The 57,671-nt window shown below is 49.5% G+C and carries 60 protein-coding genes and 3 pseudogenes (1 of these 63 running past the window's edge); 53 read left to right on the forward strand and 10 right to left on the reverse strand.

The features are described 5' to 3' along the window. The 7 genes from WMO24_RS12940 to mobQ (WMO24_RS12970) all read left to right on the forward strand — a co-directional run. The coding region (locus WMO24_RS12940; RefSeq protein WP_349216839.1) for a DUF4368 domain-containing protein at window positions 1–429 on the forward strand (429 nt) is incomplete at its 5' end. 79 nt (window positions 430–508) lie between these two features. Continuing rightward, window positions 509–700 (forward strand): transposon-encoded TnpW family protein, encoded by a 192-nt coding sequence (locus tag WMO24_RS12945; protein WP_006060444.1) that lies wholly within the window; start codon window positions 509–511, stop codon window positions 698–700. Window positions 701–833: 133 nt separating this feature from the next. After that, window positions 834–1,148 carry a hypothetical protein gene (locus WMO24_RS12950; protein ID WP_055185911.1) on the forward strand — a complete coding sequence of 105 codons (315 nt, stop codon included), beginning with the start codon at window positions 834–836 and terminating at the stop codon, window positions 1,146–1,148. Between the two features lie 84 nt (window positions 1,149–1,232). Further along, window positions 1,233–1,793: an RNA polymerase sigma factor gene (locus tag WMO24_RS12955; protein WP_349216840.1), complete on the forward strand. Its 561-nt coding sequence runs from the start codon at window positions 1,233–1,235 to the stop codon at window positions 1,791–1,793. Next, window positions 1,790–2,506 (forward strand): hypothetical protein, encoded by a 717-nt coding sequence (locus WMO24_RS12960; protein WP_055185912.1) that lies wholly within the window; start codon window positions 1,790–1,792, stop codon window positions 2,504–2,506. Before WMO24_RS12955 ends, WMO24_RS12960 begins: the two co-directional genes overlap by 4 nt. Window positions 2,507–2,595: 89 nt before the next feature. Further along, complete coding sequence (locus tag WMO24_RS12965; RefSeq protein ID WP_349216841.1) at window positions 2,596–2,889, forward strand: DUF3847 domain-containing protein; 294 nt, start codon at window positions 2,596–2,598, stop codon at window positions 2,887–2,889. Window positions 2,890–3,122: 233 nt separating this feature from the next. Further along, complete coding sequence (mobQ, locus tag WMO24_RS12970) at window positions 3,123–4,634, forward strand: MobQ family relaxase (RefSeq protein ID WP_349216873.1); 1,512 nt, start codon at window positions 3,123–3,125, stop codon at window positions 4,632–4,634. Between the two features lie 77 nt (window positions 4,635–4,711). Here the strand turns inward: mobQ (WMO24_RS12970) and WMO24_RS12975 are convergent, their stop codons facing one another. Further along, the gene (locus tag WMO24_RS12975) at window positions 4,712–5,131 is read right to left on the reverse strand and encodes a nuclear transport factor 2 family protein (protein WP_055059684.1); all 420 of its coding nucleotides are present in this window, start codon (window positions 5,129–5,131) and stop codon (window positions 4,712–4,714) included. Between the two features lie 89 nt (window positions 5,132–5,220). Between WMO24_RS12975 and WMO24_RS12980 the strand changes: the two genes are divergently transcribed. The 5 genes and pseudogenes from WMO24_RS12980 (at window position 5,221) to WMO24_RS13000 (ending at window position 10,537) form a co-directional block, all read left to right on the forward strand. Further along, the gene (locus WMO24_RS12980) at window positions 5,221–7,116 is read left to right on the forward strand and encodes an AAA family ATPase (protein WP_349216842.1); all 1,896 of its coding nucleotides are present in this window, start codon (window positions 5,221–5,223) and stop codon (window positions 7,114–7,116) included. Window positions 7,117–7,201: 85 nt separating this feature from the next. Then, window positions 7,202–7,870: pseudogene (locus WMO24_RS12985) on the forward strand (type IV secretory system conjugative DNA transfer family protein); the annotation flags it as partial. Between the two features lie 90 nt (window positions 7,871–7,960). Beyond that, entirely contained in the window at window positions 7,961–9,841 is a 1,881-nt protein-coding gene (locus WMO24_RS12990; RefSeq protein WP_349216843.1) for a DUF4368 domain-containing protein, read from the forward strand. Window positions 9,842–9,867: 26 nt separating this feature from the next. Further along, a complete protein-coding gene (locus tag WMO24_RS12995; RefSeq protein WP_317422793.1) occupies window positions 9,868–10,221 on the forward strand; it encodes a TnpV protein in 354 nt (117 codons plus the stop codon). Between the two features lie 16 nt (window positions 10,222–10,237). Beyond that, a complete protein-coding gene (locus tag WMO24_RS13000; protein ID WP_317422794.1) occupies window positions 10,238–10,537 on the forward strand; it encodes a hypothetical protein in 300 nt (99 codons plus the stop codon). Between the two features lie 27 nt (window positions 10,538–10,564). Here the strand turns inward: WMO24_RS13000 and WMO24_RS13005 are convergent, their stop codons facing one another. Beyond that, entirely contained in the window at window positions 10,565–10,933 is a 369-nt protein-coding gene (locus tag WMO24_RS13005) for a helix-turn-helix transcriptional regulator (RefSeq protein ID WP_055214719.1), read from the reverse strand. A 144-nt stretch (window positions 10,934–11,077) separates the two neighbouring features. Here WMO24_RS13005 and WMO24_RS13010 point away from each other — a divergent pair, with 144 nt between their 5' ends. The 11 genes from WMO24_RS13010 (at window position 11,078) to mobQ (WMO24_RS13060) (ending at window position 20,915) form a co-directional block, all read left to right on the forward strand. Further along, a complete protein-coding gene (locus tag WMO24_RS13010; protein WP_055303499.1) occupies window positions 11,078–11,281 on the forward strand; it encodes a helix-turn-helix domain-containing protein in 204 nt (67 codons plus the stop codon). After that, on the forward strand, window positions 11,259–11,930 hold the full coding sequence (locus tag WMO24_RS13015; RefSeq protein WP_349150051.1) for a response regulator transcription factor: 672 nt from the start codon (window positions 11,259–11,261) through the stop codon (window positions 11,928–11,930). The genes WMO24_RS13010 and WMO24_RS13015 overlap by 23 nt, the downstream gene beginning before the upstream one ends. Window position 11,931: 1 nt before the next feature. Continuing rightward, on the forward strand, window positions 11,932–12,939 hold the full coding sequence (locus WMO24_RS13020) for a sensor histidine kinase (protein WP_070101742.1): 1,008 nt from the start codon (window positions 11,932–11,934) through the stop codon (window positions 12,937–12,939). 116 nt (window positions 12,940–13,055) lie between these two features. After that, a complete protein-coding gene (locus WMO24_RS13025; protein WP_055214727.1) occupies window positions 13,056–13,736 on the forward strand; it encodes an ABC transporter ATP-binding protein in 681 nt (226 codons plus the stop codon). Beyond that, window positions 13,736–16,252: an ABC transporter permease gene (locus WMO24_RS13030; protein ID WP_349150052.1), complete on the forward strand. Its 2,517-nt coding sequence runs from the start codon at window positions 13,736–13,738 to the stop codon at window positions 16,250–16,252. The genes WMO24_RS13025 and WMO24_RS13030 overlap by 1 nt, the downstream gene beginning before the upstream one ends. A 54-nt stretch (window positions 16,253–16,306) precedes the next feature. Further along, complete coding sequence (locus tag WMO24_RS13035) at window positions 16,307–16,681, forward strand: hypothetical protein (protein ID WP_055303505.1); 375 nt, start codon at window positions 16,307–16,309, stop codon at window positions 16,679–16,681. Window positions 16,682–17,522: 841 nt separating this feature from the next. Then, window positions 17,523–17,936, forward strand: a complete 414-nt coding sequence (locus WMO24_RS13040) for an RNA polymerase sigma factor (protein ID WP_349150053.1) — start codon at window positions 17,523–17,525, stop codon at window positions 17,934–17,936. Between the two features lie 103 nt (window positions 17,937–18,039). Continuing rightward, window positions 18,040–18,492 (forward strand): RNA polymerase subunit sigma-24, encoded by a 453-nt coding sequence (locus WMO24_RS13045; protein ID WP_118014041.1) that lies wholly within the window; start codon window positions 18,040–18,042, stop codon window positions 18,490–18,492. Window positions 18,493–18,502: 10 nt separating this feature from the next. Beyond that, entirely contained in the window at window positions 18,503–18,964 is a 462-nt protein-coding gene (locus tag WMO24_RS13050) for an RNA polymerase sigma factor (RefSeq protein WP_118014042.1), read from the forward strand. Between the two features lie 28 nt (window positions 18,965–18,992). Then, window positions 18,993–19,283, forward strand: a complete 291-nt coding sequence (locus tag WMO24_RS13055; protein WP_118014045.1) for a DUF3847 domain-containing protein — start codon at window positions 18,993–18,995, stop codon at window positions 19,281–19,283. 186 nt (window positions 19,284–19,469) lie between these two features. Further along, window positions 19,470–20,915, forward strand: coding sequence for a MobQ family relaxase (gene mobQ / locus WMO24_RS13060; RefSeq protein WP_349150054.1), 1,446 nt, complete (start codon window positions 19,470–19,472; stop codon window positions 20,913–20,915). A 107-nt stretch (window positions 20,916–21,022) separates the two neighbouring features. On the opposite strand, the gene WMO24_RS13065 is transcribed toward mobQ (WMO24_RS13060), so the two are convergent. Both WMO24_RS13065 and WMO24_RS13070 read right to left on the reverse strand, forming a co-directional pair. Continuing rightward, entirely contained in the window at window positions 21,023–21,313 is a 291-nt protein-coding gene (locus tag WMO24_RS13065; RefSeq protein ID WP_002596328.1) for a type II toxin-antitoxin system YafQ family toxin, read from the reverse strand. Next, window positions 21,310–21,588, reverse strand: coding sequence for a type II toxin-antitoxin system RelB/DinJ family antitoxin (locus WMO24_RS13070; RefSeq protein WP_005924829.1), 279 nt, complete (start codon window positions 21,586–21,588; stop codon window positions 21,310–21,312). Before WMO24_RS13070 ends, WMO24_RS13065 begins: the two co-directional genes overlap by 4 nt. Before the next feature lie 126 nt (window positions 21,589–21,714). Here WMO24_RS13070 and WMO24_RS13075 point away from each other — a divergent pair, with 126 nt between their 5' ends. From WMO24_RS13075 to WMO24_RS13210, 28 genes and pseudogenes are all read left to right on the forward strand, one after another. Then, window positions 21,715–22,113 (forward strand): cysteine-rich VLP domain-containing protein, encoded by a 399-nt coding sequence (locus WMO24_RS13075; RefSeq protein ID WP_035304094.1) that lies wholly within the window; start codon window positions 21,715–21,717, stop codon window positions 22,111–22,113. A gap of 113 nt (window positions 22,114–22,226) precedes the next feature. Beyond that, the gene (locus WMO24_RS13080; protein WP_349150055.1) at window positions 22,227–22,961 is read left to right on the forward strand and encodes a phage replisome organizer N-terminal domain-containing protein; all 735 of its coding nucleotides are present in this window, start codon (window positions 22,227–22,229) and stop codon (window positions 22,959–22,961) included. Further along, a complete protein-coding gene (locus WMO24_RS13085; protein ID WP_009589134.1) occupies window positions 22,958–23,821 on the forward strand; it encodes an ATP-binding protein in 864 nt (287 codons plus the stop codon). Before WMO24_RS13080 ends, WMO24_RS13085 begins: the two co-directional genes overlap by 4 nt. Window positions 23,822–23,885: 64 nt before the next feature. Continuing rightward, window positions 23,886–24,059: a transposon-encoded TnpW family protein gene (locus WMO24_RS13090; protein ID WP_005924807.1), complete on the forward strand. Its 174-nt coding sequence runs from the start codon at window positions 23,886–23,888 to the stop codon at window positions 24,057–24,059. A 77-nt stretch (window positions 24,060–24,136) separates the two neighbouring features. Further along, window positions 24,137–24,502 carry a hypothetical protein gene (locus tag WMO24_RS13095; protein ID WP_009589131.1) on the forward strand — a complete coding sequence of 122 codons (366 nt, stop codon included), beginning with the start codon at window positions 24,137–24,139 and terminating at the stop codon, window positions 24,500–24,502. A gap of 85 nt (window positions 24,503–24,587) precedes the next feature. Beyond that, window positions 24,588–25,415, forward strand: a pseudogene (locus WMO24_RS13100) (VirD4-like conjugal transfer protein, CD1115 family); the annotation flags it as partial. A gap of 134 nt (window positions 25,416–25,549) precedes the next feature. Beyond that, window positions 25,550–25,765, forward strand: a complete 216-nt coding sequence (locus tag WMO24_RS13105; protein WP_005934794.1) for a Maff2 family mobile element protein — start codon at window positions 25,550–25,552, stop codon at window positions 25,763–25,765. A gap of 39 nt (window positions 25,766–25,804) precedes the next feature. Then, entirely contained in the window at window positions 25,805–26,674 is an 870-nt protein-coding gene (locus tag WMO24_RS13110) for a VirB6/TrbL-like conjugal transfer protein, CD1112 family (RefSeq protein WP_005934793.1), read from the forward strand. Then, window positions 26,664–27,257 carry an MT-A70 family methyltransferase gene (locus WMO24_RS13115; RefSeq protein ID WP_081365654.1) on the forward strand — a complete coding sequence of 198 codons (594 nt, stop codon included), beginning with the start codon at window positions 26,664–26,666 and terminating at the stop codon, window positions 27,255–27,257. Before WMO24_RS13110 ends, WMO24_RS13115 begins: the two co-directional genes overlap by 11 nt. Next, on the forward strand, window positions 27,245–27,733 hold the full coding sequence (locus WMO24_RS13120) for an XF1762 family protein (protein WP_349216845.1): 489 nt from the start codon (window positions 27,245–27,247) through the stop codon (window positions 27,731–27,733). Before WMO24_RS13115 ends, WMO24_RS13120 begins: the two co-directional genes overlap by 13 nt. Next, the gene (locus tag WMO24_RS13125) at window positions 27,702–28,082 is read left to right on the forward strand and encodes a PrgI family protein (protein WP_148336318.1); all 381 of its coding nucleotides are present in this window, start codon (window positions 27,702–27,704) and stop codon (window positions 28,080–28,082) included. Before WMO24_RS13120 ends, WMO24_RS13125 begins: the two co-directional genes overlap by 32 nt. A gap of 1 nt (window position 28,083) precedes the next feature. After that, window positions 28,084–29,049: pseudogene (locus WMO24_RS13130) on the forward strand (VirB4-like conjugal transfer ATPase, CD1110 family); the annotation flags it as partial. A 741-nt stretch (window positions 29,050–29,790) separates the two neighbouring features. Beyond that, the gene (ltrA, locus tag WMO24_RS13135) at window positions 29,791–31,764 is read left to right on the forward strand and encodes a group II intron reverse transcriptase/maturase (RefSeq protein WP_155205146.1); all 1,974 of its coding nucleotides are present in this window, start codon (window positions 29,791–29,793) and stop codon (window positions 31,762–31,764) included. A gap of 57 nt (window positions 31,765–31,821) precedes the next feature. Next, on the forward strand, window positions 31,822–33,288 hold the full coding sequence (locus tag WMO24_RS13140) for a VirB4-like conjugal transfer ATPase, CD1110 family (RefSeq protein ID WP_494338180.1): 1,467 nt from the start codon (window positions 31,822–31,824) through the stop codon (window positions 33,286–33,288). A 14-nt stretch (window positions 33,289–33,302) separates the two neighbouring features. After that, window positions 33,303–33,896 (forward strand): nitrogen fixation protein, encoded by a 594-nt coding sequence (locus WMO24_RS13145; protein WP_349216846.1) that lies wholly within the window; start codon window positions 33,303–33,305, stop codon window positions 33,894–33,896. 41 nt (window positions 33,897–33,937) lie between these two features. Then, window positions 33,938–34,924 carry a DNA-methyltransferase gene (locus tag WMO24_RS13150; RefSeq protein WP_349216874.1) on the forward strand — a complete coding sequence of 329 codons (987 nt, stop codon included), beginning with the start codon at window positions 33,938–33,940 and terminating at the stop codon, window positions 34,922–34,924. Continuing rightward, on the forward strand, window positions 34,924–37,128 hold the full coding sequence (locus WMO24_RS13155; protein ID WP_349216847.1) for a C40 family peptidase: 2,205 nt from the start codon (window positions 34,924–34,926) through the stop codon (window positions 37,126–37,128). The genes WMO24_RS13150 and WMO24_RS13155 overlap by 1 nt, the downstream gene beginning before the upstream one ends. Before the next feature lie 16 nt (window positions 37,129–37,144). Continuing rightward, complete coding sequence (locus WMO24_RS13160; protein ID WP_006573549.1) at window positions 37,145–37,381, forward strand: DUF4315 family protein; 237 nt, start codon at window positions 37,145–37,147, stop codon at window positions 37,379–37,381. Next, the gene (locus WMO24_RS13165) at window positions 37,374–38,153 is read left to right on the forward strand and encodes a DUF4366 domain-containing protein (protein WP_349216848.1); all 780 of its coding nucleotides are present in this window, start codon (window positions 37,374–37,376) and stop codon (window positions 38,151–38,153) included. Before WMO24_RS13160 ends, WMO24_RS13165 begins: the two co-directional genes overlap by 8 nt. Beyond that, entirely contained in the window at window positions 38,150–40,219 is a 2,070-nt protein-coding gene (locus WMO24_RS13170; RefSeq protein WP_349216849.1) for a DNA topoisomerase 3, read from the forward strand. The genes WMO24_RS13165 and WMO24_RS13170 overlap by 4 nt, the downstream gene beginning before the upstream one ends. Then, window positions 40,216–40,989, forward strand: a complete 774-nt coding sequence (locus tag WMO24_RS13175; RefSeq protein ID WP_349216850.1) for a phosphoadenosine phosphosulfate reductase — start codon at window positions 40,216–40,218, stop codon at window positions 40,987–40,989. Before WMO24_RS13170 ends, WMO24_RS13175 begins: the two co-directional genes overlap by 4 nt. Before the next feature lies 1 nt (window position 40,990). Continuing rightward, window positions 40,991–42,880 (forward strand): DUF3849 domain-containing protein, encoded by a 1,890-nt coding sequence (locus WMO24_RS13180; protein ID WP_349216851.1) that lies wholly within the window; start codon window positions 40,991–40,993, stop codon window positions 42,878–42,880. A 12-nt stretch (window positions 42,881–42,892) separates the two neighbouring features. Continuing rightward, window positions 42,893–44,086: a MutS N-terminal domain-containing protein gene (locus WMO24_RS13185; protein ID WP_349216852.1), complete on the forward strand. Its 1,194-nt coding sequence runs from the start codon at window positions 42,893–42,895 to the stop codon at window positions 44,084–44,086. Between the two features lies 1 nt (window position 44,087). Continuing rightward, a complete protein-coding gene (locus WMO24_RS13190; RefSeq protein ID WP_349216853.1) occupies window positions 44,088–44,303 on the forward strand; it encodes a transposon-transfer assisting family protein in 216 nt (71 codons plus the stop codon). A gap of 13 nt (window positions 44,304–44,316) precedes the next feature. Further along, entirely contained in the window at window positions 44,317–46,089 is a 1,773-nt protein-coding gene (locus WMO24_RS13195; RefSeq protein WP_349216854.1) for an antirestriction protein ArdA, read from the forward strand. Then, entirely contained in the window at window positions 46,086–46,307 is a 222-nt protein-coding gene (locus WMO24_RS13200) for a hypothetical protein (protein WP_349216855.1), read from the forward strand. The genes WMO24_RS13195 and WMO24_RS13200 overlap by 4 nt, the downstream gene beginning before the upstream one ends. A 275-nt stretch (window positions 46,308–46,582) precedes the next feature. Further along, window positions 46,583–46,918, forward strand: coding sequence for a helix-turn-helix domain-containing protein (locus WMO24_RS13205; RefSeq protein ID WP_349216856.1), 336 nt, complete (start codon window positions 46,583–46,585; stop codon window positions 46,916–46,918). 141 nt (window positions 46,919–47,059) lie between these two features. Beyond that, complete coding sequence (locus WMO24_RS13210; RefSeq protein ID WP_349216857.1) at window positions 47,060–47,575, forward strand: SLOG family protein; 516 nt, start codon at window positions 47,060–47,062, stop codon at window positions 47,573–47,575. Window positions 47,576–47,848: 273 nt separating this feature from the next. On the opposite strand, the gene WMO24_RS13215 is transcribed toward WMO24_RS13210, so the two are convergent. Next, a complete protein-coding gene (locus WMO24_RS13215; protein ID WP_156069324.1) occupies window positions 47,849–48,796 on the reverse strand; it encodes a site-specific integrase in 948 nt (315 codons plus the stop codon). A 128-nt stretch (window positions 48,797–48,924) separates the two neighbouring features. Here WMO24_RS13215 and WMO24_RS13220 point away from each other — a divergent pair, with 128 nt between their 5' ends. Then, the gene (locus WMO24_RS13220) at window positions 48,925–50,076 is read left to right on the forward strand and encodes a restriction endonuclease subunit S (RefSeq protein WP_349216858.1); all 1,152 of its coding nucleotides are present in this window, start codon (window positions 48,925–48,927) and stop codon (window positions 50,074–50,076) included. Here the strand turns inward: WMO24_RS13220 and WMO24_RS13225 are convergent. Beyond that, window positions 50,069–50,650: a restriction endonuclease subunit S gene (locus WMO24_RS13225; RefSeq protein WP_349216859.1), complete on the reverse strand. Its 582-nt coding sequence runs from the start codon at window positions 50,648–50,650 to the stop codon at window positions 50,069–50,071. The two genes, WMO24_RS13220 and WMO24_RS13225, sit on opposite strands and share 8 nt — an antisense overlap. Window positions 50,651–50,892: 242 nt before the next feature. Between WMO24_RS13225 and WMO24_RS13230 the strand changes: the two genes are divergently transcribed. Further along, window positions 50,893–51,975 carry a restriction endonuclease subunit S gene (locus WMO24_RS13230; RefSeq protein WP_349216860.1) on the forward strand — a complete coding sequence of 361 codons (1,083 nt, stop codon included), beginning with the start codon at window positions 50,893–50,895 and terminating at the stop codon, window positions 51,973–51,975. On the opposite strand, the gene WMO24_RS13235 is transcribed toward WMO24_RS13230, so the two are convergent. From WMO24_RS13235 to WMO24_RS13250, 4 genes are all read right to left on the reverse strand, one after another. Next, window positions 51,968–53,152: a restriction endonuclease subunit S gene (locus tag WMO24_RS13235; protein WP_349216861.1), complete on the reverse strand. Its 1,185-nt coding sequence runs from the start codon at window positions 53,150–53,152 to the stop codon at window positions 51,968–51,970. The two genes, WMO24_RS13230 and WMO24_RS13235, sit on opposite strands and share 8 nt — an antisense overlap. 2 nt (window positions 53,153–53,154) lie before the next feature. Continuing rightward, window positions 53,155–54,723: a type I restriction-modification system subunit M gene (locus tag WMO24_RS13240; RefSeq protein ID WP_349216862.1), complete on the reverse strand. Its 1,569-nt coding sequence runs from the start codon at window positions 54,721–54,723 to the stop codon at window positions 53,155–53,157. A gap of 12 nt (window positions 54,724–54,735) precedes the next feature. Then, on the reverse strand, window positions 54,736–57,501 hold the full coding sequence (locus tag WMO24_RS13245; RefSeq protein WP_156069330.1) for a type I restriction endonuclease subunit R: 2,766 nt from the start codon (window positions 57,499–57,501) through the stop codon (window positions 54,736–54,738). Between the two features lie 90 nt (window positions 57,502–57,591). Continuing rightward, window positions 57,592–57,671: the 3' portion of an NYN domain-containing protein gene (locus WMO24_RS13250; protein WP_243135897.1), read on the reverse strand. 1,336 nt of this gene lie beyond the right edge of the window; 80 of the gene's 1,416 nt are visible here — the last part of the coding sequence; its start codon lies off the right edge, out of view — the gene reads right to left on this strand; it ends in the stop codon at window positions 57,592–57,594.

A 57,671-nucleotide genomic window follows, 5' to 3' on the forward strand; every position in this document is an offset into this window, starting at 1 on the left:
CAGCTATCCGCTTATGAGAACGCGGGAGGACGGGCGCAGAAGTTTTTGAAGCTGACGGAACGCCATGCCGCCTTTACCGACCTGACCCCCGCCATTCTCAACGAGTTTATCAGCCGGATTGAAGTGCATGAGCGCGACCAGAAAAGGGCGAGATACGCAATCCAGCACATCAGCATATATTTCAATTATATTGGCAAGTTTGAGAACGAAGTGACACAGCTTGCAGAGCCGACCGAGCAGGGAATCCGGCAAATGCGGGAGGAAATCGAAGAAGCCAAAAAGGAAAAGAGCCGCGCCTACCACCGGCAGTATTCAAGGGAGTACCGGGCGCGAAACCTTGAAAGGCAGCGGGAGTATGACCGCATGAAAGCGCGGGAATACCGGGCAAGGAGAAAGGCGCAGGCAGCCGCCGCACAGCCCACACAGTAAAACAGAATAACCGTCAACCAAGAGGGATTTTCCGAACTACGGGAAATCCCTCTTTTGCGCCCAAAGAAAGGAGCCGCCTATGGCAGAACAGACCCCCGACAGTATCATCACGACCCAGAGGAACGGGCAGACCATTGTTGCGGAGTTATTTTTCAATCACAGCAGCACAGAAACATTCCGCGACAAGCTGCTCAAACTGGTGCTTGCCGACAGCTCGCGTTTATCCGCGTCTGACGGTCAAGAGCCGGAAAAAACAGAAATCTTGCGATAACAGCCGCCCCGACGAACCATTCCCTGTCCGGGCGGTTTCTATTTGAAAATCCTCATTTTCCCCAAGTCAAGAGCCGGGAAAAACACCCGAAAAATGCCCCTATTGCGTAACAGGGGCGCAGAAAGGAGAGTTTATGAGAACAGGGCTTACGAAGCAGGAAAAGACCACCGATATTTGGTTTGACGAGAAAGACCCCCTTATCCATATCCGCACCCACAACACCGACTTAAAGAAGCGGCTTGCCGCCTACGCCGGACAGCACCCCGACCAGTGCCGCCAGACCGACGCAGACCCCGAAACGGGCTGCATGGAGTTTGATATTGCAAAGGGGCGTTTCTCTTTCCGTCTGACCGCCCCATACAGCGAAGAACGGAGGAACGCCGCCAGCAAAGCGGCAAAGAAACATTCCGGCAACTTGACACACCCTATTCAAAAAGATGTGCTATAATTTTTTTGAAAAAGTTTCGGATTAGATGTAGTATTTGCCGCTGAAACCGTAGTACATAGGTGAAGCCCGAAAGGAGGCGGTGAGATGATAGACGACGAAAAAATCATAGAAATGTTTTTTGGACGTTCAGAACAAGGCATACGAGAGCTGGATATAAAATACGGAAAGGTCTGCCACAATCTTTCCTACCATATCGTAGGCAGCAGACAAGACGCGGAGGAATGTGTAAACGACGCTTATTTAGGCGCATGGAACGCCATTCCCCCGGCACGACCTAACCCGCTGCTATCTTATCTTGTTAAAATCGTTCGGAACATTTCACTCAAAATCTATTGGAGAAGGGAAGCAGCCAAACGGAGCAGCCATTACACGATTGCTTTGGAAGAAATTGAAGCCTGTATAGCAGCCCCGAATACAGTAGAAGCAGAAATCGAAGCCAAAGAGTTAGCCCGTATCATTGAAGCATTTTTAGACACGCTGACTACCGAAAACCGCGTTATTTTCATGCGCCGCTATTGGTTTTCCGACAGCTATAAGGACATAGCCGAGTTTATGGGGCTTTCAGAAAAAAACATTTCTGTCCGGCTGACCCGTATCCGCGAGAAGATGAAGCAATATTTGATTGAAAGAGAGGTATTCGTATGAACGCAAAGAAGTTTTCCGACGCTATGAGCGAGCTTGACACAAAATATGTCGATGAAGCCCTTAACTACAAAAAGAAAGCAAAGAAACCCGGTTGGGTTAAGTGGGGAGCTATGGCGGCTTGCTTTGCAGTAATTGCTGTTTTAGGCGTAGGCGTATTTCAAAATGGATTGTTCGGGAACAAAACTGACATTGCCACTTTGGACAACGGAAATGAAATCATCTTTGTAAAATCGGAAACTGCTGGCTCAAGCATTGACATTGACGGGACTATAACAACAAGGCAACTTACGGAAACGGAAGCTGCATCTCTTTTTCCAAACTTGACCGTTACAGCTCATGCAGTTTTTCGTGTTGATGATACTGTTTCCGACAGCAACAAAGAATTGATTGGTTTTGAGGGAAAAATCGAAAATGCCAAAGTGGTAATATCTACAACGGATATAGCACTACTTGATACGAAGATTGTAGGAAGTGAAGAAAGTAGCGAAGTAAATGGCACAAGCGTGACGGCAGGATATTTTGTAACAGACCGGAACAGCGTGGGAGAACAGAATGTAATTTACTATGCGACCTTTAAGTTGGGAGATAGCACCGTATATGTTGAAAATGCGGGTGCAAAAACTGAAAGCGAAAGTGTGAAAAACGATTTGGCTACCATTATCCAAGAGCTGATAAATAATGGTGCGCTTGACCTAAGTTCTTTCAACGGATAACCCCATGAAAATTTAATACTACCATCAGGACAGCCGAGCAAATCGACTGTCCTTTTTCTATGTCTACGGACAGAAAGGAGCGACCACCCATGATGAAACCGAGAGAGAAAACCCGCGAGGAATTGCAAGCCGAGATTGAGGACGGAAAGAAGAAAATCCAGCAGTTTGAGAACCGGGAAAAAATGTTGCGTCAGAAGCTATCCAAAGAGGAACGCAGAACGCGCAGCCACCGCCTTATTGTCCGGGGCGCGGTCTTTGAAAGCGTTGTGCCGGAAGCAAAGAACATGACCGACGAGGAAGCCACAGCACTTCTCCGGCTTGCCTTGACGAGTGAACCAGCGCGGGAATATCTGAAAAAACGAGCCGAGGGAGCGACAAGCTGAAAATCCCTTAGGAACTAAGGGCGCACTTATACACCCTTACGGGCGTGTGCGCTCTGCCGAGGGCTTGTCTCCGCACAGGGAGATTTCCCCGCGCTCCGATATGGCGGCTTTGCCGCAACAAGGGGCTGCACCCCTTGCGCCGCTTTGCGGCTATCCCTGCACACCCACAAAAACAGTACACCCGCCGTTGGCGTCTGTACCATTTTTGCGGGTTTTATTATCCTATCCGGGAGGTGATACCCATAGCCATTTACCATTGGAACATCGGCATTGTGAGCCGAGGAAAAGGCAAATCAGCCGTTGCCGCAGCCGCCTACCGAAGCGGCGAAAAGCTGACAAACGAATGGGACGGAATGACCCATGACTACACCCGCAAAGGCGGCGTTGTCCATACAGAGATCATGCTGCCGCCCCACGCGCCACCCTCATTCTCTGACCGTTCAACCTTGTGGAACAGCGTGGAGCTTTACGAGAAAGCCGGGAACGCCCAGCTTGCGCGTGAGATTGACGCAGCGCTCCCCATAGAATTATCCAGAGAGGAACAGATCCGGCTTGTCCGGGAATACTGTTCCTCTCAATTTGTTTCCAGAGGAATGTGCGTTGATTATGCCATTCACGACACCGACAAAGGCAATCCCCATTGTCATATCATGCTGACCATGCGACCACTTGACGAGCGCGGCGCATGGGCGGCGAAGTCCAAAAAGGAATATGACCTTGACGAAAATGGCGAGCGTATCCGCTTGCCAAGTGGCAGATACAAAACCCACAAGGTTGACCTTACAGGCTGGAACGACAAGGACAACACCCTCTTGTGGCGCAAGGCATGGGCTGACTTTACCAACGACTTTTTGGAGAGGAACGGAAGCCCGGAGCGTATTGACCACCGCAGCAACGCCGAGCGCGGCATTGACGAGATACCCACCGTCCACATGGGCGTGGCGGCTTGCCAGATGGAGAAGAAAGGTATCGCCACCGAGAAAGGCGCACTGAACCGCAGTATTCAAAAGACAAACCGCCTTATCCGGGAAATCCGGGCGCAGGTTAGCAAGCTCAAAGAATGGATTGCCGACCTGTTCAAAGTGTGGGAAACCGCCCCGAAGCAGCCGCCGCAATCTCCCAACCTTGCAAATCTGTTGATGAAGTATTTGAGCGTTCAGAGAGAAAAGAGCCGGAAGTATTCGCAGCGTTGGCAACAACAGCACACAGCCGATGAACTGAAAACCATAGCGGCAGCGGTCAACTATCTCTCCGAGCATGGCATCTCTAATCTTGACGAGCTGGACGCTTCCCTTTCCTCTGTCAGTGATGAAGCCTTTTCTATCCGGGAGGGAATGAAAGCCGCCGAGCAGCGCATGAAAGAGCTGCAAAAGCTGATAGAGAACGGAGAGAATTATTTGCAGTACAAGCCCATTCATGCCGAACTGAAAAAGCTGAAAAACGGCTGGACGAACAAACGGGATAAGTATGAGGAAGCCCACCGCGCCGAGCTGACCTTATGGAACGCAGCAAGCCGCTATCTCCATGCAAATCTGACAGATACAAAGACGCTGCCTATCTCCAAATGGAAACAGGAATACGCCGACCTCAAAGGGCAGAGAGATACCGACTACACCAAACTGAAAGCTGCCCGCGCCGAAGTTGCCGAGCTTCAAAAAATCCGCAAATGCGTGGATATTGCACTCCGCGCCGACCAGCCGGAACAGACACAGAACCGCGCCAAGCGGCATGAACAGGAGCGATAAAGGAAAGGACGGGCAAGCGGTTTTGCCTGTCCGTCCTAAATGTTTTCCGATAAAATGGACGCTATTGATTCCTAATATTAAAACCAACTTGCTCTTTCGTCCCTAAATTCGGGCAGGTCACTATGCTCATAAGGATTATAATTATTCAAATTGCAGCCAAACTCTTTCAATGATTTTATTTTATTATCCTTTGTCCATTCAACCAGGGAAATTCCATCAAATTCCTCTATGCTCCCATTGTTCATTTCATTTTTGAAATACCACTCCACAATCGTCTGATTTCCTTTGTGGAAAAATTGTTTGATTTCCCAAGCAACGACTTTGCCACGAGTATTCCATTCCTGAAACCAGTGTTTTACGATTTGACGGTTATTATATTTTGGACCCCAACTTTCAGTATAAATTACATCTTCTGCAAAAATATTATCAATACCTAAATCCTGTTTTGTAAGCCACATTTCAAACCATAAGTGAATATTTTTTTCTCTTTCATTCACAATCCAGCACCTCACTAACTTCCGATTTTTCGGTTTCATTCTACATCAAAACTATGAACAATTCAACCACAGAAAGAGAGGTATCAGCCATGTATTACACCCAAGAACAGATAGACCACGCCAACCAAGCCGACCTTGTTTCTTTCCTGCAATCACAGGGCGAGCAGCTTACCCGCGCCGGGAACGAGTACCGCTGGAAACGGCACGACAGCTTGACTGTCCGGGGAAACAAATGGTACAGGCACAGCCAGAGCAAGGGCGGCGGCCCCGTTGACTTCCTCATGGAGTTTTTCGGAAAGAGCTTTACCGAAGCCGTTGAACTTCTCACAGGAGAGAAAGGCGCAGCCCCACCGCCGGACAGCCCCGCGCCCCTCTCCGACTTCCGATTGCCGCCCCGCAGCCCCACCGCCGAACAAGTGAAAAGGTATCTTACCGAAGCCCGCCGCATTGATGAAGATGTGACGGGCTTTTTCATTTCCAGCGGCGATATTTACGAGGAAGCCGCCCATCACAACGCCGTATTCGTCGGCAGAGATGAAAGCGGCATACCGAGATACGCCCACCAGCGCGGCACAGCCGGGAGCTTCCGGCTTGATGTGAAAGGCAGCGACAAAGCCTTTAACTTCTGCTACCGGGGCGAGGGCGAAAGGCTGTTTGTCTTTGAAGCACCGATTGACCTTTTATCTTTCCTCTGCCTGTTCAAAAAGGAATGGCAGAAACAAAGCTACCTTGCACTGGGCGGCGTGGGAGAAAAAGCCCTGCTGCGTTTCCTCTCTGACCGTCCGAACATCAAGACCGTTTACCTCTGCCTTGACAGCGACCAAGCCGGAAACGACGCTTGCAGCCGCCTTGTGGAGCTTATGCCGGAGGGCTTGACCGTCCACCGTCTTATTCCCCTTTTCAAAGATTGGAACGAGGTGCAGACGCGCCGGGGAGAAATCGCGGACGGGAAGTATATCCGGGAAGCGATTTACGGCTTGAAAGAGCCGCCGCAGGAAGAAACCGTTGAGATTATCCGTATGAGCGAGGTGGACACACAGACCGTTGAATGGCTATGGGAGCCGTATATCCCCTTTGGGAAAGTAACCATTGTGCAAGGCAATCCCGGCGAGGGCAAGACCACCTTTGCCCTACGCCTTGCCGCCGCCTGCACCACAGGGGGAACGCTGCCGGGAATGAAGCCCTTGCCGCCATTCCAAGTGATTTACCAGACCGCCGAGGACGGGCTGGGCGATACCGTCAAGCCCCGCTTGATGGAAGCAGAAGCCGACCTTGACCGTGTACTTGTGATTGATGAAGCCAAGCGGGAGCTTACCCTGTCCGACGAGCGCATAGAGAAAGCAATCGTACAGAACGGGGCGCGTCTGATTATCCTTGACCCCATACAGGCGTATATGGGCGACAAAGCCGATATGAACAAGGCAAACGAGGTACGCCCCATTTTTCGCCGCCTTGCCGAAGTTGCGGAGCGTACCGGGTGCGCCGTTATCCTTATCGGACACCTGAACAAAGCCGCCGGAGGACAGAGCGCATACCGGGGTTTAGGTTCTATTGACTTCCGCGCAGCCGCCCGGAGCGTGCTTCTTATTGGGCGCGTAAAGCGTGAGCCGAATGTGCGCGTTATCATTCACGACAAATCTTCCCTTGCGCCGGAGGGAAAGCCCGTAGCCTTTTGCCTTGACCCGGAAACGGGCTTTTCGTGGATAGGCGAATACGACATCACCGCCGACGAACTGCTGTCCGGCGCGGGCGGCAACAACGCCACCAAAACCGAGCAAGCCGAAAGGCTGATACTTGACCTGCTTGCAGACGGGAAAGAGCTTGCCAGCGAGGAGATTGTAAAAGCCGCAGCCGAAGCCGGAATATCCGAGAGGACGGTACAGACCGCCAAGCGCAACATGGGCGGCATTTTAGGCGCAAGGCGTGTCGGCGGTCAATGGTACAACTTCATCAAGAAGAAGCAGCCACCCGAACCCGCAAGCTGAAAGTGCAAAACGCAGACCCTTTGCACTTTGCACTTTCGCACTTTCACGATAATTTGCGTCAATAACTCAAAAAAGCACTTGACAAAACGCTTCATGGGGCAAGCCGGAGGACATCAAGCCGTACACGGATCCGGAGTTCTCTAACAACGTCATCCTGACGCAGACGGAGTTTCTGACCATGAACAGCCGTCCCAAGCAGCCGAAATATGCCCGCAACAAGAACATCCTCGTCATCGGAGGATCCGGCTCAGGCAAGACGCGCTTTTTCGTGAAGCCAAATCTGATGCAGATGCACAGCAGCTACGTTGTCACCGACCCAAAGGGTACGGTGCTGGTGGAGTGCGGCAAAATGCTTGAAAAGGGCGGCTATGTCATCAAGTCGCTGAACACCATCAATTTCCGGAAATCCATGCACTACAACCCGTTCAGCTACATCCGCAGCGAGAAGGACATCCTCAAGCTGGTCAATACGATCATCGTCAACACGAAGGGAGATGGCGATAAGTCCGGCGAAGATTTTTGGGTGAAGGCGGAGAAGCTGTACTATACAGCCCTCATTGGTTACATCTGGTACGAGGCACCCGACCACGAGAAAAACTTTACTACCCTGCTCGAAATGATCAATGCCTCGGAAGCCAGAGAGGACGATGAGACCTTCAAGAACCCTGTGGATGTCATGTTCGACGAGCTGGAAGCCCGCGACCCTGACCACTTTGCGGTCAAGCAATACCGCAAGTACAAGCTGGCGGCTGGTGATATATGCTCTAAGTGACTTCTTAATCATGATTTTGTCATGGTTAGTAAAGCAATCACTTAGAGCATTTTTGTTTCAGGAGGTACAGCTATGAGAAACGAAAAAATCACCCCACTGTACGAGCGCCTGAGCCGGGACGATGAGTTACAGGGCGAGAGCAATTCCATATCCAACCAAAAACAGATGTTAGAGGATTTTGCCCGCCGGAATGGGCTGCCCAACCCTACGCACTTTACCGATGATGGTATCTCAGGCACTCGTTTTGACCGCCCCGGATTTTTGGCGATGATGGAGGAAGTGGAGGCAGGGCGTGTAGAGGCAATCGTCATCAAGGACATGAGCCGGTTAGGACGCGACTATCTGAAGGTCGGTCAAGTTATGGAGGTTTTGCGGCAGCGAGGCGTTCGTCTGATTGCCATCAACGACGGTGTGGACAGTCTGAAAGGTGATGACGATTTTACCCCGTTCCGCAACATTATGAATGAATTTTACGCCCGTGATACCAGCCGGAAAATCCGCTCTGTGTTTAAGTCAAAAGGCATGAGTGGCAAGCACCTGACCGGCACTGTGATTTACGGCTACTTATGGGACGAAAAACGGGAGCATTGGCTGGTAGATGAGGAAGCCGCCGAAGTGGTACGCCGTATCTTCTCCCTCACGCTGGAGGGATATGGGCCTTATCAGATCGCCTGCAAATTATCCGCAGACCGGATTGAAATTCCTGTCGTACACCTTGCCCGCTTCAACGAAGGTGTGAACCGTTCAAAGCCGGTCAAAGACCCCTATGGATGGGGATCATCTACCATTGTGAACATCTTGAAAAAGCGAGAGTATTTAGGGCACACCATCAATTTCAAGACCCGCAAGCACTTTAAGGACAAGAAAAGCCACTATGTTTCTGAGGACGAGTGGACGATCTTTGAGAATACCCATGAAGCCATTATCGACCAGCAGACCTTTGATTTGGCGCAGAAAATCCGCAGCAATGTACGGCGTTATCCAAACGGCTGGGGCGAAGCGGCTCCCCTCACAGGCTTGCTCTATTGTGCCGATTGCGGCGGCAAGATGTATGTCCACCGCACCAACAATGGCAAGCGGATTTCTCAATATACCTGTTCCAATTATACCAAAGTTCCGTGTGGGACACTATGCCCTACACAACACCGTATCAATGAGAGTGCTGTTCTGACATTGGTTTCTGACACGCTCCGGGCTATCGCTGAATATTCCAGAAATGACCGGACGGAATTTATTCACACCGTTCAGGAAACGCAGATTGCTCAACAGAGTGCCGATATATCGAAAAAGCGCAGGCGTCTGGCTGCTGCCCAAAAGAGAGCCGGAGAACTGGAAAAACTGATTTGCAAAATCTATGAGGACAACGCCCTCGGCAAGCTGCCGGATGCACGATATAGGGCGCTTGATGCACAGTATGCCAAAGAGCAGGATGCACTTGAGATTGAAATTGCAGAGCTGGAAAAGGCTGTTACCGGCTATGAGCAGAGCCAGAAATCCGCAGAGAAATTTATAGCCCTAATTGATAAGTATGAGAATTTTGACACTCTGACAAACACCATGCTCAACGAGTTTGTAGAGAAAATCCTTGTCCACGAACGCGCCCGAAAAGGCAGCCAGGACACCACGCAGGAAATTGAAATCTACTTCAATTTTTTAGGGCGCTATATCCCACCATCCTTACAGCCGGTTCCTTTAACCCCGGAGGAACAGGAAGAACTGCAGAAAAAAGAAGAACGCAAGGACAGGCTTCATCAGAATTATTTGAAGCGGAAAGCCAGCGGCGCACAGAAACAGTATGAGGACAAAATCAAGGCGAAGAAAAAAGCGGAAATGGACGCTAAGAAAGCCCTGATCCGGGCTGAGGATATGAATAAAGGTGTTTTTTCTACTATCGGTCAGCTACCAAAAGAAGAACCGCGCAAAGGCAGCATAGCAGCCAGCGCAGCAGTCTAATCATCACGAAGCAAAGGAGAATGAATATGAGTAAGTTGACTTACATTCGTTGTGGAGATTATGATATACCCAACCTAAAACTTTCTGAACCGCCGGAAACTTCTATTGGCAAGTACGGCAGGATGCGAAAATCCTACCTGAAGGAACATCGCCCCATTCTCTACAACCAACTACTGATGAGCGAGAAGCTGTATCCGCACCTGATAGAGATTGACCGGACAACGCAGGAGCGTATGGACACCATGTTACCTCACATGATGGAGGCTGCGGGTGTCACTGAGGAACTAAAAGCCTGTGACCCTATGCGTTGGGTGGGGCTGATGAACACATTAACGGCACAGATTGAGGAAATTTTAATCAGGGAACTGATTTGCAGCTGAATGGGAGGTGTGGGAAATGCTGACCTTTGAAAAGGTTCTGGAAGTGTTTCAGGCATATCTGGATGATGATTCTCTGTATGAGGTGGTGCAGACCAGCCACGGTTATACATTGATGGCATGGGAACCTCACCGGAATGACTGGTACAGCGCCGAAATACAGAAAACCCCGGAGGATTTACGGAACGCTTTGTTGGGTACATACGCCAACTTTCTGGAAGATAAGATTACTGGAAATGACCGTGACCTGACTGTGACAGAAACCGGAGAAATCCAGCAGAGGTGCCGGGAACTTTTGGAAAAGTGCAGGGAAACATGATACAGAAACGCCAGAAGGAGGCCGCGATTATGCGTCCTCCTTCTGCTTCGCAGTCTGTTCCATTTTGAGCGCCCCGTCTATGGCACCTTCGATAATCGGCAGGTATTCTTCAGGGCAAAGCTTCAGCTTATGGCTGACCCGCTGCCGCTGTGCGCTTTCTTCCCGCATGATCTCCGGGTTAAAATATCGCTCTACGGGAAGTCCGCAGACCTTAATCAACTGGATCATCACAGGCAGGCTCGGAATCGCACCTTGATTCTCAATGTTGGCAAGATACCGCCATTCAATCCCAACCATTTCTGCCAATGTTTTTCGTGCCAGACGCTTTGCCTCTCGTGCGGCTTTGACATCCGCACCGAAGGTTTCAAAACCGGGACAATCTTCAACTTTCGCCATATAACATCACCCGGTTACATTGTATAATTCATACTTTGCCTGTGGAATGTTGCTATATGAAGGTTAGTTGAAGTTTATAATTCATATTCTATTTGTTGCATTGTTCGAGAAAGAGAACTATAATGTACTCTGTGGAGGTGCAGAATGGATTATATGACACTAAAAGAGGCCGCCGAAAAATGGGGCGTGACCGCACGATGGATAAACTATTACTGCACTGCGGGTCGCATCCCCGGTGCTGTAAAAATGGCGACGATTTGGCTGATTCCGAAAACTGCGGAAAAGCCGATTGATGGTCGGACAAAAAGAAGAAAGGGAGATAAGCATGAAAAAAATACTGCTGGTTGAAGACGACCCCAATATAGTGTCCTCCCTTACTTTATTTATGAAAAATGAAGGCTATCTGGTTGACAGTGCAAATGGACAACAAACTGCTTTACAGAAAATAGATCAGGAACAATACGACATTATCCTTTTAGATATTTCGTTGAATGATGGAAATGGTTTTAGCACTTGCTCAGCAATTAAGAGCCAAAAAGACATTCCCATTATCTTTCTGACCGCAGATGATGATGAATTTAGTGTTGTTAGCGGTCTGGAATTGGGTGCAGATGATTATATTTGCAAGCCGTTCCGCCCAAGAGAATTATTGGCAAGAATCAACATTGTGTTGCGCAGAAAAAATGGAAAAAGTGAATTTCTGTCTTGTAAAGATATTACAGTTGATGTTCAAAAGGCGGTTGTCCGAAAAGGAAATACAGAGCTATTCCTTTCGGCATTAGAATACCGTTTGCTGTTGGTGTTTTTGCAGAATCCGGGTGTTGTATTTTCAAGGAAAAAACTACTTGAAATGATTTGGGATGTTACAGGTGATTTTATTAGTGACAACACATTGACTGTCTATATGAAAAGATTGCGAGATAAAATTGAAACAAATCCACAAGAGCCGGAAATTCTTTTGACTGTTCGCGGGCTTGGGTATAAGGCTGGTGAATAACATGGATTTTTTACGAAACAAGGAAGTTCGATTGCAAATAATGCTCTGTATTGGTGTGACGGTGATTGGGAGTGTTTTAAGCTATTTCTTTTGCATGAAGTTCTATTGGGTTACATTTTTAACTGGCTGCGCCATCACCGCTATTTCCCTTATATTCACATATCGCCGCTATATGAAGATTTCTTCTTTAAGTCAGGATATTGATAGACTATTACATGGTGAAGAAAGTATTCGTTTTGACGATTATGGTGAGGGAGAGTTAGCTGTTCTGGAAAATGAGATTTCAAAAATGACATTACGGCTTTTAGCGCAATCGGGACAGCTGCAAAAAGACAAAAAATATTTAGCGGATTCTTTGGCGGATATTTCCCACCAATTAAAGACACCGCTGACTTCTCTTGAAATATTGAATGCTGCGCTTTCACAAGAAGGTATTGATTTCGAACAGCAATCTTCACTATTGCATGAACAGTTATTACTGTTGTCACGTATGGAATGGCTGATTGACGTTTTATTAAAGCTGTCGCGTCTTGATGCAGGGACAATCAAATTCGAAAATAAGTCCTTTCCTGTGGAAAAATTAGTCCAGCAGGCAACAGCGCCATTTGATATCATGCTGGATATTAAAAATATTAAAATGGATATTTCAGATATAGAGGAAATTCAACTATACGGGGATATCAAGTGGCTTGCAGAAGCTTTGTCTAATGTTGTAAAAAATTGTATTGAATCTACTTCCGATGGAGGACAAGTAAAAATCAGCGCTGAAGAAAATGCCATGTATGTGAAATTGTGTGTTATCGATAGCGGAACAGGCATAGCGGAGGAAGATATTCCACACTTATTTGAGCGTTTCTATCGAGGTAAGAACTCCGGCAAAAACGGGGCGGGGATTGGCTTGGCCTTAGCAAAAGCGATTATCACGCAGCAGAACGGAAGGATTATCGCTGAAAACATAATGCCATGTGGGGCAAAATTTACAATTTTCTTTGACAGAGGGGTTGCATAATGCAATCCCTTTTTTGCAAAGTGACATTTTTGTAATGAAAGCGTAATAATAGAGTTATTTAAATTTGCTATGATTTCATCATTGTACGGAATTACTTTCAGCAGGAGGAAACAACAATGGAAATATTAAGAGTTGAAAATGTTTGCAAAACATACCACACAGGTGAAACCACAGTGAATGCCTTGACCGATATTTCATTTTCAGTGCAAAAAGGAGAATTTGTTGCAATAATTGGCGCATCTGGCTCTGGTAAATCCACTTTGCTCCATATTCTCGGCGGTATTGATCGTCCCACATCAGGCGAAGTAATTGTAGATGGTCAGAGTGTGTATGAACAAACGGAAGATCAACTTGCCGTGTTTCGCAGACGCCAAGTAGGACTGATTTACCAGTTCTATAACTTGATTCCGGTCTTGAATGTAGAGGAAAATATTACCCTGCCTATTAGGCTGGATGGGCGAAAAATAAATAAGAAGCGTTTAGCAGAATTGTTAGAGGTACTTGGCTTAACAAAGCGTAGAAAGCATTTGCCAAGTCAGCTTTCAGGTGGGCAGCAACAACGTGTGTCCATTGGTCGTGCGCTTATTAACGCTCCTGCAATTCTCTTAGCTGATGAACCTACGGGAAACCTGGATACACAAAACACACAAGAAATCATGCAACTTTTGAAAGCTTCTAATAAATCCTATCATCAAACGATTGTCCTGATTACCCATGACCGGGAAATCGCTTTACAAGCAGATCGGATTTTGGAAATACAGGATGGTCAGCTTGTCAGGGATGAGGTGATTCGCTGATGGAAACAATATTTACCCTTACATTAAGGACACTGCAACAAAACAAAAAGCGTGCATTTCTTACGATTTTCACGATCATTCTTTCGGTAGGTATGATGACTGCTGTCTTGTGTGGCGGCTGGTCCATGCTTCGCTTTTTGCAAGAGAAAGAAGCCGTATACGGTGGAGATTATGCGTATCGTATTGAACTCACCTCGCAGCAGCAAGCGGAAACTCTTATGCAAGGAAAGAATATAGAGAATGTGTCGTTGCTACGTTTCGCTGGAAGTAGTTTTTACGGAGAACCATCTAATAAAAATTTGCTTGCCATTGCAGAAATCAACGATGCATTTGTCGAAAATTTTTATCTGGAACAATATTTACTGGAAGGCCGTTACCCGTTCAATGAAAATGAAATTGTCTTAACGCAAGATTTTATTGACGATAATGGGCTTACATTCTCTGTTGGGGATACGATACAACTTTTACTTGGTACGCGAGTGTGGGACGAAATCGACACAGAGTTATATGGATTAGTAAATTATCTGGGTGATAGGGAAAGTTTTCACCCAGATACTGCGGAGCGGACATATACCATTGTTGGTATTGTATCTGAAATGAATGGGTCTAAAGTAGCCAGTGACTTTAACGCTTATATCGGAATTAGCAATAATGAAACTAATTTATCGGCATTTGTAAAGTGCAAGGATATTTCTAAGTCTATATACGCCGAAGCGGAAGAAAATGCAAAAGCAGTTGGTGGTATTGTGTCAGCATTCCATTCTGATTTGCTCATTTATCATGGTGTGACTGCGGGTAAGGGAGCTGTAAAGATGATTGCGGCTGTTGCTGTAGTTATTTTATTGCTAATGGCTGCTTGCTCTGCCATGATTAGCAATGTCCTTTCGATTTCTCTGCAGGAACGCATTAAGCAGCTTGGTATGCTTGCGAGTATCGGTGCAACAAGTAAACAGAAGAAAGCCAGCGTTACCATGGAAGCCTTTCTACTTGGCATAATTGGTATTCCATTGGGCCTGTTATTTGGTTTGGGTTTAACGGTTGTTGTTCTGGCAATGATACGGATTTCCTTTAAAGACACTTTTACTTTTGGAATGATTGAGCTAAAAACATATATTTATTGGCTCCCTTTTCTCCTGGGAGCAATTTCAGGTATTGGTTCTTTGTTTTTTGCTTGTAAAACTCCGGGAAAAATCGCTTCAAAAGTTACAGTAATCGATACATTGAAGCAAACCAACATTTATCAAGTAAAGCAAAAATGGATAACGCATGGAAAACTAATGTCAATATTTTTTGGAATCTACGGATCGTTGGCTTCAAAAAATATCCATCGGAATCCGAAACGCTTTCGTGCGATAACGCTTTCTATTTTTTTAGCTGTGGTTCTTGGGTTATCCTTGTATAGTTTTTCGGATTTTATGCTTTTTCAAACATCTATGGATATGAAAGAAGATGGTTCAAGTTATACAGATGTTCAAGCTGCTGTTCCGTATAAAGATTTAGCAACTGCTGCGAAAGCAATTTCTGATGAGGGTATTTCAGCAGACATATCCTATCGTATTTCCCGATACATGACAGCTGCATTTGAGGAAGAAAATATCAATTCAGATATGGCGGGATACTTTATAAATGGCAACTTTGCAGAATTATATGTTGTGGGTATTGATGAAGAACATTTTCGCGCTATTTGTAAAGAAAATGATTTGAATTATACAGGATATGATGGCAAGCCAAATCACGGAATACTATTCAATCATGCAACTGGGAATTATGGTACGTCTCCAAATCGTGTTGTAGTTGGTTCTCCGTTTGTGCTTGAAAATGGGTGTAAAATCGAACTGGAATACGGCGACGATACAAATAAAACGGTCATTGTTCAAGATATTGTGAATGGAAATAATGCGAGTATTCAATCACAATTTGTTCAAGATAGAGCTGTCTTGATTGTTCCAATGTCTTTTTTTCAGTGGCTGCTGAATGATGATACCGCTATTGAACTTACCATTAACACCGCACAGCACGAAGAAGTTGCGGAGTGTTTAGCGGATACGGGATTTTTTCAAGTGGTTGATGTGGCAAGTACAACGGAAAATTCCCGCCAGACATATATGCTTCTCAAAATGATGGTTTGCATCTTCACGGTCTTAATGACAATGATTATTGGACTAAATGTATGCAATACGATTTCAAATACCATAGATGTCCGTAGAAGTGAGTTTGCAGTATTGCGATCTGTTGGCATGACATCTGGTGGTTTAAAGAAAATGTTACTTTTGGAATCTGTATTATATGGCATGAAGTCGCTGATATTTGCAATACCGATCAGCTTAATCATTCATTATGTCATGTATTCCATGATTTCGAAAGGAATGACCCCATTTGTGTTTTATATCAATTGGGGAGCATACGGAATCGCTGTTATTATGGTTGCACTTGTAGTAGTAACGGCAATGCTGTTTTCTTTGCGAAGTATTGAAAAGGTTGAAATTGTGAAAGAATTGAAAACTGGGAGCATGTAGTTCAAGACAATCGGGAATTAGGCACATCTCGTAAAATGAAAGGAAAGAAATGAAATGAACAAAAAACATATTACTCATGGCAAGTTGAAAGTATTTATGATATTATTTTTGGCTGTTATTTTGATTGTTCTGGTTGTAGTATGCGCCAAGAAAATTAAACTTTCTCAAAACGAAAAAAATATTATCGGCACATGGAAAAACAGCAATTCAGAAAATGTAATTACAGTTCAAGACAGTGACACTCTAATACTGTACAAAGACATTCCTGAAGCAGGTTTATATCATGGTAATGCTTCTTATCATTTCAGTTACACAGATACTATCTGTGTAACACAGGATGACATCAGTGCGGAGTTTTGTGTTGATGTTGATGAAAATCAATTGATAATCTACTTTGCGGGTCAGGTATATTTAGTGTTGCAAAAATAGTAACAGCGCGTAAATCAATTAAAGTATGTAGCATCATAGTACATATCGGAAAGCAGGACTCTCACCAGCTTTCAGTTACCATCCGAAAATCCAAGGCAACGCCTATTCTGATTCTGGCTTCCCAATTTTGTCATGCGGAGCACATGTGGGTATTTCGGCAAGGCGCACACGCATACATTTGAGAGCTGTATTTGACAGAGAAGTTTCTGGCAAAGGCTCAGGCACTCATACAGTTATATTGTGAGCTAAAGAAGTAGCTGGAAATATGCTATACGCTGGCTTTCGGCAAAGACCTTGTGATTGAGCCATTATTCAGGTGAGTGATACTTTATCATCGCTCATTTTGAAAGGGATGGACAAGAAAATAAAACAAACACAATATTTCTAATACTCTGCCGGACGACGGCAAAAGAAAAAAAGCCGTCGTAGCGCAGACAATTTGACACGCCCATTTGAAACGGCGGCTTTGATTTCAGAGCCGCCGTTTCTTTTCGTCTACGCTAAACCAACGACGACCTAACACCGTGTAAATCCACGGCGGCACATAGGAGGATTGCCGCCGTGTCTATTTTTGCCTTTTTTCACAGTCCCCATGACCTGCACCAGCTAAAAAAAGCCTGTTCCCAGCAGCGGAGCAATGCGGTCAGAAGTATGCACTATACCATGTAACAAAACAGCAAAATAGATTCCATTGCGCTCGTATGGCTTTATGCCGTCCGGGCGCTTTTTTGTCCATATGGAGCCGGAACATCGGGTCAGCATGGCCCGAACTTTATCCCCGGAGCCGCGCCCCGCCGCCTCATTCAGATTTACTAAAAAAATCTGAATGGAGGAAAGGCAGATGGAAGTTACCATCAATTATAACGGACAAGCTGTAGCCGTGGAGGTTACGCTGGAAGTCTATGAATTTCTTGACCGGGCCGATCATAAAACGGAGAACCTGTTCCATGAACAGCGGCGGCATTGGGATGGCCGGGAGTTTGACGAGTACATCATTACCACCGAGGGTGTAGGGGTCTACGGCGAAACGCCGGAGGAATACCTTTGCCGCATGGAAACGCTGCATGAGCTGATAGCTGTTCTGGACACCTGTACCGAGGCCCAGCGCCGCCGGTTCCTGCTCTATGCGCTTGACGGACTAAGCCTTGCAGAGATCGGTGTGCTGTGCGGCTGCTCCAAAGTGGCTGTTTATCAAAGTGTGGAGGCGGTCAGGAAAAAATTTATAAATTTCTTTGAGAACAGGCTTAACGAATGACCTGTTTTCTGGCTACCAAGTGAAAGGGATCATTTCCCTTATCTCAGCGAGGGGCGGACAGCGGACGAGCTGCCCGCCTCTCCGATTTTCAGGAGGTAAGCCTATGAAAACAATCAATCTGCGGTGGATGTATCCCCACTACCGGCATGACGAGTTTGTGGATGTTACGGACGAGGTGTGGGCAGCGATGTATCAGGCCAAGCGGGAGATGGAGAACTATGAGCGTCGGAAAGTCTACCACCGCGCCTACTACTCTCTGGACGCATACAGCTGGCTGGAAAATTACGCACTGGAACACAGCAGATCGCCGGAAGATATTTTGCTGGAACGAGAAGAAATGACCACCCGCCTATACCTGATTGCAGCTCTGCCGGTGGCTCTGGCTCATGCCACTCCGACACAGGCCCGCCGTGTTCACGCCTACTACATCGCCGGTATCAAGCAGCCGGAAATCGCCCAGAGAGAGGGTATCCATAGCAGTAAGGTCAGCGTTGCCATCCACCGGGGGCTGCGGAATATGCGCCGCTGCTATGATGACCTTTTTCAAACAGAGTGAGGGCGTGCCTATGCAGACCATCAATCTCAAACAATATTATCCATTTTTCAAAGAGGACATTTTTGTGGAGGTGTCCGATGAGATCGTCGAAGCGTTTCTTCTGGACAAGAGAGCCGAGGCCGCCAGAGATCGCAAGATGTTCCGGTATAAGGCGTTTTATTCCCTTGATTGTAACGATGGAATCGAAAATGCTGCCATCGGCTGGGCGCAGCCATCGCCGGAGGACTACCTGATAGAAAAAGAAGAATTAGCCGAATACGAAGAACTGATACGGCGATTGTACGAAGCCATTTCTTCCCTGCCGCCTATGCAGGCTCGCCGTGTCCATGCCCGCTATATGCTGGGTATGAAAGTGAAAGATATTGCCGCAATGGAGGGTATCACGCCAGCACAGGCGGGAAAATCCATCCACGCTGCACTGCGGAGGCTGCGCCGGTACTTTGCTCGACAGAAATGGACGGTCAATCTATGAGTATTTTCAAAGAAAAGAGGTGCCTGACATGAACGAAAAAATTACAGCCCACCCCCAAAAAGAAGAACGGGAGAAAGTCCTGAAGGAGATTCGGCAGCTTGAAAACCGAAAGAAGATTTTGGAGAACAAGCAGCGCAACGAGGAACGCAAGGCCCGCACCCGCCGCCTGATTGAGCGCGGAGCCATTTTGGAGGGTATTTTTCCGCTGGCTCCCAACCTTTCCGGCGCAGAGGTCAAAGCATTTCTGATTGCCCTGTCCCATCTTCCGGGGGCTGTGGAATTGACTGCAAACCTGCCAAAATCCGGGAACACGCCGTAAGTCCCTTGTTTACAAGGGCGCACTTATACACCGTTTCCGGTGCTGTGCGCCCTGCCGGGGGCGTTGCGTACTTCGTCCGCGATGGGGCGCTACACTCCCCAAACCCCTTGTGCGCCCCGCGCAGCCAGACACCCGCTTCGCGTCTGTCCGGCTCCACGGAGCCTAAATACCCCTTACCGAAAGGAGGTGCCACCCATAGATTTTTGTCATATTCCCGTTAGTATCATCAAGCGCAGCGCGGGCCGTTCTGCCGTTGCCGCAGCTGCTTACCGCAGCGGAACCAAGCTGACAAATGAATGGGATGGAATGACCCATGACTACACCCGGAAAGGCGGCATTGTCCATGCGGAGATCATGCTGCCTGACCACGCCCCGCGGTCATTTGCAGACCGTTCTATCCTCTGGAACAGCGTGGAGCAAATCGAGAAAGCAAGGGACAGCCAGCTTGCCCGCGAGATTGAAGCAGCCCTGCCCCGTGAACTGTCCGGCGAACAACAGCTTGCCCTTGTGCGCGCCTATGTGAAGGACAACTTTGTAGACAAAGGAATGTGCGCCGACTTTGCTATCCATGACAAGGGAACCGGCAACCCTCATGTCCATATCATGCTGACCGTCCGGCCCCTGAAAGAAAATGGCGCATGGGGCGCAAAGTGCCGCAAGGCATACGACCTGGACGAAAACGGCCAGCGTATCCCGGACGGGAAAGGCGGCTGGAAGAACCACCGGGAGGACACCACCGACTGGAACGACAAAGGGAATGTGGAGATTTGGCGGGCGGCATGGGCGGCCTGCACCAACCAGGCACTGGAGGCCGCCGGTCATCCCGCCCTGGTAGACCACCGTAGCTACAAGCGGCAGGGCATTGATAAGATTCCCTCTGTCCATCTGGGGCCAGCTGCCAGCCAAATGGAAAAGCGCGGTATCCACACCGACAAGGGCGAAGTAAACCGGCAGATCGCTGCCGACAACAAGCTGCTGAAAGAAATCAAAGCCCGCATTACCCGTCTTTATTGCTGGTCGAAAGCCGAAACGGAAAAACCACAAACACAGCAAAGCAGCTTGACAGCTTTGTGGGAGGCTCAGCAGCAGTTGAACGCTCCCCACACCCGCACCGGCAAAATCCGAGCTTTGCAGGAGAGCGCCGCCCTGTTCAGCTTTTTGCAGGCAAACGGCATCCAGTCCATGCAGCAGCTCCATGAAAAAATAGCAGATATGAACACCCGATACTATGACCTGCGGGGAAAAATCGTCAAGGCCGAGCGCCGGATCGCCATTCTTACCGAACGCGGGGAGATGTGGGAACAGTACAACCAGTACAAGTCCATCCACAAGCAGCTTGCCAAAGTAAAGCCGGAAAAACGGGAACAGTTTGAACAGCGCCACAGTCGGGAACTGATTCTGTATGACGCAGCGGCCCGGTATCTGAAAGAACTGAAAGACAGCGGCGAGGCAATCACCCCGAAGGCATGGCAGTGGGAGATCGACCAGCTGACCGCCGGAAAGCAGACGGACACGCTTGCCATGAAATCCATGAGGGAGGATTTGAAAGCAGTGGAACGGCTCCGCAAAACCGCCGAGCAGCTGTCCCGACAGGAACGGGACAAGTCTCACGACCGTGGGCCGGAGCGGTAAAGGCTACCGCGTTTTGGCGTACCCCTGTCAAGTGCGTCGCGTTTCACGACATACCTTTGCATACAGAAAAACCGCCGTACAGGTTTCCCCATACGGCGGCAGACTGTTTATTTGCCGAACAAGTCGCTGTGTGTGCCGGTGCGGGCCAGCGTCAGCACCAGAACATCATCCTCTATGCGATAGACAAGCAGCCAGTCCGGGAGAATATGACATTCCCGATGGCCTGCCCAATCGCCGGACAGGTCATGGTCGCGGTTCTTATCCGGCAGCGGCTCGCCCATTGCCAGCAATGCTACGACCTGCTCCAGCAGCTCAATCTTCAAGCCACGCTTGATGGCTCGTTTGTAGTCCTTTTTGAAACTGGTCGTGTACTTGACGGTATATTTGGTTTCTTTCATCTTTTCAGGTCAGCAAACAACTCGTCAAGGTCATTGTAGCCCTTTACAGACGGGTCTTTTGCAATCCTTTCCGCTTCCAGCATGGCAGCAACCGTTTCTTTGTTCGGCTGTTCCAGCCTTACTTCAAAGGGAATGCCGCCTTCACGAAGCGACTGGCGCACAAAGATGTTAAACGCCGTAGTCAGGTTCATGCCAAGTTCAGTAAACAGTGCGTCCGCCTGTGCTTTCAAATCTGCGTCCATGCGGATACTGATGTTTGTGGTATTTCCAGCCATACGATCAACCCCTTTCTGCTGGCAATTATAGTATATGCCATTTGCACGAAGAAAACAATACTTTGCACGAATATTTAACAATAAATTCATTCAAGGAGGTTACCGGCTTTATGAAAGAAATCATTTATGAAGAACAATAAGTCTGAACCTATCCCCGTCATGGATTACCGCCAGTACCGCAGAGTGCGGAGGCTGGTGCATGAGTGCTGTAACTACATCGACGGAAACTGTATCGCCCTGGACGATGGGGAGGAATGTGTCTGTGTCCAGTCTATTTCCTACTCCCTGTTGTGCAGGTGGTTTCGGGCGGCGGTATTGCCGCAGGATAAGGAACTGGAAACGGCGCTGTTCCACCGGCTGAATGCGAAGAAATGCGCCATATGTGGGGCGCTGTTTACCCCCGGTTCCAACCGGGCCAAATACTGCCCGGAATGTGCCGCACGCATGAAGCGGATCAACGCCGCAAAGCGCAAGCGGAAACAACGGGAGAAATGTCACGCTTTAGGGGCTGAAAAACCCTTGTAAATCAAGGATTTTTTCGAGGGTGTCAAAGGCAGGCTGATAGATTTATCTTCCGCCCCCTAAAACGGCCTTAAAATGCGTACAGAATCCCAAGAGAAACCCCAAGGAGGAACCCTATGTCAGACAATCGAAAATATTATTATCTGAAACTCAAAGAAAACTATTTTGACGATGATTCCATCGTGCTGCTGGAAAGTATGCAGGATGGTGTGCTGTATTCCAACATTCTGCTCAAGCTGTATCTGAAATCGCTGAAACATGGTGGACGGCTTCAGCTTGACGAGGACATTCCTTACACGGCGCAGATGATCGCCACCATCACCCGCCAGCAGATCGGCACTGTGGAGAGAGCCTTGCAGATCTTTTTGAAGCTGGGCCTTGTGGAAGTGCTGGACAGCGGCACATTCTACATGAGCAACATCGAACTTTTAATCGGCCAGTCCTCTACCGAGGCTGAGCGAAAGCGGGCTGCGAGGCTCCAAAATAAGGCTCTTTCTGCGCCCCGGACAAACGGCGGACATTTGTCCGACATTCGTCCACCAGAGATAGAGAAAGAGATAGAGAAAGAGATAGAGATAAAGAGAGAGATAGAGAAGGGACGCTCCGCCCGCGCCTATGGCCGTTACCAGAATGTTTTCCTGACGGACGAGGAAATGGCAGACTTGCAGGCCAGCTTTCCCACCGTATGGGGCCAGTACATCGAAAAGCTGTCCGAGTACATGGCCTCTACCGGCAAGCGGTATCAGAGCCATGCAGCGACCATCCGGCGCTGGGCCGGTGAGGACGCTAAAAAAGCTGGCACACCCTCACGCAACCGGGATTACAGCGTAAAGGAGGATGAAACCGTATGATTGAGATTACCGCAGAAATCCGGGCGCTGATCGACAAGGCAGCCGCCGGTGTGGAACTGGCCGGGGACGAGTACATAGACCCGGCAGACGGTCTCATTCACTGTAAGAAGTGCGGCGGCCAGAGGCAGACCGTTGTGCCATGCTTTGGGAAATCCGGCTACTTTATGCCGCGCTGCATCTGCCAGTGCCAGAGGGAGGCTGAGGAGCAGCGCAAGGCTGCTGAAGAACGGCAGCGCCGCATGGAGCGTATCAAACGCCGAAAGGCACAGGGTTTGCAAGACCGCTATCTCTATGACTACACCTTTGCCAACGACAACGGCAAAAACCCATTGATGGACAAGGCCCGCGCCTATGTGGAGAACTGGAAGGAGGCATATAAAAACAACACCGGCCTGCTGTTGTTCGGGGATGTGGGAACCGGCAAATCTTTTTTCGCCGGATGTATCGCCAACGCCCTGCTTGACCGGGATGTGCCGGTGCTGATGACGAACTTTCCCACCATCCTGAACCGCCTGACGGGGATGTTTTCCGAGGACAGGGCCGACTTTATCGCCAGCTTTGATGAGTACGACCTGCTTATCATTGACGATCTGGGAGTAGAGCGCAGTACCGAATATGCTATGGAGCAGATGTTTTTCGTCATCGACAGCCGCTACCGCAGCCGCAGGCCCATGATTATCACAACAAACATGAAACTGTCCGAGCTGAAAAACCCGCCTGATCTGGCCCACGCCCGTATCTATGACCGTATTTTGGAACGGTGTGCGCCGATTCTTTTTGACGGGAAGAATTTCCGGGAAGAAAATGCCGGTGCTACCCGACAGGCAGCAAAAGACATTGTAAACAGTAAGCAAGACTGATTTTTTACCGGGCGGCACAGACCCGTTCGGAGAAAGGAGCGCCATGAACAGAGAACCCCGTACTATGCAGGTGGCAGACGCCGCTACTGCGTCCAGAGCGCCGGAAAACACGCCAGCGATGGTAAAGAAAATCGGTAAGACAACCTACAAGGTTCATGTCCATTTCAGCAATACCAGCACAGAAACCATGAGCGATAAAATCAAGCGTATGCTCAAAAATGAAATTCAGCAGATGTGACAGACTGATAAACGAAGCCGCCTTGTGCTAAACTGATGATGGTTCGCACCAAAATTTTTGTCAAGGAGGACACGAAAATGCTTTACACAGAAAAAGAGAAGCATGAAATTGAGCGAGTAAAGGAGGTCTTTGCGGAACATCTGCGGCAAAGCCCTGATTTTGAACTGCTCTGGTCGGACAAGGTAGGCTATGTCTGGCTGGCGATTGGCGTAAATCCAGTCTATGTGGATACCGGTATCAGAATCGAATCTGCCGCCGATCTCTGTTACAGGTGTTTGGACGATGTAGCTACGGATGTTTTATATATGACAGGCAACGATCATGCACTGGAAGCAGCCGACCCGCTGGAATTGGCCGAAATCAAGCGGCGCTGGGAGCCATATATCAACCAGCTGCCAGACTATGCGTATCTCTGCAAAGACCTGCTGAACGGAAAAATGTAATCTATCAAACGAGGTGTCAGGAGCCATACAGTGCTTCTGGCACCTTTTTTGTAGATTTTTGTGAATTTGATTAAAAAGTCCTTGACAATTTGTCTCTGGCAAAACCGCGAAGTCGATTTTGATTTCCTGCGGTGCAAGGCTTGCGCCCTTCGACATTGCAGAGCTGCGGGAGCTGATGAGCTACGATGAGATGGAACTGGACACCATCGGAGACCGGAAGACGGCGCTGTTCGTCATCATTTCCGACACCGATGACACCTTCAATTTCGTCGTGGCGATCATGTATTCCCAGCTCTTCAACCTTCTCTGCGACAAAGCAGATGACGTTTACAACGGACGGCTTCCCGTCCATGTGCGCTGTCTGCTCGACGAGTTTGCGAACATCGGTCAAATCCCGAAGTTTGATAAGCTCATCGCAACCATACGAAGCCGGGAAATCTCGGCGTCAATCATCTTGCAGTCCCAGTCTCAGCTCAAGACCATCTACAAGGATGCGGCGGACACCATCACGGGCAACTGTGACTGCACACTTTTCCTCGGCGGCAAGGAGAAATCCACGCTCAAGGAAATCAGCGAGGTGCTGGGCAAGGAGACAATCGACCTTTACAACACCTCAGAAACCCGTTCCAACAACAACTCTTATGGCTTGAACTATCAGAAGACCGGCAAGGAACTGATGTCTCAGGATGAGATCGCCGTCATGGACGGAGCAAAGTGTATTTTGCAGCTTCGAGGCGTGAGACCTTTTCTCAGTAACAAATACGACATTACGAAGCATCCAAAATACCGGCAGCTCTCCGACTACGATAAGCGGAACGCCTTTGACATCGAGAAGTACCGGCAGCACAAGCTGGTAGTCAAGCCCGATGACACATTCGACCTCTATGATATGGGCGAGGTCGAAGTAGATTAAAGCCCCGTCGCTGCACTGCGCAGTGGGTAAAGCCTGATGGCTCATCCCAAAGCAGAACAGCGACGGGGCTTCTTTTTTTATGCCCATTTTCAAAAATACACACTCAACTTTCATCGATTCAAGGAGGAAAATCTATGGCTTTCATCAATCAGGCTGTCACGGTTCTTCAGACGCTCGTTATCGCCCTCGGTGCCGGTCTTGCGGTGTGGGGTGTTGTCAACCTCATGGAAGGCTACGGCAACGACAACCCCGGCGCCAAGTCTCAGGGCATCAAGCAGCTCATGGCTGGCGGCGGTGTGGTGCTGATCGGCACGACCCTCATCCCCCTGCTCTCCGGTTTGTTCGGCTAATCCACGGCAAGCCCAGCTTAACCGAAGGGTGGTGAAATATTGGGCAGCATTTTAGAAAAGATCGAACAGGCTCTCAAGGATATGCTAATCGGATGGATCGAGAGCAACCTGACCAATATGTTCACCGATGTCAACGAGAAGGTAGGAACGATTGCCGCCGAGGTCGGGCAAACCCCGTCCGGCTGGAACGGCGGCGTGTACCAGATGATCCGGGGACTATCCGAAAACGTGATAGTCCCCATCGCTGGTATCATCATCACCTTTGTTTTGTGCTACGAGCTGATTTCCATGATCACCGAGAAAAACAACCTTCACGACATGGACACTTGGATGTTCTTCAAGTGGTTTTTCAAGGCGGCTGTGGCGATTTATCTCGTGACACACACGTTTGACATCGTGATGGCAGTATTCGACATCGGGCAGAACGTGGTTTCCGGTGCAGCAGGAGTAATCCACGGCAACACCAGCATTGACATTGACGCGACGATTGCGCAGATGCGTACCGGCATGGAGAACATGGGTGTCGGAGAACTGCTCGGACTGTCGATAGAAACGCTTCTGATCAGCCTGTGCCTCAAAATCATGGCGATCCTCATTACGGTTATTCTCTACGGGCGCATGATTGAGATTTACTGCACCGTGAGCATTGCGCCTATTCCCATCGCAACCATGAGCAACCGCGAATGGGGCAGCATCGGCACGAACTATCTGAAAGGCTTGTTCGCTCTGGCATTTCAGGGCTTTCTCATCATGGTCTGCGTCGGCATCTATGCGGTGCTGATCAACGGCATGATCATCGCAGACAACATTCATTCGGCTCTGTTCTCTGTGGCAGCGTACACGGTCATTCTGTGCTTCTCGCTGTTCAAGACCGGAAGCCTCGCAAAATCCATCTTCCATGCGCACTAAGGAGGTCGGCAGCATGAAGAAGTACAGCATCATCTACGCCGATCCCCCTTGGGCGTATCGGACTTACTCCAAGAAGGGACAGGGACGGTCGGCGGAAAGCCACTACCCGACGATGTGCATTGAAGACATCAAGGCACTTCCGGTCGGTGAGCTTGCCGCTAAGGACTGCGCTCTGTTTCTCTGGATCACGTTCCCGTGCCTCTGTGAAGCACTCGAAGTGCTGACGGCATGGGGATTTTCTTATAAGACCGTGGCTTTTGTATGGGTGAAGCAAAACCGAAGGAACGACGATCTCTTTACCGGCATGGGCTACTGGACAAGGGCGAATGCCGAAATCTGCATCCTTGCTACAAAGGGACACCCGAAGCGTGTTGACGCCGGTGTGCGTCAGGTCATTCTCAGTCATATTGAAGAGCATTCCAAAAAGCCGGATGAAGCGCGGGAGCGCATTGTTCGGCTCATGGGAGACCTTCCCCGCGTGGAGCTTTTTGCCCGTCAGTCTCCCGAAGGCTGGGACGTTTGGGGCAACGAGGTCGAATGCACGGCTCATCTTCCTATGGAGGAAACACCATGCTGCGGCTAAAACCCATCTCTCTTCGTGACGCCAACGAGTATGTCCGGAAGTATCACCGACATCACAAGCCGGTTGCCGGTCACAAGTTTTCCATTGGCTGTGAAGCAGACGGTGAGCTGGTCGGTGTAATCATCGCCGGGCGTCCCGTCAGCCGGTATCTGGATGACGGCTTCACATTGGAGGTCACAAGGCTATGCACCAACGGGGCGAAGAACGCTTGCAGCTTTCTCTACGGTGCGGCGGCAAGAGCTGCTGCGGCTATGGGCTATAAGCGCATCATCACATACACGCTGGAAAGCGAAAACGGTGCAAGCCTTCGGGCTTCCGGCTGGATCTGTCAAGGCAAAGCGGGTGGGCTTCGCTGGACGGGCAAGCGTCAGCCGAAGGAGGATCAATATCCCGCGCAAATGAAGCTGCGCTACGAAAAGCAGCTTAGAAAGGAGGAAACAGTCAATGGCATTTGTTCCGGTCCCGAAGGATCTTAACCGCGTCAAAACGAAGGTCATGTTCAACCTGACCAAGCGGCAGCTTATTTGCTTTTCCATCGCTGCGGCAGTCGGCGTCCCGATCTTCTTTCTGGCGAAGGCGCATCTCGACTTGTCTACGGCGGCAATGCTGATGGTGGTGATCATGCTCCCGTTCATCTTCTTCGCGCTTTACGAGAAGGACGGTCAGCCCGCCGAAAAGTATCTGTACCACATCGTACAGTCCATGTTCATCCGGGACAAGGTGCGCCCCTATCGCACAAACAATCTCTACGCTGAAATTCAGCAGAAAATCAAAGAACAGGAGGAATTGCAGCTTGAAGAACAGCACAGCAAAGGCAAAGCCTAAGATGACCGTCAAAAACGGCGTCGTTTACGGCGATGCCCTTTCCGCTCAGGAAAAGAAGCGGATCGTCATGCAGAAGAAAAAGGACAGGAAGGCAAAGAAAGTCCGCAAGTCCGCCCAGCAGACCATCCCCTATGTGGAGATGTGCCGTGACGGTATCTGCAAGGTGAACAGCCGCCTCTACACGAAGTCCATCGCCTTTGAGGACATCAACTACCAGCTTGCGCAGAACGAGGACAAAACTGCCATCTTTGAGAACTGGTGCGACTTTCTGAACTACTTTGATAGCTCGATTTTCGTCCAGCTCTCCTTCATCAATCAGAAGGCAAGCCTCAATGAGTTCCGCAAGCGCATCAACATTCCGGCACAGGAGGACGCCTTCAACGACATCCGCTCCGAGTATTCCGGTATGCTGCAAAGCCAGCTCACCAAGGGCAACAACGGACTGGTCAAGAGGAAGTACATCACCTTCGGCATTGAGGCAGACTCCCTCCGCACGGCAAAGCCGAAGCTCGAACGCATTGAAACCGATATTCTCAACAACTTCAAAACCCTCGGTGTGAAAACCGAGCCGCTGTCCGGCTACGAGCGGCTGAAAGTGCTTCATGATGTGTTCAACATGGACACCAATGAGCCGTTCCGCTTTTCCTTCGATATGGTTGCCCGGACAGGACTCAGCACGAAGGACTTCATCGCGCCCACTTCCTTTGACTTCCGTGAAGGCAAGTGCTTCAAGATGGGCAGAACCATTGGCGCGGTGAGCTTCCTGCAAATCCTCGCGCCGGAACTCAATGACCGTATGCTTGCCGACTTCCTTGAGATGGACAGCAACATCACGGTCAATTTTCATATCCGGACGATTGACCAGGCAAAGGCAATCAAGAGCATCAAGTCGAAGATCACCGACCTCGACAAAATGAAGATCGAGGAACAGAAAAAAGCAGTCCGCTCCGGCTACGACATGGACATCAGTGCGACTCGTTCCTGAACAAAGCCTTCGTGGTTGAAGGACAAAATCAGGCACTAACAAAAGAACGAAAATTTCAGATGTTAGGAGAACTAACAATCCAAGAGGTGGAATGATGGGGTAACGCCCTGAAACGCCCCCTTAATACTCCGACTGGCGGGTGTAAGTGAAAACTGACCTGTCAGAAGCTCGGTGAAGTCGGCTGAGAGTAGCCGTATGGATTGCTGGATAATTACCAGCCCCACGAAAGCTGTCCAGAGGTGGACGGTGCTACCTATAGGCCGGAGGTCTACAAAATACCCAAGGTCAGAATGTTTGAAATATGACTGACGAAAACCGCGAATGTAAGGGTCTATACCATGACGGCATAGAAATGTGCTGGTAGCGTTCATCGCTAATCAGTGTGGTGGAGTAAAAATTGATGTTATGAAACACCATAGCACGTTACAGGCGTGTTCAAGCTGACAGGCTTAAAGCGGAGACCTAAAGGTATATGTAAAGATAGGATTGTTGGAACGAGGAAAGGCAGTAGGCTTCTACCATTAGGAAGTAAGCAGACGAATCATATAAGCTGCTGTACTACTGCTGAAAAGCAGAGGTCGAACTGATGATGTTTTCTGCGAAAAAGAGGAAAACGGAAGAATGGCCTCAAGTCAGTCAAACAGGCAACTTAGCACTTAGTCGCAATTAGGATTGCGAGTATGACAAAAAGAAGTCACTCGCCGTAAAGGAGAGTGATGCCTGATGCCAAATGAGAAGAAACCAAAAACCAAATGCGTGGAGTATCTCCGCCATGCTGAATACTACGATATGCAAAGTACCTTTGATGAACTGTATGCCAGAAGTCAGGCAGGAGAAATTTTCGAGAACCTGATGGATGTGATACTTTCAAGAGAAAATATCCTGCTGGCCTATCGGAACATCAAATCCAATACCGGGAGTATTACGCCGGGAACAGACAAGCTGGAGATTTCTGATATTGGTAAACTTACCGCTGATGAAGTCACAGCAAGGGTACGCAAAATCGTCAAGGGAGCTAAAAACGGCTACACCCCAAGAAGCGTAAGACGCAAAGACATCCCAAAACCAAACGGGAATACCAGGCCACTGGGAATCCCTTGTATCTGGGATAGATTGGTACAGCAATGTATCAAGCAGGTCATGGAACCTATCTGCGAAGCCAGGTTCAGCAACAATAGCTATGGATTCCGTCCAAATCGGTCGGTTGAAAATGCGATAGCGGCAATCTACAGGCTTATGCAAAAGTCAGGACTTCACTATGTAGTAGAGTTTGACATAAAAGGTTTCTTTGACAATGTAGACCACTCAAAGCTGATAAAGCAGCTATGGTCGCTGAATATTCGGGATAAAGAACTGCTCTATGTAATCCGCAGGATTCTCAAAGCGCCAATACTCATGCCGAACGGTCATACAGAACACCCAACAAAGGGAACGCCGCAAGGCGGAATTATTTCCCCATTATTGGCAAATGTGGTGCTGAATGAACTTGACCATTGGATAGAAAGCCAATGGCAGTGCAACCCGGTAACGGAAAACTACGCTTACAGAGAAAATGCGGCGGGCTGTCCGATACAAAGCCATGCGTACCGGGCAATGCGGAATACACGGCTGAAAGAAATATATATCGTCAGATATGCAGATGATTTTCGGATTCTTTGCAGGACAAAAGAACAGGCAGACCGGACGCTGATTGCGGTAACGCAATGGCTGAAAGAACGCCTGCGCCTTGATGTTTCACCGGAGAAAACGAGAGTTGTTGACGTCAGACGGAGCTATTCTGAATTTCTCGGATTCAAAATCCGACTACGCAAAAAGGGGAAAAAGTACGTCGTTCAATCGCACATGTGCGATAAAGCATACAAAAAGGTTAAAGCCAGCCTGACTAAACAAGTCGGAAATATCAAATTTCCCAGAAAAGGACGTGGAGAAGCCGGGGAAGTACGGCTGTTCAACTCCATGGTTATGGGAATCCAGAATTACTACCAGTTAGCCACTGACATCAGCATAGACTGCGGTGATATTGGCAGAACTGTTAATACAGTTCTCAAAAACAGGCTGAAATCTGGAAAGACACACCGGCTGAAAAAGGAAGGCCGTGACCTGACAAAAATGGAAATCCAAAGATATGGGAAATCGGAGCAACTAAGATATATAGCACAATCCAAAGAACCGATTTATCCAATAAGCTATGTTCAATGTAAAAATCCAATGAGTCAGCGGCGAAAAGTGTGCGCTTACACAGCGGCAGGAAGAAGTGAAATCCATGACGATTTGCGGATAAACACTTTCTTACTGCTACAGCTAATGAGAGCGCCTACATACAGCCGCAGTACAGAGTATGCGGATAACCGTATCTCACTGTTCTCCGCTCAATGGGGAAAATGTGCGGTAACGGGAAAGAAATTTCAGTGTATATCAGAAATTCACTGCCATCACAAGAAGCCAAAAGGAATTGGAGGCAGAGATAAGTATGAAAATCTGGTATTGGTGCTTGCACCAGTACATGAACTGATACACGCAATTGATGAGGACACTATTCGTTCTTATCTCACCGCTCTTAAATTGGATACTTCACAGCTCACAAAGCTGAACAAACTGCGAACATTGGCAAAAAGGAAACCCATTGATTTGGAGAAGCCAAATCTTACGAATAATTCTCATAATGGTATGACTAAGGAGACTAAGAAATCTGTTTGATTGATGGAACGCCGGATGCGGTGAAAGTCGCATGTCCGGTGTGAAGCGGGGGAAAAGCTGGAGATAACTTCAAAGGCTTACCTATCGCTATTCCCGTCCGATCTCGCTACCTTCGGCGGCGAGGCAAAGCGTCTGTTGCAGGATCTCCAGACCCGCAACGAGAGACTGTTCCTCGTGACCATCCTCATCATGAATACGGCAACCAATCGCCAGAAGCTCGAAAATGCGGTGTTCCAGACCGCCGCCATTGCCCAAAAGTATAACTGTGCGCTCAAGCGTCTTGACTTTCAGCAGGAGGAAGGGCTGATGTCCTCTCTGCCTATCGGCGTCAATCAGGTGGAGATCGAACGCGGACTGACCACTTCCAGCACGGCGGTTTTCGTGCCGTTCACCACGCAGGAGCTTTTTCAGGGCGGCGAAGCTCTCTACTACGGGCTGAACGCGCTGTCCAACAACATGATCATGGTTGACCGCAAGCAGCTCAAAAACCCCAACGGGCTGATCTTGGGTACACCCGGTTCCGGTAAGTCCTTCTCTGCCAAGCGCGAAATGACGAACGCCTTCCTCATCACGGAGGATGACATCATCGTCTGCGACCCCGAAGCCGAGTATTTCCCCCTTGTACAGAAGCTCGGCGGTCAGGTCATCCGCATCTCGCCGGTCAGCACGGATTATATCAATCCGCTGGACATCAACACGAACTACTCCGAAGAGGAAAACCCGCTGACGCTGAAATCCGACTTCATTCTCTCCATGTGCGAGCTGATTGTCGGCGGCAAGGACGGCTTGCAGCCGGTTGAGAAGACCATCATTGACCGCAGCGTCCGCATGGTCTATCAGGAGTTTCTTGCAGACCCCAAGCCGGAGAAAATGCCGATCCTCGAAGACCTCTACAACATTCTGAGAAATCAGAAGGAGCCGGAGGCACAGCGCATCGCAACTGCCCTTGAAATCTATGTTCACGGCTCTCTGAACGTCTTCAATCACAGAACGAATGTGGATGTCAACAACCGCTTTGTCTGCTATGACATCCGCGAACTCGGCAAGCAGCTCAAAAAGCTCGGTATGCTGATCGTGCAGGATCAGGTGTGGAACAGAGTTACCATCAACCGCGCCCAGCACAAGGCAACGCGCTACTACATGGACGAGTTCCACCTTTTGCTGAAAGAGGAACAGACCGCCGCGTACAGCGTGGAAATCTGGAAGCGTTTCAGAAAATGGGGCGGCATCCCGACCGGAATCACGCAGAACGTCAAGGATCTTCTTGCCTCCCGCGAGGTGGAGAACATTTTTGAAAACTCGGATTTTGTCTACCTTCTGAATCAGGCATCCGGCGACCGGCAGATTCTCTCGAAGGCGCTGAACATCTCGCCCAGCCAGCAGAACTACATCACCAATTCCAACGCCGGTGAGGGGCTGATCTTCTACGGCTCGACCATCGTTCCCTTCAAGGACGATTTCCCGAAGGACACCCAGCTTTACCGCATCATGACCACCCGCTTAGAAGAAACCGTACAGAACTAAGGAGGATTTTGAATATGAACAACACGATGATTACCATTCCCTACGCGGACGCTATCGAATACGGAGAGAACACCTCCGCGCTGTTTAAGGCTCTGTGGGAGCTGACCGATCTGATCCGACTGGAAAGCGACCTCAAGAAGCATCACCGCGCCTACCTCCATGTGAGGGAGGACATCGAAGAAAAGGTCAAGGAGGCGCGTCAGATTATGAGCAAGGTATCTGTGGATATGATCGGTTTCTACTTCAAGATTGATGTTCCCGAAAGCAACAACAGCGATGAGAATACCCCTTTCGCTGACGCGGGTGATGATGAAACCGTTTCTATCCCCAAGGACAAGTATGAGCTGATGATCGACGATCTGCTCACGATGTCCGAAATCATTCAGTGCGTCGCAGATATGCGCACGCAGGATGTGAAGGCAATCCGCGAGTTCGGCAAGTTCGTCCCCGCCTTTGCCGCCTTTGAGAAGAACCGCCTGAGCCTCTATCGTGAGGCGGCGAAGGAAGCCGAGGAAATCTTCGACCGTTGGGCAGACGAGATTGACGATCTCGACGAGGACTTCATGGAAGATGAGGACTATGAGCCGGACGAGTATTACTCCGACTGATGCCCATTGAAATGTTGTCGGGTTTTACAGCCAACATTTCAATGGAAACACAAATCCAACAGAACAGGAGGTACACCACCATACAACTTGACATCATTCATACCGGCGATTGCCTTAAAATCTTGAAAACTCTGCCCGATGACAGCGTTCATTGCTGTGTGACGTCCCCTCCGTATTACGCGCTCCGCGATTACGGTATGGAGGCTCAGATCGGCAGAGAGACAACGCCGAAGGAATATATTTCGCGCCTGACGGAAGTGTTTACCGAAGTCAGGCGCGTTTTGCGTCCGGATGGAACGCTCTGGCTGAACATCTCGGACACCTACGCCGGGAAAGGCAATCAGGGCGATTTCGTTGACCCGAAGAACCCCAACGGCAGAAGCGGTCAGGCTGTGGCTCTCAACAACAAGGTTGAGGGCTGCAAGCCGAAAGACATGATCGGCATTCCGTGGATGCTGGCTTTTGCCCTCCGCGATACCGGCTGGTATCTGCGCAACGACATCATCTGGATGAAGGACAACCCCATGCCGGAGAGCGTCAAAGACCGCTGCGCCCGCTGCTATGAGCATATTTTCCTGTTCTCAAAGTCCAAGAAGTATTTCTTCGACTACAAGGCGATCTCCGAGCCGATTGCCCCCGCAACGGCAGAACGTCTCAAGCGCGGCATGAAGGGCGGCAACAAATACGGCAAACCCGTTCCCGGTCAGCCTCAGCCGCAGTCCATCAACCGCCCTCGTGAGCATGGCGAGATCAAGGACGCAGACATCAATCCGCTCCGCAACAAGCGCGATGTCTGGAAGATCAACACCGTTCCCTTCAAGGGCGGTCACTATGCCGCCTACCCTCCGAAGCTGGTTGAGACCTGTCTTCTCGCCGGTTGTCCCGAAGGCGGCATTGTGCTTGATCCCTTCATGGGGAGCGGCACAACTGGCATGGTTGCTACGCAGATGGGGCGGCATTTCGTGGGCATCGAGTTGAACCCTGAATACACCGAGCTTGCCTACAAGCGGATTGGAGGTGAAATCTAATGGCGAAGGAACCGGAACTCAAAGCCCGCGACAAGGTAGTCATGCGGATGACACGGGAGGGCGCGGTTGAAGAAAACCTGACGGCTGGCACCGAGCAGCGTGTGTCAAAGCGGCTGGAAGATGCAGAGCTGGTGAAGCCCGCTGAGACAGCCGTTCCTTCCGAAGCTCTTTCACCGGAGGAACAGAAAAAGGTGCAGATGCGCCGTCAGCAGCATCAGTTTCAGGCGGAACACGCTGAGGATAACGACACACAGCCGCCCTCGGAAACGTCCGTTACAGAAGAGAAAAGGGCAGAAAATCCACCCCAGAATGTACCTGAACCGCTGCCCTCGGAAACGCCGTTCAAGCCTTCTGTTTTGGAGCAGCACGGCGTTTCTTCTCATACCGGCACGGTGATTGCCGAAACGGTTGTCACGCACAAGCTGCGCAAGACCTCTGCGGTTGAAGCCATTGACGCGGATGCTGTTCTCTCCCAAGCGGCGGAAACCGCCTCTGCAAAGCCGGTCTCGGACGATGCCGTCCCGCCCACGAAGCGGATGCAGAAGCTCGAAAGGAAGTCCGAGAAGGCGCATGAGCGTCTGGATGCCGCCCGTGAAAACCTGCCCACGCACAAGGTTCTCAAGAAAGAGCGTGTCTTCGATGAAGAGACCGGCAAGGGCAAAACACGGCTTCACTTTGAGGATGAGCTGAAAAAGCCAAAGGGCAAAGGCAAGCTGCAATTTGAGGCGGACAAAACCGTCCGCAAGGTCGGTGACACCCTTGCTTCCGGCATTCACGGCAAAATCCATGAGGTCGAACAGGAAAACTCGGCGGTTGAGGCGGCGCATAAAACGGAGATCGCCGCTGAGACTGCCGCTCGGCATTTCAGCCATCATCGGGAAAACAGCGTCAACAAGCCTTATGAGAAGGTTTCTAAGCTGGAACATAAGGCGGATGTCGCTGATGCCAAGCTCCAATATGAGAGAAATCAGCAGGAGCATCCTGAGATGAAGAAGCAGAACATGAACAAGCACTACCAGAAGCAGAGCATCAAGAAGGAGTATGCCGCCGCTCGAAATGCCGGTTCTCAGACTGCCGGGACTGCCACAAAAAGCACCGGCAAGAAGCTCAGTGAGAAGGCGTCCGACAAGATCAAGGAGTTCTTTGAGAAGAACAAGAAGGTCTTCATCTGGATCGGCGTCGGAGTTGCCCTTCTCGTTTTGCTCGGTGCCGGTATCAGCTCGTGTTCGATGCTCACCTCTACCGGCTCGTCGGTTATCGCTTCCTCTTATCTCAGCGAGGATGACGCAATGCTCGGCGCGGAGGCGCAGTATTGCCAAATGGAGCAAGAGCTGCAACGCTATCTCGACACCTACGAAAGCACTCACAACTATGATGAATACCACTTCGAGCTGGACGATATTGAGCATGATCCCTATGTGCTGATCTCCATTCTCTCGGCTCTCCATGAGGGCGAGTTCACGCTGGATGAGGTGCAGGGTACGATCCAAATGCTGTTTGAAAAGCAGTACATCCTCACCGAAGAGGTCATCGTCGAAACCAGATACCGCACGGAGACCGACACATGGACGGACGCAGACGGCAACACGCACACGGAAACCTATCGTGTCCCGTATGACTACTACATCTGCAACGTGAAGCTCGAAAACTTCAATCTCTCCCATGTCCCGGTCTACATCATGTCTCAGGAACAGCTTTCCATGTACGCAACGTATATGTCGGTGCTTGGCAACCGCGAGGATCTGTTCGGTGATTCTCCTTATGTGGACAAGTACATTACAAATTCTCCCGCCGACTACGATGTCAACCCGGAATACCTGAACGACGAGAAGTTTGCGACACTGATCACCGAGGCGGAAAAGTATCTCGGCTATCCGTATGTGTGGGGCGGCTCCAATCCCGACACGTCCTTTGACTGCTCCGGCTTCGTCAGCTACGTTCTCACGAACAGCGGTCTTGTGATGACCGGGCGGCTGGGCGCACAGGGGCTTTACAACGTCTGTACGCCGGTCTCAAAGGCGAATGCACAGCCCGGTGATCTCATCTTTTTCGTTGGGACGTATGACACCCCCGGCGTGTCTCACGTCGGCATCTACGTCGGTGATGGGGTCATGATCCACTGCGGCGATCCCATTCAGTACACATCCATCAATTCTTCCTACTGGCAGCAGCATTTCTACGCCTTCGGAAGACCCGCCTATTAAAAGAAAGGAGTTTTGCATGAATCCCAAGTATCAGAAAGTCCTCTCCGACATCGAGAAGGCTGAAAAGAAGAAGTCCGAAATTGAAGGACAGCTCAAGGAGCTGTACGACAAAAAGACAGAGCTGGAAAACCTTGAAATCATCAATACCGTGCGCTCTATGGTGATGGACAAGGATCAGATCATGGCGTTCCTGTCTTCTATGAAGGGCGGCACCAAGCCCGCTGAAAATACGGAGGTAATCGACAATGCGTAAGAAGTTTCGTTTTTTGACCGTCCTTGCGGTCTGCGTCATGGTGCTGTCCTGCTTCTCGGTGACGGCGTTTGCCTATGCCGATGACACCGATCAGAACCTTCCCGTTACGGAGGCAACTCAGCCCGAACAGCAGCCCGCAGTCACTCCCACGCCGGAAAAGCCGAAGGGTGAGCCGATTGACGATGAGGGCAACGCCTACACCCGCGACTTGCTCTATGACAAGGCAACCAACAAGCAGTTCATCACCATTCAGACGAAAAGCGGCAACACCTTCTATATCGTCATCGACTACGATGCGCCCATCAACGAGGATGAGGAACAGTATCAGACGTACTTCCTGAACATGGTCGATGAGAGCGATCTGCTTGCGCTGCTGGATGAAGACACTGCGGCGGCTCTGACCACCTGTAACTGCAAAGAGAAATGTGCTGCCGGTCAGGTCAACACCGACTGCCCGGTCTGCAAGACCAACATGAGCGAATGCACCGGCACAGCCCCCGTTACACCTGAGCCGGACAAGGATGCAGAAACCGATGCTCCCGCCCCTAAACCCGAAAAGAAGTCCAACATCGGCATGATCCTCGTCATCTTCGTTCTTGCCGGTGCTGCGGGTGCAGCCTATTACTACATCAAGTTCGTCAAGGGCAGAAAGCCCAAGGATGAAGATATGGACTTCTTTGATGATGAAGGCTACGAGGAAGAGCCGTACATCAACGAGGATGAAGAGCCGCAGATTGCGGTAGACGAGGAAACGGACGGTGATGAGGATTGATCTTAGTCATCGCTGAAAAGCCCAGCGTTGCCCAGTCCATCGCAAAGGTGCTGGGCGCGACATCCCGCAAGGACGGCTACATGGAGGGCGGCAATTACATCGTTTCGTGGTGCTTCGGTCATCTGGTGGAGCTGGCAGACGCCAGCTCCTACGATGAGCGGTATGCCAAGTGGCGGTATGACGATCTGCCCATTGTCCCGGAAAGCTGGATGTTTGAGGTCACAAAGGACAAAGCCCAGCAGTTCAAGGTGCTGTCCTCTCTTATGAAGGACAAGCGCGTCACCGAGCTGGTCTGCGCAACCGATGCAGGACGCGAGGGTGAGCTGATCTTCCGGCTGGTCTACAACAAAGCTGGATGCACCAAGCCCTTCAAGCGTCTGTGGATCAGCTCGTTGGAGGACTCTGCCATCCGCGAAGGCTTCAACCATCTCCGGGACGGCAAGGAATATGACCGTCTCTATGAAGCGGCACTTAGCCGCTCGAAGGCAGACTGGATTGTCGGTATCAACGGCACCCGCCTTTTCACCACGCTCTATCACAAGAAGCTGGTGGTCGGGCGCGTCCAGACGCCGACTCTTGCAATGCTGGTGGAGCGTGACGGGAAAATCTCCACGTTCCAAAAGGAAAAGTATTTCAACGTCCACGTCGGCAAGGGCGATCTGATCGCTGATCTGGAAAAGGTTAAAACCGAAGAGGAAGCAAAGAAGATTGCGGCGGCTTGCGAGAAAAAGCAAGCCGTCGTTTCTTCTCTCAAGCGGGAGACGAAAACCGTCAACCCTCCGAAGCTCTATGATCTGACCACCTTGCAGCGCGAGGCAAACCGATACTACGGCTTCACCGCCCAGCAGACGCTCGATCTCGTACAAACACTCTACGAAAAGAAGCTCCTGACCTATCCGCGCACGGACAGCCAGTTCATCACGGACGATATGGAGGACACCGCCCGTCAGGTCATTTCTATTGTCTGCCGCCAGCTTCCGCTTTTCTCCGGTGTTTCGGTTACTCCGGACATTGCCCGCGTAACCGACAACAGCAAGGTCACAGATCACCATGCCATTCTCCCGACCGTCCAGCTTGAAAAGCAGGATGTTTCCGCACTCCCTCAGTCGGAGCAGAAAATTCTCAATCTTGTCGGGATGCGCCTTCTGTGTGCGACCGGCGAGAAGCACACCTACGCAGAAACGCAGATCTCGCTCTCCTGCGAGGGCTACGAGTTCAAAACCAAGGGGAAGACCGTCGTTCAAAACGGATGGAAAGCCATTGAAGAGCTGTTCAAGGCTTCCCTCAAGACGAAGGAAAAGGACGATCCCATGAAGTCCCTGCCCGAAGTCCATGAGGGCGATGTTCTGGATAATGTGTCCGCCAGCGTTACGGAACACTTCACAACGCCTCCGAAGCAGTACACGGAAGACACGCTCCTGTCTGCAATGGAGACTGCCGGAAACGATCAGTTTGACGATGACACCGAGAAGAAAGGTCTCGGAACACCCGCGACCCGCGCCGGTATCATTGAAAAGCTGGTGAAATCCGGCTTTGCAGAGCGCAAAGGCAAATCCCTCATTCCCACAAAGGACGGCTGCAACCTCGTCTGTGTTCTGCCGGAACAGATCACGTCTCCCGCAATGACTGCGGAATGGGAAAACACGCTCATGGAGATTGAGCGCGGCAATGCGGATGCAGGCGCATTTCTCAGCGGCATTGTCCGGATGACCGGGGATCTCGTGAAAGCCTACCCGTTTCTCTCCGATGCCGAAGCCCAGCGTTTCGGCACGGGGAAAGAGGAAATCGGCAAATGCCCCCGTTGCGGCTCTCCGGTCTATGTCGGCAAGGGCAACTTCTACTGCTCGAACAAGGAATGCTCCTTCTGCCTGTGGGAAGACAACAAGTTCTTTTCCAGCAAGAAAAAGAAGCTGACCAAGAAGATTGCAAAGGAGCTGCTGGACAAGGGCTGGTGCCGAGTGACCGGGCTTTACACGCCGAAGAAGCCCCAGCTCTACGACGCGGTGATCCGGCTGGATGACAGCGGCGGCAAATACGTCAGCTTCAAGATGGAGTTTGATCGATGACCCGCCCAAAGTATGTTGCTTCATGCAGCGGAGGCAAAGACAGCGTAGCGACGCTCCTGCTGGCTGCACAGCACAATGAGCCGCTGGACGAGGCGGTTTTCAGTGAGGTCATGTTCGACAAAGACACAAGCGGCGAAGTCCCGGAACATCGGGACTTCATTTATGACCGGCTCAAGCCCTTCTGCGAAAAGGAGCTGGGCATCAAGTTCACCATTCTCCATGCGGACAAGACCTACGATGACGTATTTCATCATGTCATCACCCGCGGGCCTCATAAGGGCGAGGTTCGCGGGTTCGCGTGGGCTGGGATGTGCGCGGTCAATCGTGACTGCAAAATCCCGCCTGTCCGCAAGTACAATGCCGCGCTTTCTCCGGACACTGTGAGTTATGTCGGCATCGCGGAGGATGAACCAAAACGCCTCGCCCGTCTGGATGGCTTGAAGAAGGTCAGTCTGCTTGCCAAATACGGTATGACCGAGGCGGACGCCTACAAGCTCTGTCAGGAACACGGGCTGCTTTCCCCAATCTACGCTCACTGCCGAAGAAACGGCTGCTGGTTCTGTCCCAACGCCAGTGACTCGGAGCTGCTGCACATGATCACAAAGCACCCGGATATGTTTGACCGGCTGATTGAATGGGAGAACGAGGATAACATCTTCCATCGTCGGATGACGCGCAGAGAAACCCCGTCTGAGGTAAAGGCTCGTTTACTGAGCAAATCCCAAACGGGGTTTTCTTCTCCCCGAAGCAAATACGAAATGGAGGTTTGATATGGCTGAAAACAGAAATGCACAGCAAGTCCGCGAAATCACGGACAAGCTGGAACAGGGCATCAAGGAGCTTTTTGAATCCGAGCGGTTCAAGGAATATCTCCGCACGATGTCCAAGTTCTACAACTATTCCTTCAACAACACGCTGCTCATTGCGATGCAGAAGCCGGAGGCAACCTATGTTGCCGGTTATACCTCGTGGCAGCGCAACTTTGACCGTCAGGTCATGAAGGGCGAAAAGGGCATCAAGATTCTTGCTCCCGCGCCGTACAAGACGCAGGAAGAGCGTGAAAAGGTTGACCCCGTAACGCAGAAGCCGGTGATCGGCGCAGATGGGAAGGCTGTCACGGAAACGGTTGAGGTCCTGCGTCCTGCCTTCAAGGTGGTAAGTGTCTTTGATGTTTCCCAGACGGACGGCAAGGAGCTTCCGGACATCATCGTCGATGAGCTGAAAGGCACCGTCGAAAACTACGAGGCGTTCTTCGACGCACTCAGGCAGGAATCTCCCGTCCCTATTTCCTTTGAGGACATTCCGGGCGGTGCAAAGGGATTCTTCTCGCCGGTTGAAAGCCGCATTGCCATTCAGGAAGGCATGAGCGAAATCCAGACGGTCAAAACCGCCATTCACGAGATCGCCCACGCAAAGCTCCACGCCGTCAAGCCGGATGAGAAAGCCGCGCCAGAAGATAAGAAGGATCGGCACACCAAAGAGGTTGAGGCGGAAAGCGTAGCCTACACCGTCTGCCAGCGCTACGGCATTGAAACCTCGGACTATTCCTTCGGCTACATCGCCGGTTGGTCATCCGGTAAGGAAACCAAGGAACTGAAAAGCTCTCTGGACACCATCCGCAAGACGGCGGCTGAGATGATCGAGGGCATTGACGCCAAGCTCAAGGTGCTGCTGGCAGAGAAAGCACAGTCCGCAGAGATGGAAGTCGAAGCTCCCGTAAAGGAAGCTGTTCCGAAGGAAAAGCCGGAAGTCCCCATTTACCGCGAGACGGCGAATTATGCCTATGAAGCCGGTGAGCTGGAGTCATATCGTGCTTCTCTCGCCGCAAACGTGGAATGCCGCCGTGCGATTGAGGCGGCAATCAGTTCTAACTACGGAGACAACCGGCTGGATGCGGATGCTGCCGTGAAAAGCGTCCTTGAGCAGTTCTCTCCGGAGCGCGTCCGGTATGTCCTCGCAAACACCATTCAGCAGAAAGACTTTGACGGGCGCATTCCCCAGCCCCTCAAGGAATGGGCGAAGAGCGTTGATGTCTGCCCAGAGAATGCCTCCCGCTTCCTTGTGGATAAACCCAATCCCGGACTGACAGCACTTTTCGTCGATGCGTTCCGCCAGCAGACCGAAGCTCAAAAGGAAGTCACTTCTGAGAAAACAGAGGAAAGAGACCCGGAGGTCGTTGCGTGGGAGAACGATGAGATTACCTCTATTGAGGTAAAAACCGTGGAGGTCAAGTCTCCCTTTGCCCCCTTGCCGGAGGAAGCGGCAAAAGCACCGAAAGCGCACCGCCTGACTGCCGAAGAGAAGGAGATCAAAGCCGCCGTCATGGACACGCTCAAGGGGCAGATTGCCTATAACAACGACGGTATGCGGGCGTCCCATCGCGCCTCTAACCACTCCTTCAATCTGCTGGCACGGAACGGCGTCAGGATCGAGGGTAACACGGTCACGCAGAATGGTGAGCCGCTGTTCAAAATCCATCGCCGTCATGCGGCGCGGAAAACACAGGGCTGTTACCGTGAGCTGATGCCGACGCTGGAATACGTCAAGCAGGAGCAGAAGCAGGAAAAGCCCTCCATCCGTGATCAGCTCAGGACTGCCGCAAAACAGCAGCCGGAGAAGAAGTCCCCGGTCAAATCCAAAACGCACGACATGGAGTTGTGAGAAAGGAGACGCATGAAGAAATACACAGATGTTGACATCGTTGCGGAGCTGCAGAAGCTCGTGGACAGTCATGTAGACAGCTACAAGGAAGACTTCGACATCGACAAGCGCATCATCCGCCGCGCCGCCGAAAGCCAGAATCCCGAAGACAAAACGCTGATGTGGTTCTGCCGTCCGCATGGAACGCACTGCCTCAATGAAAATCAGGTCTTTATTCAGGGAACGCGAGATCACAACACCTTCCGCTTTTACGCGGAACAGACCTACGACGAGTGCGTTGCCCGCGTCATTGTCCCGAAAGCCGTTAAGCGCGGCAAGGTCTTCGGAGATGTCTTTGAGGTCAATTACCGGGAACAGGCGGCAAATGTAGCGCAGAACTCGGTTGCGCCGGATCATGACCGGCTGACCTTTGCAGACGGCTATGTGCTGGAAGCCCCCTGCCGCAGCAGCTTCGATGCAGCAATGGCTCTGATCGGTGAGCATGGCGGCGTCAAAACCCGCCAGACGCTCCCAAAGGATGCGGAGGCTCTGTCAGAAGTGTTGACCAAGCAGAAAAGCCGCCGCGACAGACTGCCGGAGGCAGATAGGACAGAGGTGCTTTCGCCGCTCCCCGTCGCAGAACTCCGCAAATATGAGGCAGTCAAAAAGGCTCATCCGGATGCGCTGGTCTGCTTTGCTCAGAACGGCTATTTTGAGCTGTACGGCAAGGACGCAAAGAAAGCCGCGCCGCTTCTCGGCACAAAACTCCTTGAAAAGAAGGTGCGCGGCAAGCCTTCCATGCCGGTTACTGGTTTCCGTGAAAGCGCATGGGTAGCCGGTTCTCACAAGCTCTGGAAGTCCGGCGCAGATGTCTTTCTCAGCAAGGACGGCGAGACCTTCAAGGAACTCAAAGCCGCAGATTACATTCCTGTCGGTGCGACGCTGAATGTGGATGGGATCAAGTGCAGAATCGACGCGGTTGATTTTGCCGCCGATGAAGTCCGGCTGACGAACATTGAGGACAAGAACCGCCCCATTCGCTTTTCTGAGAGCATCCAGTATGTCCGTTCGTATGTGGAGGATGCCGGGACTGCCATCTACGACACCATCCCGAAAAAGCCTGCTGCCCGTGAATCCATCCGCGACAAGCTGAAATCCGCGCAGAAAGCACAGCCGCCCCACACACCGAAGCCGCAGAAAAACAAAGGAAAGGATATGGAACTCTGATATGAAAAACTTTACCGTGGAAGAAATCAACCTGATGTGCTGCTTCAACACGTCCAGCCGGAAGCGGCTGATCGACGATATGAAGAGCGTCACCCTGAACGACATGGACGGCGAGATCGCAGAGCTGATGTATAAGACCGTCCGGAAGCTCGAAGCCATGACCGATGCTGAGTTTGAGGAACTGTATATCATACCGGACGGCATGGTAGATGACTGAAAGGAGGATGCCTATGCCCGTATTAGACGGTGATTTTGAAGCCTTCGTCACGAACCTTGGCAAGTACAACGAGGGTATGCTGGTCGGTGAGTGGGTGAAGCTGCCCACCACAGAGGAAGAGATGCAGAAGGTCTTTGAGCGCATCGGGATCGGCAAGCAGGATGAGTTCGGTCAGCCCTACGAAGAGTGGTTTATCACCGACTACGAATGCCCGATCTATGGCGTTCAGAAGATGCTTGGCGAGTACGAGAGCCTTGATAAGCTCAACTACCTTGCCGCTTTGATTGACGAGCTTTCCCTGAGCGATCAGGAAAAGCTCGTTGCCATTATGGAGGCTGGCTGCGATGAGGTCAGCGACATCGACGATCTCATCAACCTGACGTTCAATCTGGACTGCTACGACATCATGCCCGGTATCAACGACGAATCCGACCTCGGCTACTATTACGCCCACGAAGCTGGTATCTACTCTGAAAAGGATCTCGGTCCTCTGGCAAATTACATCGACTATGAACGCTATGGGCGCGACATTGCGATGGATGAGCAGGGACGCTTCACCGATGAGGGCTATGTCCGTGTTGCAAGCGAGAGGTGGGACAGGCAGTTTGACGGTGAGATTGATGATATTCCCGATGAATACCGGATCACCGGCTCAGGGGAAGCCGCCGAGCGTGACAGCACCATCGCCGTTCTCATCGTTGAGCCGGGAAAGGAGCCTTATGTGAAGGAGATTGACTCCGGTCTGGAGTCCTTGCAGCATGAGGTCGGAGGCTGCATCGAGGCAATTTATCCCTACGAAGACCCGGTTGCCTTAGTCTGCAACGAGGAAGGCAAGCTGGAAGGTTTGCCCCTGAACCGCGCTCTGCGGGATGAGGACGGTGACATCTACGACGTTGTTGCCGGAACATTCTTGGTAGTAGGCTTGACGGATGACAGCTTCGGTTCTCTGACCGTAGAGCAGATGCAGAAGTTCTCTGACCACTTCAAAGTGCCGGAACAGTTTGCAAAGCTGGGCGATAAGATTGTGGCGATCCCCATGATCTCGAAGGAGCAGCAGAAGCAGGAAACCGTCGAGCAGAAGGACTTTGAGATGAATGCCGATACCTCCGGTCTGACGGTTGCCGGACACATCGGGACGTGGCACACCATTGACCAGCACGAAGTCGGCGGTCACAGCTTTTATCTGATGGAGCATGACACCTACGGCGATGAAGCTGCTTGCATCATCGTCGATGAGCGCGGCAAGCTCGTCCTTGATGATGTCTACAACGGCTTTGACGATGACACACTCCGCCTTCTTGACCTTGAAGTCAAGGAAGTGCCGGAAATGCCCGATCCCGCGCTCTCCGTTCAGGATATGAAGGACTACGGCTACGCATGGGCTGGTGTTCTTCCCGCTGGTCAGGAGGCGGCTGAGAAGGCTTTGGAGAAGGGCTGCGAGGTTTACCGTCTCTATTCCGATAACACCGAGGGCTTGTGCGTAGATGCAAAAGAGATTGCCGATCATGCGGCAAAGGGCGGAATGCTCGGTATCAGCAAGGAAAGCTGGATGGCGGCTCTTGAGAAGGAAAACTACCTCAAGGCAGCGGAGATGTCGATGGAGGATGACTACGGCATGATTGACGGAATCATCAACAACGGTCCGAAGGAGGGCAAGACCGCAGAGGTCAAAGCCCCCGAAAGGGGCGAAAAGTCCTCCATCATGGACAGGCTCAAGTCTGCAAAGGCTGAAAAGCAGAAGGAATGCTGCCCTCCAAAAAAGCACAAAGGAGAGATTGAGCTGTGAGCAGAAGTCAGAAATGGCGGCAGGAGTGGTCGTTCTTCATCGGAGACAGCGGACGCCGGAAGTATAACCGCTTCTGCGTCCGCTGCGTCCATAGCTGCAAGCAGAGCTTCCGTGCGGATCTCATCGCCTGTCCGCACTTCTCCCGCAAGGCATCGCAGTGTAGACAGTTAGGGGGCGAAAAAGCCTGTGATGGCAAGCCTCAGAGCGGCGCAAATTGACCAACCTAAGTGATTGTATTCCCTGCGCAGTTCCAGCAACAGAGCGCGAATAAGTGCCTGTTTCGGCACTTATTCAAATGCCCATAAAACGAACGAAGCGCCTCTGTCGATGCCCGGTTTGGGTATCGGCAGAGGCTCTTTTTTTGTATCTTTTCTGTAAATACCGTCGAAAATCACACGCTAATACACAGCATCGCTATTAGCGTTTCTGTATAACTATGCCTCTAACCCATATAATTGTTATGAGCGTTATAGAAAAGGTGTAGGTACGCGCTATGATTGACAAACGAATAGGTAAACGAGTAAAACAGTGCCGGGAACGCCTCGGAATCTCGCAAGAAGAGCTTGCGGAAAAGACCGGGCTGACTGCAAATTATATTTCTACGGTTGAACGTGGTATGTCGTTTCCTCGCTGTGAGAAATTGATCATTCTTCTCAATGGGCTTGAGGTTTCGGCAGACGCGATTTTCTGTGACGTCCTAGAGCATTCGACAAGCTATAAATCGTCTGAACTCTCGGAGAAACTTGCTTCGTTGTCTCCGCAAGCGCAGAAGCGCATTTTGCAGATGGTTGAGCTGATGATCCAGCAGGAAACGGCAGATAAAGGCTGAATCCGTCATGGGCTGTGTGATTTTTTCACGCAGCCTTTTTTCTTCCCTTATTTCGACAGAATATTTCATATCTCCGTGCTATACTATGTATTAGAAACACAGAAACAGTCTTTAATACATAGTCAGGAGATGAAAAAGAGAATGAAGACCTGTGCTTTTACCGGGCATCGTCCGCAAAACCTCCCGTTTGGTTTCAACGAGGAAGACGAACGCTGCATAAACCTCAAAAAAACTCTCAGAGAGCAAATCATCAATCTCATTGAAAATGAAGGCATCACGCACTTTATATCCGGAATGGCAATCGGTGTAGATATGTATGCCGCCGAGATCGTGCTGGGGCTGAAAGCATCCTATCTGGGAATTACGCTTGAAAGCGCCATCCCATGCGAAAGCCAAGCCGCAAAGTGGTCAGAAGCTCTAAGAGATCGGTATTTCGACATTGCGTCCAAGTGCGACAAGGAAACGCTGATTCAAACCCATTACACGCCCGATTGCATGGACAAGCGCAACCGTTATATGGTTGATCATGCGGATGTCCTGATTGCGGTTTGGGATGGAAGCCCCAGCGGAACCGGAAAGACCGTCAGATATGCTCATCAGCAGGGCAAATCTGTAACAGTCATTGACCCGGTTTCCCTTGATGTCGCACAGGAATAAGGCGAATTATTTCCTCTCTGAATCAAGCGTTGTGAAAACCGTGAATTTTCTTACGATAGCGAATACACATTGCACTGAACAGTGATTATTAGAAACGTGTACGGTATGCGCGGTCACGAGAACTTTTCCACGGAACGCACTGAGTTTTCACGGCTTCGCAAAACGGAAAGTGCCACCCTATGAACAGTCCCTTGTTGGGAGAAAATTAAATCGCTGGAAACAGGAATGCCCCCGACGCTGTGCATCTGGCACAGCGTCGGGGGTATTTTTTCTTCACAGGAGGTCATTCAGAAGATTCATGCACTTAACCTTCTGTTGGAGATTTGCGCTCCCGTACACATTCAGGGTAAAAGATACGTTCTTATGTCCGAGGATTTCAGAAAGAGACTTTATATCAAACTCCGGTATCTCGATTGCCCTAACTGCGAATGTATGACGGATCTCATGAAACTTCACTTTCTCCAATCCGTTCCGCTTCAAGAAACGTGTGAAAAATTGCCGATATGTTCTCGGCTCGGTTGGCTTGGTCTTGCCCGTGAGGAAATAGTGATTTGGGTTTTCCGTGTAAAACTTCTTGATAATGTTCATGAGAAGCGACGGAACCGGAATCGTTCGAGCGGAGGTCTTCGTCTTCGGCGGTCCTATATGAAGATACGATTCTCCCTTCTTCTTGTCATAGATACGCTGGACGGTTTTGTTGATGCTGATGGTCTTGTCCGTCAGCGAAATGTCCCTCATCTGCAAGCCGCACAGCTCGCCTATCCGGACTCCGGTAAACAATGCAATCAGAATCCCCGCTGTCTTCCGGTTCAAGTCCATGTAGATACACTGGATTAGAGCTTGCTCTTGATCTTTTGAGAGAGAAACTACTTTCTTGATGCCAAGCTCTTTTGGGTATTCGATTAAGTCCCAGTTCAGGAGTGGAATAGCGCGTTCCTTGTAGGCATACTCCATTGACAGCCGGAGAACGAGGATAACATCTCTTATCGTCTTCACGGTAAGTCCTCCGGTCTTATCCAAGCGTCCAGCATTGTAGAGATACGAAATGTAACTCTGGATGTCCGCTTCGGTGATGCTGCCAATCTTGCGCTTGCCGAAATACGGGATCAGGTGATTTTCGGCAATCAGCGTAAAGCTGGCATGGGTTGACGGCGTGATCATGGGCTTCTTTTGATTTAGCCATGTGTTCACAAGCGTCTTGAATTGTGTATTGTTAGTCATAATGACCACCTCCACGAACATTATCCGGTGGAGGGATAATCAGGGCATTAACACCCTCAAGTAACGGTCTTGAGAAGCGTCCGAAGCTCCGCTTTCCGGGCTTCGATGAGCCGTGGAGAGCAGAGAAATTGTCTGATTTTGCAGAACGAGTAACACGAAAAAACAGCAACAATGAAACTGACCTACCCCTGACAATATCCTCGAAAGATGGTCTTGTCGATCAAATCAGTTACTTCAACAAAACCGTTGCAAGCAAAGACATGAGCGGATATTACCTTTTGAGAAAGGGCGAATATGCGTATAACAAGAGCTATTCCGTAGGTTACGACTTCGGTTCAATAAAGCGGTTAGACCGCTATCCTATGGGAGCGTTGTCTACACTATATATCTGTTTTGCGCTCAAGAAGCACGATACAGACTTCATTAAGGTGTACTTTGATTCACTTAAATGGTACAAGGAAATCTATATGATTTCAGCAGAAGGGGCAAGAAATCACGGATTACTTAATGTCCCAACAGATGAGTTCTTCGCCACAAAACACTATCTGCCGGAGAATACTGCCGAGCAAAGAAAAATTGCAGACTTTCTCATTGCCTTAGATCGTCGTATCGACGCGCAGCAATCTCTCGTAGATAACCTCAAGAAGTATAAAAGAGGACTCATTTCCGAAATACTTAATCAGAAGATCAGAATCACTCATGAAGATGAAAAGTGGGAAGAAGTATCATTAAGTGCCGTGGCAGACGGCTTTGAGTATGGAATGAATGCCGCTGCGACTATATTTGATGGTGTTCACAAGTATATAAGGATCACTGATATTGACGATGACTCTCATACATACATAGACTCTGCGCCCGTTTCACCGGCTGGTGTTCTCGAAGGCAAATATCGTGTTAGAGAGAACGATATTTTATTTGCTCGTACCGGTGCTTCTGTTGGCAAAAGCTATCTTTATCAGGCATCTGATGGAGATATGTATTTCGCTGGATTCCTTATCCGTATTCATGTTATTGACGGTGTGGATAGTGGATATGTCTTTTTGAATACGCTTACGGAAGAATACAACAGGTGGGTGGCGCTTGAGTCTACGCGCTCTGGTCAACCCGGTATTAACGCCGAACAATATAGACGGTATCGCTTTAAGCTGCCACCACTCGAAACCCAAAAACAGATTTCGGCAATCGCACAAAAGATAGACGCGCAAATCAAAAGAGAAAGCCAATGTTTGCGTCTCCTACAAAAGCAGAAAGATGGGTTTTTACAACAGCTCTTTATATGAAAAGTTGTTGTAGGAAAGCCTTGCGCTGGTTGATAAGAATAGATAGCATTTTTTCCTGATTAGATAATTGCGAATCAAGCCTCAAAAGGACGGACGCTATTTTAGACTGCGTTTTCTTGTCGGGGACCGTGCATTTAAGTCTTAATAGTTTGTTTGCAGCAAGACCGGGTTGTGCGCCCTGATCTGAATACTGCCCAAGTTTCATGAAGCCAAGCAAGTACAAGAGGAATCCTGTATCGTTGTCTGCATTTGCGCGGACAGCAATAGCGTGTTCAGACAAATAGTTTTGACCCTGAATAATACGAACATTTCCGCATAACGCCCCTTGCCTTCCGATGACAACGTATTCGCCCTCATGACTATATCGGTCACAATACCCGCGTATACCGTTGCCACCGTACACAGGATAATCTCCGGTTTCATGAATGAGAGTTGATGATATATTTCGTCCGCTTCTGAACTCACTGCATAAGTCGCCAAGGTTTTTCTGCATCCATGAAGATGCAGAGGAAAACGCTTTGCTTTTACCCGAAAGAATGTGGGCAATAGCACCTCTTTTTATACTTCTGATCAAGCCAGCAGAAAGAGCTATATGACAGACGAAATCCCTTGCAATAGCGGAAAATCTCTGCTACTGCAAGGGATTTTACTTTTGACTCATACCGGCATGGGATCTGAAAAAGAACCTCAAGTAACGGTCTTGAGAAGCGTCCGAAGCTCCGCTTTCCGGGCTTCGATGAGCCGTACAGATCGGCGCAATTAGGCGATATAGCGGCTCTGGTAAATCGCACTGATCCAAAATCTAACGCGCCGATCATGATGCTTAGTGCCGGAAATGGCTTCATTATGCAGTCCGAAAAGTATTCCAGAGACAATGCTGGACAGAGCCTCAAAAAATACATTCTCTTGAAGCAAGGGGAATTGGCATATAATCACGGCGCATCTAAGGCTAAACAGTTTGGTTGTTGTTATGAGCTGACTGAGCCAGAGGCACGAATCCCCTATGTGTATCATTGCTTCAAGATCAATAATCACGAATATACACCATTTATTGCAATGGCACTCAATAACGCCAAAATGGATAAGCAGCTTAAACGCCTCGTATCGTCAAGCGTTCGTATGGATGGGCTACTCAATATTTCTTTTGAGGATTACATGAGCGTAACAATTCATCTTCCTTCGCCCTCCGAACAAAAGCGCATAGCCGACTTTCTTCAAAAAATTGATGAGCGAATCGCCGCGCAGGAAGAACTTCTTGTTTCCCTCAAGAAGTATAAAAGAGGTGTCATTCAGCAAGTGTTCGCTGGAAGAAAAGGAACCGGAAAAGCGTGTTACCCCGAATGGCAGCAATCGTCTTTAGGTGAATATTTCACCGAGCAAACCATAAGGACATCAAACACCCCATCCACGCCTTTAGTCAGCCTCACTGTTGAGGATGGTATAACGCCAAAAACAGAACGTTATTATCGGGAGTTTCTTGTAACTAAGGAGGGGGAAAACTACAAGATGATTAAGCCCGGTTGGTTTGCATATAATCCCATGAACGCCCATCTGGGCGCAATCGCTCCTAACCATCTCGGATATACCGCCGCTGTTTCAGGCTATTATAATATCTTCTCTGTCAATGAGCCTGATACTATTTGCTTCTGGGAAGAATATCTGACATCGTACTCCATGCTAATTCACTACAAGCTCATCGCTACTGGATCACTTATTGAAAAGCAAAGAGTCCATTATTCCCAATTTGTCCGCATCCGTCGATGCTTGCCGTCAGTGGAAGAACAGAAGCACTTGTCAAAGCTATTTGAGACTCTAAATAAAAAAATAGCGAATGCTGAAAGTACAGAGCGCCAGTTGGTTGGAATGCGAGTCTCTCTTTTGCAGCAGCTCTTCATATAAAGAGCTGTTGCATCAATCCCTTTTTTATAGAAACAAGGCTCTTTAGAACACCCTCTTGCGTTATTAAAGCCTTTTCTATTGCCGAAAGAAATTTCACGATTCGCTCTTGCTCAACGATGGGGGGTAAAAAGACGCGCTGATTCAAAACAGTTTTACGATCTATGCCTTCAATCAGTCCTGTTGCCGATTGCTTCATTTTCTCAGAAAGATGAAGTGTGAGGTAAAGGCAAAACTCTTTGGTCATGCCTCCATGGGGGCGCAACGCCATAAACTGTCGTGCAATGTGTACCTTATCTTGAGAGAGAAATGCTACTGCGCCAGAGCCGGAGCCTTTGCATACCAGAAGTGTATCTCCATGATAAGCGAAGCACCGGGGAACTGTTGTCCACCTTGAAACGACCGTCTGTCCTTCAACAATGCAGCTTGCTCCCGTCATGTAAGGTATACCTTTTCCTTGCTCATTAAAATCAGTCGGTGCAAAATCTTGACCAGATTGAAGGGTGATCAACTCGCTCATCTTATGACTTTCCCATTTATTTTTCTCCGCATGGAAAGACACTCTTTGAGTGAAAATACTCTTGATAGCACCTCTTTTATACTTCTTGAGGCAATCGACAAGATGTGCCTGTTTTGCAATCCTCCGCTCAAGTGTACCGAGCATATCTGCTACCCGGTTTTGTTCTGAGAGAGCTGGTATGCAGACCTTGATTGTTTCAATCTGAGGATACTTCAAGTTCCATGTGTCAGAGGTCATGCCTTGAGAGTTCTTTCTAAATTCATTGATTAGATTAGGGCTTTTGAAAAAAGCTGCAAAATATCCATTACTAATCGGGATTTTAGGCATTAGAACTGTGTATGCAGGACTCACTATACCATTACACGGAGAGATGCCGTTTGCTCCTTGCCACATTCTCATGGAGTTATAGACCATATCTCCCGTTAGAACAACCTTATAATTGCTTTTGTCTTCACTTGAGTTATCTTTGCCTTCAATCTCAGAGCGAGGCATAACGCCATCGTTCATCGTGACAGAAAGCAGCTCCATGTCAGAAGCGCCTCGCTGACTTCTTTCTGCGTAAATATCACCTATATGACATTGCTTGTACGGCTCATCGAAGCCCGGAAAGCGGAGCTTCGGACGCTTCTCAAGACCGTTACTTGAGGATACATTTGCCATAATTATTTGCCCTCCACGTCAAAGGGGAAGTCCAGCCCCAGCTCATCAAAAAACGGTTTCAGTTCCGCATCAATATCCTTAATTTCAGATTGGAGCTTGCGGATCTCAGCGGCAACTTCATTCAAGTCAATCTCAGGTTCCGGCTCAAAGGTGTCAACATAGCGAGGAATGTTCAGGTTGAAGCCGTTCTCTTCAATCTCCTGCATGGTCGCAACATGAGCATATTTATCGACATCCTGACGGCGCTCATAGGTCTCAACAATCTTGTCGATGTCGCACTCCCGAAGGATGTTCTGGTTCTTTCCTGCTTCAAAGTTGCTGGAAGCGTCGATGAAAAGGATGTTGTCAGAGTTGCCATTGCGCTCTCTTTTAAGAACAAGAACACAGACAGGGATGCCCGTGCCAAAGAACAGATTTGCAGGCAACCCGATTACCGCGTCCAGAACATTTAATTTCTGAATAAGGTGCTTGCGGATTGCTTCCTCAGCAGCACCACGGAACAGGACGCCATGCGGCAGGAGAACGACGGCTCGTCCATCCTCGTCCATGTGGTAAACCATGTGCTGAACAAAGGCAAAGTCAGCCTTGCTCTTCGGAGCGAGTTTTCCGTACTCGTTGAATCGCTCGTCCTCCATGAAGTGCATATCGGCAGACCAGTTTGCAGAATAAGGTGGATTGGCAACCTGAACACGGAACTTCATGTCTCCGAAGTAGTCATGCTCCAAGGTATCACCGTTGTAGATGTTAAAGTTGCGATACGGGATTCCGCGCAGAATCATGTTCATTCTGGCGAGGTTATAAGTCGTGGAGGTCAATTCCTGTCCATAGTAGTTTCTCACGTTGGCATAGTTCTTGAGGCGCAGCAGCAGTGAACCAGAGCCACAAGTGGGGTCGGCTGCATCCTTGACATCCGTGAGACCAAGGCAAGCAAGGCGGCAAAGCAATTCGGCAGGACCGGAAGGCGTATAGAACTCACCGGCTTTCTTGCCAGCAGTTGCAGCAAACTGACCGATCAGATATTCATAGGCATTCCCCAGTACGTCAATTTTGGTATCATCCACGCCGAAGTTGATTTCGTCCAGCGAAGCGATGATCTTTGCCATAACAGCACTTCTATCCTTGACAGTATGACCGAGCTTTGAGGAATCGAGCTGCATATCAGAAAACAGTCCGTCAAAGTCTTCCTGAGAATCGTTTCCGATTGTGGACTCCATCAGGGCGTTGATTGCACTCTGCAAGAACTCAATGTCGAAGGAACGGTTTTCTACCATCCTGACCATCTTGCGGAACAAATACTGCGGCTCGATGACATAGCCGAGATCGCGCAGTGCCTCTTCGATAACGGCGGTCTTATATTCTTCGTCTGCCCACGCCTCTTCATAACCGATACCGTCATCCTTGAGAAGATTCGCCATATACTTCTCCGTCCGGTCGGAAAGGTAGTAGTAGAAAATCATGCCCAAGATGTAGTTCTTGAACTCATACGCCTCCATGTTTCCGCGCAAGGCATTTGCCATTGCCCATAGCTTATTGCAAAGCTCTTTCTGATGAGCCTGAATCGAATTATCCATTTGTCTCTCTCCTTATTGGTATTTCTCTGTGTGCTGCCGGATGAAGTCAACAATCCGATTTACAAGGGAGCGCTTCTTCAAAAGCGGCAAGGGCTTCTCAATCCTATCTCGGATATTTCCTGCATCCATTGTGCCAGAAAACTCATATTCCGAAATAATATCCGTCAGCATAGATGCGTCAATGTCCTCAGTCTTCGCAAAGGCAACAATCTCTTCGCGCTTTGCTTCATTTTCAAAGTCGTTATAGGCTGCATCAATTTCATCCGCACTTTCCAAGCCGACAACAACACGATCCAAGAACGCTTGCAGGATTTCGACTTTCCGGAGCAACTGCGGATTATCGGTTCTTCCCAGCTCATCCTTAATGTGTTTAATATCGTAATCCTTCTGCTTGGGATCGTCGAAATGAATGTTGCGGATCAGGTTCATGATGTATGCGACATTGATCCTGTCACTCTCCATCAATTCGATACAAAAGTCAACGTCATTCAGGACGGAGACAACCTCGCGGTCTGTTTTTTGCCTTGAGTAGAGCATGAGGTATTTGCTCTTATAGTCCTGATATTCCTGCTCGGACATGATAAGAGCATCCTGATCGAAACTGAACTCAATAAAGGTCTGCAACGATTGGAGGTACTTTGTCAGCTCACGGAAGGTCACGACAAACTTCTTCTGATCGTCCTCGTTCTGCATTGTGTCCACGGACTCCGGAAACAGAGCAATTTCCTTGAGCTTCATCACCATTTCGTTGAACTTCTCTACGAAGTATTGATAACCCGGAACAACGATGCCAGAGGTATCTTGACTCTTAGAGAAGAGCGTCAGCGCGTCATCAGTACGTTTTTTGAGATTGCGGTAGCAAATGATAATGCCAAAGGGCTTTGTTTCCTTCTCAACGCGGTTCGTGCGGGAATAGGCTTGCAGCAAATCATGATACTTCAAGTCCTTGTCCACATAAAGGACAGAGAGCTGCTTGCTGTCAAATCCGGTCAGGAACATATTCACGACGATGAGAATATCGAGCGACTTTGTTTTCTTTCCCTTTACTCGGTCAGAGATGTCCTTGTGATAAGCTGAGAACGTATCTGTGGAGAAATTGGTTCCGTACATCTCGTTATAGTCCTTGATGATACGCTCCAACGAATCACGGCTATGCTCGTCCTTGCCCTCGGCATCCTCATTCTGCCCGTAGGAGAAGATGCCGCTGATATTCAGGTCATGCTTGATCTTCTTGAAAATGTCGTAATACTTAACAAGGGCATCAATAGAGGACACGGCAAAAATAGCCGTATACTGTCCATTTCGGGTTTTCGCCTTGTGGTTCTGGATGATGTGATTGGCGATCAGAGACATTCGCTCATCGGACATATAGAGTTCGCCTATATCAATCGCGTCCGCGAGTGTCGGGTCATCCCAGTCGAAATCACCCTCCATTGTTTTTATGTATTCGATGTGGAAGCCCAGAACATTATTATCGAAGATGGCGTCTTTAATCAGGTAATTGTGAAGACACTCACCAAAGAGCATTTCTGTTGTTTGCGTGATTTTACCCTCAGTTTTACCGTTGACTTCAAACCGAGGTGTCCCCGTGAAGCCGAAAAACTGTGCCTTTCTGAAATGCCGCACAATGTCCTTGTGCATATCCCCAAACTGGCTGCGGTGGCACTCGTCGATGATAAAGACAACCTTCTCGTCTTTATATGCGTCCATTACTTTCTCGTACTGAGGGCGCTTTACAGCGTTTGCCATCTTCTGCATCGTGGTGACGATAAGCTGCCTGTTCTTGTCCTTCATCTGGCGGACAAGGACATCGGTGCGATCTGTAACATCAACGGAGCCAGCCTCAAACTTGTTAAACTCTTCGGTTGTCTGAGAATCCAAGTCTTTTCGGTCAACAAGGAAAATGACTTTCTTGATGTTCGGATTTGCTGCGAGGATTTGCGCAGTCTTAAAGGATGTCAATGTCTTGCCCGCGCCGGTTGTGTGCCAGATATACGCATTCCGGTTTGTAAGCGTTGCTTGACGGATCAGCGCTTCTACGGCATAAACCTGATAGGGACGCATGACCATCAAAATCTTATCGGTATCATTTAGGATGGTGTAGCGTGTCAGCATTTTAATGATGTGATCCCTTGCAAGGAAAGAAATCGAAAAGTCCTTCAAATTGGTGATGCGGACGTTATTGAAATCAGTCCAGAAGAAAGCAAGACTATACATCAAGTCTCTGTCGGAATTGGCGAAATACTTTGTGTCAACACCATTGGAGACAATGAAGAGCTGAATGAAATGATACAGCCCGTTGTAGGAGTGTTTCTTATAACGCATGACCTGATTGACTGCCTCGCGGATGTCAATGCCACGGCGCTTTAATTCTACTTGGATCAGGGGCAAGCCGTTTACGAGAATCGTAACGTCGTAACGATTGACGTATTTTCCAACCACGGTTGTTTGATGAGTGACTTGGAAAATGTTCTTCGTGTGGTCCTGATCAAAGAAGGACAGATATACCTTTGTACCATCTTCACGCTCAAGGACAAACTTATCCCTCAAGATTTTTGCGCTCTGGAAAACAGACTTTCCGAGCATGAGGTTGAAGATACGCTCCCACTCTTTATCGGTGATAGGCGTATCCAGCTTTGGCGCATTGAAGGCTTCAAACTGAACTTTGAAGTTCTCCACCAGCGCGTCATAATCAGGAATTGCGACTGTGGTATATTCCTGCTTGTTCAGTTGCTCAATAAACTGCTGTTCAAGAGCCGCTTCGCTTTGGTATGCCATATCTTCATCTCCAATACTTGAGGATCATTTGTTGGTTGCCAGCCTGTCCTCATTTCTATTTTATCATAGCAAGTGTCCCAAATACCGGACTTATTTTCGTTTCAACTGCAAAACCACGTCACCATCATCTGTAATTTCCATTTGCATTGTTTTTAGGTACTTTGCGATGA

Source organism: Ruthenibacterium intestinale, assembly GCF_040096265.1.
Lineage (GTDB): Bacteria > Bacillota > Clostridia > Oscillospirales > Ruminococcaceae > Ruthenibacterium > Ruthenibacterium komagatae.

Coding starts and splice junctions, on each gene's coding strand:
- WMO24_RS13120 (WP_349216845.1), top strand. CDS start 27,245: ATGCTGCGGCTAAAACCCATCTCTCTTCGTGACGCCAACGAGTATGTC.
- WMO24_RS13010 (WP_055303499.1), top strand. CDS start 11,078: ATGGATTATATGACACTAAAAGAGGCCGCCGAAAAATGGGGCGTGACC.
- WMO24_RS13035 (WP_055303505.1), top strand. CDS start 16,307: ATGAACAAAAAACATATTACTCATGGCAAGTTGAAAGTATTTATGATA.
- WMO24_RS13075 (WP_035304094.1), top strand. CDS start 21,715: ATGAAGAACAATAAGTCTGAACCTATCCCCGTCATGGATTACCGCCAG.
- WMO24_RS13025 (WP_055214727.1), top strand. CDS start 13,056: ATGGAAATATTAAGAGTTGAAAATGTTTGCAAAACATACCACACAGGT.
- WMO24_RS13155 (WP_349216847.1), top strand. CDS start 34,924: ATGGCGAAGGAACCGGAACTCAAAGCCCGCGACAAGGTAGTCATGCGG.
- WMO24_RS13235 (WP_349216861.1), bottom strand. CDS start 53,152: ATGGCAAATGTATCCTCAAGTAACGGTCTTGAGAAGCGTCCGAAGCTC.
- WMO24_RS13205 (WP_349216856.1), top strand. CDS start 46,583: ATGATTGACAAACGAATAGGTAAACGAGTAAAACAGTGCCGGGAACGC.
- WMO24_RS13055 (WP_118014045.1), top strand. CDS start 18,993: ATGAACGAAAAAATTACAGCCCACCCCCAAAAAGAAGAACGGGAGAAA.
- WMO24_RS13115 (WP_081365654.1), top strand. CDS start 26,664: ATGCGCACTAAGGAGGTCGGCAGCATGAAGAAGTACAGCATCATCTAC.
- ltrA (WP_155205146.1), top strand. CDS start 29,791: ATGCCAAATGAGAAGAAACCAAAAACCAAATGCGTGGAGTATCTCCGC.
- WMO24_RS13165 (WP_349216848.1), top strand. CDS start 37,374: ATGCGTAAGAAGTTTCGTTTTTTGACCGTCCTTGCGGTCTGCGTCATG.
- WMO24_RS13180 (WP_349216851.1), top strand. CDS start 40,991: ATGGCTGAAAACAGAAATGCACAGCAAGTCCGCGAAATCACGGACAAG.
- WMO24_RS13065 (WP_002596328.1), bottom strand. CDS start 21,313: ATGAAAGAAACCAAATATACCGTCAAGTACACGACCAGTTTCAAAAAG.
- WMO24_RS12980 (WP_349216842.1), top strand. CDS start 5,221: ATGTATTACACCCAAGAACAGATAGACCACGCCAACCAAGCCGACCTT.
- WMO24_RS13240 (WP_349216862.1), bottom strand. CDS start 54,723: ATGGATAATTCGATTCAGGCTCATCAGAAAGAGCTTTGCAATAAGCTA.
- WMO24_RS13040 (WP_349150053.1), top strand. CDS start 17,523: ATGGAAGTTACCATCAATTATAACGGACAAGCTGTAGCCGTGGAGGTT.
- WMO24_RS13005 (WP_055214719.1), bottom strand. CDS start 10,933: ATGGCGAAAGTTGAAGATTGTCCCGGTTTTGAAACCTTCGGTGCGGAT.
- WMO24_RS12965 (WP_349216841.1), top strand. CDS start 2,596: ATGATGAAACCGAGAGAGAAAACCCGCGAGGAATTGCAAGCCGAGATT.
- WMO24_RS13090 (WP_005924807.1), top strand. CDS start 23,886: ATGCAGGTGGCAGACGCCGCTACTGCGTCCAGAGCGCCGGAAAACACG.
- WMO24_RS12960 (WP_055185912.1), top strand. CDS start 1,790: ATGAACGCAAAGAAGTTTTCCGACGCTATGAGCGAGCTTGACACAAAA.
- WMO24_RS13030 (WP_349150052.1), top strand. CDS start 13,736: ATGGAAACAATATTTACCCTTACATTAAGGACACTGCAACAAAACAAA.
- WMO24_RS12945 (WP_006060444.1), top strand. CDS start 509: ATGGCAGAACAGACCCCCGACAGTATCATCACGACCCAGAGGAACGGG.
- WMO24_RS13000 (WP_317422794.1), top strand. CDS start 10,238: ATGCTGACCTTTGAAAAGGTTCTGGAAGTGTTTCAGGCATATCTGGAT.
- WMO24_RS13095 (WP_009589131.1), top strand. CDS start 24,137: ATGCTTTACACAGAAAAAGAGAAGCATGAAATTGAGCGAGTAAAGGAG.
- WMO24_RS13070 (WP_005924829.1), bottom strand. CDS start 21,588: ATGGCTGGAAATACCACAAACATCAGTATCCGCATGGACGCAGATTTG.
- WMO24_RS12950 (WP_055185911.1), top strand. CDS start 834: ATGAGAACAGGGCTTACGAAGCAGGAAAAGACCACCGATATTTGGTTT.
- WMO24_RS13210 (WP_349216857.1), top strand. CDS start 47,060: ATGAAGACCTGTGCTTTTACCGGGCATCGTCCGCAAAACCTCCCGTTT.
- WMO24_RS12990 (WP_349216843.1), top strand. CDS start 7,961: ATGAGAAACGAAAAAATCACCCCACTGTACGAGCGCCTGAGCCGGGAC.
- WMO24_RS13045 (WP_118014041.1), top strand. CDS start 18,040: ATGAAAACAATCAATCTGCGGTGGATGTATCCCCACTACCGGCATGAC.
- WMO24_RS13245 (WP_156069330.1), bottom strand. CDS start 57,501: ATGGCATACCAAAGCGAAGCGGCTCTTGAACAGCAGTTTATTGAGCAA.
- WMO24_RS12955 (WP_349216840.1), top strand. CDS start 1,233: ATGATAGACGACGAAAAAATCATAGAAATGTTTTTTGGACGTTCAGAA.
- WMO24_RS13215 (WP_156069324.1), bottom strand. CDS start 48,796: ATGACTAACAATACACAATTCAAGACGCTTGTGAACACATGGCTAAAT.
- WMO24_RS13195 (WP_349216854.1), top strand. CDS start 44,317: ATGCCCGTATTAGACGGTGATTTTGAAGCCTTCGTCACGAACCTTGGC.
- WMO24_RS13190 (WP_349216853.1), top strand. CDS start 44,088: ATGAAAAACTTTACCGTGGAAGAAATCAACCTGATGTGCTGCTTCAAC.
- WMO24_RS13125 (WP_148336318.1), top strand. CDS start 27,702: ATGGCATTTGTTCCGGTCCCGAAGGATCTTAACCGCGTCAAAACGAAG.
- WMO24_RS13105 (WP_005934794.1), top strand. CDS start 25,550: ATGGCTTTCATCAATCAGGCTGTCACGGTTCTTCAGACGCTCGTTATC.
- WMO24_RS13160 (WP_006573549.1), top strand. CDS start 37,145: ATGAATCCCAAGTATCAGAAAGTCCTCTCCGACATCGAGAAGGCTGAA.
- WMO24_RS13080 (WP_349150055.1), top strand. CDS start 22,227: ATGTCAGACAATCGAAAATATTATTATCTGAAACTCAAAGAAAACTAT.
- WMO24_RS13020 (WP_070101742.1), top strand. CDS start 11,932: ATGGATTTTTTACGAAACAAGGAAGTTCGATTGCAAATAATGCTCTGT.
- WMO24_RS13145 (WP_349216846.1), top strand. CDS start 33,303: ATGAACAACACGATGATTACCATTCCCTACGCGGACGCTATCGAATAC.
- WMO24_RS13150 (WP_349216874.1), top strand. CDS start 33,938: ATGGAAACACAAATCCAACAGAACAGGAGGTACACCACCATACAACTT.
- WMO24_RS13050 (WP_118014042.1), top strand. CDS start 18,503: ATGCAGACCATCAATCTCAAACAATATTATCCATTTTTCAAAGAGGAC.
- WMO24_RS13230 (WP_349216860.1), top strand. CDS start 50,893: ATGATGCTTAGTGCCGGAAATGGCTTCATTATGCAGTCCGAAAAGTAT.
- WMO24_RS13175 (WP_349216850.1), top strand. CDS start 40,216: ATGACCCGCCCAAAGTATGTTGCTTCATGCAGCGGAGGCAAAGACAGC.
- WMO24_RS13085 (WP_009589134.1), top strand. CDS start 22,958: ATGATTGAGATTACCGCAGAAATCCGGGCGCTGATCGACAAGGCAGCC.
- WMO24_RS12995 (WP_317422793.1), top strand. CDS start 9,868: ATGAGTAAGTTGACTTACATTCGTTGTGGAGATTATGATATACCCAAC.
- WMO24_RS13015 (WP_349150051.1), top strand. CDS start 11,259: ATGAAAAAAATACTGCTGGTTGAAGACGACCCCAATATAGTGTCCTCC.
- WMO24_RS13185 (WP_349216852.1), top strand. CDS start 42,893: ATGAAGAAATACACAGATGTTGACATCGTTGCGGAGCTGCAGAAGCTC.